Origin of the sequence: Micrococcus lacusdianchii, from assembly GCF_023155805.1 — a bacterium.
Taxonomy (GTDB): domain Bacteria; phylum Actinomycetota; class Actinomycetes; order Actinomycetales; family Micrococcaceae; genus Micrococcus; species Micrococcus lacusdianchii.
The window spans coordinates 1-41,269 of the sequence record NZ_JAKNUW010000018.1 but is presented as its reverse complement, the minus strand read 5'-3'; the positions used below and the strand labels follow the sequence as shown (position 1 = coordinate 41,269).

Sequence of the window (41,269 nt, the reverse complement as noted above, 5' to 3'; positions counted from 1 at the left end):
AGCGGCAGCGATCCAAACGGCCCCGACCGGGCGCACCCCTCTCGGTTCAGACCGCGACACCTACCTGCAGCCAGTCCTGCGTGATCGCGGCAACAAGACCGCCACGGAGCGCTGCATAAACCCCGCCGCCAAGCGAACGAAGCCACAGCCCCGTCGCATCCCGGACGCCCGCCCCAAACGACCGATTTTGTCGCCCTGGACAACAAGCGCCAGCGCTCCCCATGGGCAGGGGCCGACCCTGTGCTCCAACGAGAACAGCGGGCCAGCCTCTGCAGAGGCTGGCCCGCTGTTCAGCGTTGCGTCAGGAAGTGCGCACCGTGATCGGGGTGCCTTCGCTGATGTGCTGCGCGTAGATGCTCAGCTCAGGATCACTGATGGTCCCGCTGATGCGGGACCACCGCGTCCGCAGCACCGGCTTGATCTCTTCCACCGGCGCACCGGCGTACTGCTGGCCCAACTGATCGAGCATCCTCTGGTAGTCCTTGGCCAACGTGGTCATCGTGTCCTGGACGGCTCGCTGCAGCTCGCGCTCCAGATTTCCCGAGATCTTCACCCGGGCGCTCATCGGGACACCTGCTGGGTGATGGTGGTTCCGGGGTGACGTGCGACGGTGGAAGTGGTGACGAAGCGGCCCGTGATGGCCGAACGGCCCACCGAACGGGTCGCTCCGCCGGGTGAGGGGATCGTCTCGGTAGTGGTGGTCCGCGGATTGCGCTTGGCCGTGGAGGTCTTCACGAACCGGCCCGTGCTGGCACTGCGGTGAACGGTCTTGCCCATGGGCTCGACTCCTGTTCTAGGTGTCCCGTTAACCGGGTGTCACCCATCCTGAGCGCGGCGGTGAGGGCGGTAGAGTCCGAAGCCTAGCCGCCAAACTAGACACCGAGCCCTGCGCCCTCCACCCTGGAGGGTCCAGAGCTTTGGTGCTCTAACGGAATTCTATCGTGGAACCCGGACGCATTAAGTGGGAGCTCTCACTGCCGGTCACTGACTCGTGTCAGGACGGCCTGGAATCTGCCGCAGGCCCGAGATTTTGGGGTATCCGGTAGCTCTGTCCACGTCTTTATCCACAAGATCTTGATCGGAGTCATTTCGTCGCGGGCTTTCAGAAGACACTACGCGCCGGCGAGGGATGTGCGGTCGGCTCTATATCCGAATGGCTTCGCGGTGTCTCCTCCAGACTTCAGTGGCGGGAGGCGGGCGCAGTGGGAATGTCCAAGCGGGTATGGGTGAGCCACCACCACGACGTGTTGGCGAGGGTTGTGGCGAGGATCAGGTCTGCCACAAACGACCGATAAAGGCAGTGGCCCATCGCCGTCCTTAGCGGGGGCGCGTCTCTCGGCTGGGGTGGTCGCGGGCGTTTCTGCGTTCAGAGTGTGTCGTGCCCGTCCTCGCTCAGCTCGGCTGCCTTCATCCAGAGCCGATAGCTGCCGTATCCCGCCAGGAGTGCGAGGCCCCAGCCGATGAAGCGTGCGTTCCCGGTGGTCATCTCCATCGGGAACAGAGCATAGCGTCCCCAGAACCAGACGAGCAGCACCATGAGTAGCAGTCCGGCCAGGATGCGAAGGTACGTGGTCCGTCTCATGCGCTGAGCCTACCGGCGCGGGATTCCCGATTATGAGCATGTGCGTCCCGGGAGGCTCGCCGGCTGCGGGTGACGGTCCCGATCACACAGAGGATGAAGCCGAGCAGGAGAAGCCCCCATCCGAGCAGTCCCCGCCATTCCAGACGCGTGAAGTTGAGGATGCTCAACCCGCACAGCTGGATGAGCGCGCCGATGATGCGCAGGCTGGGGTGGGAGGGGGGACGCTGGTCCATGAGCCGAGCGCAGCTTCCCTGCCGACAGGCCACCAGGGGCCCTGCGGGGCACGTCCAGGCAGGTATACCCCTTTACACGCCCCGCCCGCCCACGAGACCATCACGTCAGAGACGGTGTGAATCGCAGCGCTAAATGGCGTGGTTTTTGTAACGCTTTAAGGCCTGCTAATCAGGTGGGTGATCGGATCTGAGCTTTCCGCAGACGACAGGTTCTACGTCCGGCTGACGGCGGGTTTCATAGGCACCCCTGGCGCAACAAACGTTTTGTCGTGAAATCCTAGACCCCGCCCTAGAGGGCCTGTGGTTGAAGAGTCGGTCTTACGATGGACAATGGTCCAAACCAGCGACACCAGTGCGCACTGTTCGTGCTGTGGGCGGCGTCTGCCGTTGAGCAGGTTGCACGCGTTGGCGGATGGCGCGGCTTACGTCTGCCGGCGGTGCGGCTTATGGATTGCGGTCCGTCGTCGCTGAGTGATTCCGTTGAAACGTCTGGTTGTGGATGTGCCGATGATCAAAGGTAGCTACAGATGACTTCGGCATTGCACTGAGCGGGGTCGCCGGCCGCCGCGGTTCCGTGAAGGCCGGCAACGGTTTCTCTGAGCGCGGTGAGTTCGGCGATGTGCCTGTCCAGGTTCGTCAGGTGCTCGGCAAGCTGATCACGCACGTGGCCGCACGGCGCCGTGCCAGCATCCCGGATTTGGAGGATGTCGAGGATTTCGGCCAGAGTGAGGCCGGCAACTTGGCTGCGCCGGATGAATTCAAGCCTGACGATCGTGTCCTCTGGATAGTCGCGGTAGCCGTTGGTGGCTCGGTCGGCCTGCGGCAGGAGCCCTCGCTCCTCGTAAAACCTCAAGGCCTTGGTCGTCACGCCGGAGGCCGCCGCTACTTCACCGATACGCATGCTTCACCTCGTTCTCGAAAGACTCCGTAATCTTCCATTTTGCTGGAAGATCACGAAGGTGATGGGGGTCTTTGTGGTGTGCCAATTCCTTCGTGCTCCCGCCTGTACGTTTCTCGACCCGGTTAGGGGGTGAGGTCGAGTTGTTCGAGGGCGACCTGGTAGGCCTCGTGGTAGGTCGGGAATTGGGCGACCTGGTCCAGGAGCGTGTCGATCGGCAGTTGCGTGCGGATGGCGAGGGAGGCGTGGTGGATCCACTCTCCGGCCATGGGGCCGACGGCCCAGGCTCCGATGAGGATCTTCCGGTCGGCGTCGGCGAGTAGGCCGAGGTGCCCGCGGGGGTCCTGCTCGTAGGTCCAGGGTCGGGCGATGGCGTCGGCGAGGTCCAGTTCCGTGGCGATGGTGCGGATGCCCTGCTTCGTTGCCTGTTCCTGGGTTAGTCCGGCGCCGGCGATTTCGGGGTCGGTGAATACGACACGCGGTATGCCGTCGTAGGTGGCCGGGTGGGGTCGGCCGAGGATGGCGTCGGCGGCGATCCGGCCTTGGTACTTCGCGACGTGGGTGAAAGGCATGATGCCGGTGACGTCGCCGATGGCCCACGTGTTTTCGCCGGCGCGGCAGTGGTCGTCGATCTGGATTTCTCCGTGGTCGCCGAGGGTTACGCCAGCGTGTTCGAAGCCGAGTCCTTCGGTGCGTGGTGTGCGGCCGGTACCGAAGATCACGACGTCTGCTGCCACCTCACCGGCTGGATCGCCGTCGCGTGTCTGAAGCTCGATGATGCTGTCGGCTCCCTCGCGCCGCGCCTGGACGGCGGAGGTGGCCAGCCGGATGTCGATGCCGGCCTCCTGCAGGTACTGGTGGGCAAGTTCCCCCACCCGGGGCCCTTCGCGGTCCAGTAACCTCTCGCCGCAGTGGATCAGGGTGATGGCCACTCCGAAGCGGGCCAGGAACGTCGCGGTTTCCACGCCGACGGCGCTGCCGCCGATGATGACCGCCCGCTCGGGGAGCGTGCTGGTGGTGTAGGTTTCACGGTTCGTCCAGGCCGTGATCTGGTCGATGCCGTCCAACGGTGGGATCACGGCGTCGGAGCCGGTGGCGATAATGATGTGCTCGGCTGTGATCTCGCGGTCTCCAGCCTGGATCCGGCCCGGTCCGGTAATCCGAGCTTCGTCCTTGATCACCACGGCGCCCTCTTTGATGTACCCGTCGACCTGTGCCTGGTCATCGAGGTTCCGGATCATGTAGTCCCGGTACTTTGCAGTGGCAGCCCAGTCCAGTTCGGCGCCGGAGACACCGGCGGCCCGTTGAACTTCCGTGCGCGCTTCCGGCGGCCGCAGGACGGTCTTGGAAGGGATACACGCCCAGTAGGCGCATTCCCCGCCGATTAGTTCCCGCTCGAAGACCACGACGTTCTTCCCGGCTTTCAGAAGCCGGTCGGCCGCGACCTCCCCGCCTGGGCCCAGACCGAGGGCGGCAACATCGAAATGTTCACTCATGAGAATTTCTCCTTCAGATTCAGCGGATCTTTCCCGGCTCTTTCCGGTCCTTCGTCAACATCTCGCACCGGCCCCGGCCCGCCTCCTGCACCGGTACTGAACCCGTGCAAGCCCTCCAGTTGCCAGTGGTGGTCCGGCGGGTAGTGGTGGGTGGTCGGTTGGTTCAGCAGGCGCAGCTTTGGACGCCGTTGCTTACCTGGTCGGTGGCGGGTCCTGGTGTGTGGGTGAGCATCTTCTCAGCCATGGAGGATCCGAGTTCGTAGGCCTCTTTGACAGGCATGATGGTGCCGCCGGGGTGGGTTTCGAGCCAGGGCGCTGCGTCGTCGGGTGAGGCGAAGAAGTGGACCTGGTTGCAGAACGATGAGCGGACGGAGCTGATGTCCTCCGGGTTCACCAGGGACACCACGGCGGTGGCCGGCTCCACGCTGGTGACACCCATCGCTGTGACAGCCACCCGTACCGGGGTGCCTGTGGCCTGATGTGAGGATTCGATACGCGCGGATGCGCCCAGCAGGGTCGGGAAGATCAGGGTGTCCAGCGCGCACCAGGTGTAGAGTTGCTCACCGTTTACCTCGAACCGGTGCTGCGTGGGGCGCTGCGTCAGGCCCTGCCCGATGATCCGCCCGGACCCGTCGTACTCCGTGTCGCCCATCGCCTTGAGGGCAGTGCGGACTTCCTCCCCGGCACGGCCGGTCGCCGCGGCGAGGTCGCTCACGTCGACCGGGTCGCCCAGGGCGAGGAGTTTCAGTAGGGGCATCCACAGCCAGGGCTCCATCCCCGTCTCGTTGGACGCAAGCCGGTCAGTGACCTCGCTGATGTTGTTCATCGCGGTCGTTCCTTTCAAGGCATGGTGTGTCAGTGTTCGGCGATCGGTGGTTCAGGTGTTCAGGCGGCGCAGCAGGAAAGTTTGGAGACATCCGTCTTGAAGGACTGGGCAACGATCTTGATGCCCTCGGCCATGGTCAGGTACGGGCTCCAGAGGTTCGCGACCTGATCGACGGTCATCCCGGCCTGCAGGATGTACACGCCTGTTGCAGCGAGGTCGCCGGCTTCCTTCGCGACGGCGGTGATACCGACGATCCTGCCGGTGTCGGCGTCTGCGACCATCTTGATGAATCCGCGGGTGTCCCGGTTCACCACGGCGCGGGGTATGTATTCCAGCGGTACAACCCGGCATTCGCACCTGATCCCGGCGTCTCTTGCCTGCTTGTCGGTCATGCCGACAACCGCGAGGTTAGGGCTGGTGAACGTGACGCGGGGCAGGTGGCTGTAGTCCACGGCGCGGCCGGCGTCGCTGAAGGCGTTGTCGACCATCAGGGTGCCGTGGGATGCGGCGACGTACACGTATTCGGGGTGCCCGGTCACGTCCCCCGCAGCCCAAACGCGTGGGTTAGAGCTCACCAGGGTGTCCTCGACGACGACTTCCCCCTTGTCCCCGGTCTTCACGCTCACCCCGGCCAGGTTTAGCCCGTCGGTGACCGGGCGCCGACCCGTGGCGATGAGGACCTTGGAGGCCCGGAGGGTTTCGCGCCCGCCGGCGATGTCGGCCTGGGCGGCAATGCCGCCGTCCGTGTCCTGGGTGATGGAGGAGACGGTGGAGCGGCGGATGACCCGGATGCCCTCGTTGGCGAAGACGCTCATCAATGCCCTGGATGCTTCGGGTTCCTCACCCGATGCCAGGCGAGAGCGCACCAGCATGGTGACCTTCGAGCCGAGGCGGGCGAAGAGTTGGGCCTGTTCCAGGGCGACGTACCCGCCGCCGATGACCAGCAAGGACTCGGGTACCTCGTCGAGTTCCATGGCCGTGGTCGATGTCAGGTAATCGACCGTGTCCAGACCATTGATCGGTGCGGCCCACGGGGTGGAGCCGGTCGCGACCAGATAGTGGGCGGCCGTGATCGTCTCCCTGGTCCCGTCCTGCGCGGTGACCTCCAGCGCAGGGTCCGCGGCGGTGCCGGTGAATACAGCATTGCCGTGGCGCAGCTCCCACCCGTAGTCCGCGACGAGGTCCACGTACTTATCGGAGCGCACGTTCTCCACCAAGGCGCGCTTTCCCGCGATGAGTGCTTCCATGTCCACGGGTCCCGCGGTGGCGGTGAGGCCGGGGAACCTGCCGGCGTCCTGGGCGGTGTGGCGTGCCTCGGCTGCGGCGAGCAGAGCCTTGGAGGGGATGCATCCGGTGTTCACGCAGGTCCCGCCCACGGTCCCGCGTTCGATCATGACGACCCGTTTGTCGAGGTTCGTTGCCCTGATCGCGGCAGCGAACGCGCCACCACCGGAACCGATGATCGCCAGATCGAAATGCGGTACTGCCTCGTTCATGCGAATCTCCCTACACTGCCATCGGGCACCGGTTCATTGCGTGACGGCAGAAGCTGATGGCTGGTTTTCCAGTGGTTGATCTTCAGTCTGCACCTTCCCCTACGGGGGAAGGTCAAGGGTTCTCTGAACGGACGACGGGCTGGGGGCCCTCGAGGTGGTCGAGGCCGGTCCAGGCGATGTCTTCAAGCGGCCCGTAGGCGGGCGAGGTCGTTCCGGCGCGGCAGTCGTACTCCCACTCGGCCTCGGTGGGCAATCGGTACCCGTCAGCGCTCGTGTTCCAGGTAACGGAGCGTCCGTCCCCAGCACGCGTGTAGGCCGGCTGCAGCTCTTCGGCATTGGATAGCTCGTTGCAGAGGTTGATGGTCTCGAACCATGTCAGAGGCGTGAGCGGGCGTCCGGTGCTCCGGTCATGGAGGGGGTGCACTGCCATCTCGAAGGGCTCCAGTTCCACATCCCGTGTGGTCCCGCGGCGGGCGTCGCGCAGGGTGATTTTTCCCGAAGACAGGGTGGCCATGGAGGGCTGGTTCATGGTGTCAGCGTCGCACACGGGCTGACTGGAGAACTATGACCCCTAGTCAATCAAGGTTCAAATGTCAATACCTAAGTGACTCATGGTCGCATGAAACATATTTGCGCGTTTGTGAAATCTTCGCTGCATCTCGACAGCTGCGTCCCACGGAGTCATGGATCACGCTTTAAGGTGACAGGGGTCACCTTCGCCGCTACTCTTCACCCAGCCGTCACGGACTCGCACCCGTTCGGCTGTGTCATCCCCATCCTCGCTCTGGAGAACCCCATGACCTTCGCCGACCTCATCGATGCAGCCAACGGCTACATCTGGTCACTCCCGCTCATCTTCCTCTGCCTCCTTGTGGGCGTGTACTTCTCGCTGCGGACTGCGTTCCTGCAGGTGCGGGGCATCCCGGACATGCTGGCCCAGCTCAAGAACGGCGAGAAGTCCCAGGACGGCACGTCCTCGTTCCAGTCGCTCATGATGTCCCTGGCCGGCCGCGTCGGCATGGGCAACATCGGCGGCGTGGCCACGGCCATCGCCTTCGGCGGCCCGGGCGCCGTCTTCTGGATGTGGGCCGTGGCCTTCCTCGGCGCCTCCACGTCCTTCATCGAGTGCACGCTCGGCCAGATCTACAAGGAGAAGGACAAGGACACCGGCGAATACCGCGGCGGCCCGGCCTACTACTTCGAGAAGGCCTACCGCCACACCAAGTTCGGCGGCCTCCTGAAGGTCTACGCGGTGATCTTCGCGATCGTCACCGTCTTCGCCACCAGCTTCTTCCTGCCGGGTGTGCAGGCCAACGGCATGGCCTCTTCCATGGAGGAGGCCTGGGGCCTCCCGACGTGGGGCGTGGCCATCGGCATCGTGATCGTCCTGGCCTTCATCGTGGTCGGCGGCGTCAAGCGCATCGCCACCTTCGCGGTGTTCGTGGTGCCGATCATGGCCGTGCTCTACATCATCCTGGCGCTGATCGTCTTCTTCATCAACTTCGACCAGATCCCCGCCGTCTTCGGCTCGATCTTCTCCTCGGCCTTCGGCATGAACTCGGTGTTCGGCGCCATCCTGGGCCTGGCCGTGCAGTGGGGCGTCAAGCGCGGCGTGTACTCCAACGAGGCGGGCCAGGGCACCGGCCCGCACGCGGCCGCCGCCGCCGAGGTCTCCCACCCGGCCAAGCAGGGCTACGCCCAGGCGTTCGCCGTGTACGTGGACACCCTGTTCGTCTGCACCGCCACCGCGTTCATCGTCCTGTCCACCGGCATGTACCGCGTGTACTCCGGCGGGTCCGCCGACACCCCCATCCTCCAGGATCCGGGCAAGCTGCCGGCCGACTCCAAGGTGGGCCCGGCGTTCGTGCAGAACGGCTTCGACACCGTGTTCACCGGCTTCGGTCCGACCTTCGTGGCCGTGGCGCTGGCGTTCTTCGCCTTCACCACGATCGTGGCCTACTACTACATGGCCGAGGTCAACCTGTCCTACCTCGTCCGCGGCGCGCGCAACCCCCTGGTCCGACGCGTGGCCATCCGGGTCCTGCAGGGCCTGATCCTGGCCTCCGTGGCCTACGGCGCCGTCACCACCACGGGCGCCGCCTGGGGCCTGGGAGACATCGGCGTGGGCTCCATGGCGTGGATGAACATCGTGGGCATCCTCTTCCTGCAGGTCCCCGCGCTCAAGGCGCTCAAGGACTACCACGCGCAGAAGAAGCAGGGCCTGGACCCGCAGTTCGACCCGCGCCCCCTGGGCATCCGCAACGCGGACTTCTGGGAGCTGCGCGCTGACGGGCTCGTCACGCAGGGCATGACCGGCGCCGAGCTGGAGGCCCATGCGACGGTCGCGGGCGCCGGCACGGTCCGCACGGACGTGGACCGGGGCGGCGGCGCGCACCGCGCCTGATCGGAACCGCGCACCGCGCACGACGACGGCGCCCCCACCTCGCCGAGGTGGGGGCGCCGTCGTCGTGGAGCCGCGGGGCGGCGTCAGCCGACCGGCAGCTCCGGGTGGAACCGCTCGGTGACCTTCGGATGGGCCCGGGCGAAGCCCTTGAGCATGTTGGCGCCGAAGGAGGAGAGCATGGGGTTCTCCGGGTCGTCGGAGGCGCCGCGGTCCTCGGCGGCCAGCTCCGCGGGCAGCGCGACCGGCTCGATCACGGCGTCCAGGCGCGGGGAGTGGAAGAACGGCACGGAGTAGCGGTCCACGCCCTCCGGCGGGGACTGCACACGGTGGATGGTGGCCATCAGGTAGCCGTCCGTGGCCACCTCGAGCATCTCGCCGAGGTTCACCACGAGCGCGCCCGGGATGGGCTCCACCGGGAGCCACTCGTCCTGGCCATGGGGGCGCACCTCCAGGCCGCCGACCTCGTCCTGCAGCAGCAGGGTGATGAAGCCGTAGTCCGCGTGCGAGCCCACCCCCTGGGCGCCGGCCTCGGCCACCCCGCCCACGTAGTGCGCGAGCTTGGCCATCCAGGCCCGGTCGCCGTCGAAGGCGTCCGCGAAGTGGTCCTCGGGCAGGCCGATCGCCACGCACAGGGCGCGGAGCAGCTCCTCGCCCACGTGGTCCATGAGCGCGGTCCACGCCATGGCGGCGCGCTCGAGCTCGGGCATGTCCGCGGGCCAGCGGTTGCGGCCCTGCAGGTGCCAGTACTCCTCGCCGGGGCCGATCCGCTCGGTCGACACCGGCGCGCGGTCCGGGGCGAAGTCGATCTGCTCGCGGGAGTCCGGGCGGCCCTGCGTGCGCTCGGCGGCGATCGCCGACCAGCCGCGCCAGTGGGGGGAGTCCTGGTTGTGCAGGGCCAGCTTCTCCTCCGTGGGGCGGGCGAAGAACTCGGCCGTCACGCGGAACAGCTCGTCCACCTGGCCCGGCTGGGCGCCGTAGCCGACGATCTGGAAGAAGCCCACGTGATGGGCGGCATGGCGGAGGCGGTCGAGGAAGGCCGGATCGAACGTGCCGTCCGCACGACGCATGGCGGACACGTCCAACACGGGGACGTCGAGGACGGGGGTGGGGGTGCTCATGCGCCCAGTCCACTCCCAAGCCGCCGTGGCCGCCAGCCACGGAGACGCCGGGTTGAGCCCCGTGACGCCCAGTGACGTGTCAGTTGCGGGCGGCGGCGCCGTCGTGGTCGTCGTGGCCGCCCTCGGAGAGCTCGGAGAGGACCCAGGCCAGCAGTGAGGCGCCCACCTGCTCGTGGACGTCGTCGGCGTCGCCGAAGCCGCGCTCGGCCAGGTCTGCGGCGGTGATCACCGGGTAGGGCCGCTCCGGGACGCCGTCCTCGGGGCGCACGTCCACGTGGGACACCTGGACGCCCTGCTCGTGCAGGGCGTCCGCCATGGCGTAGTCCGTGCGGGAGTCGCCCGCCGTGAACCAGCGGTCCGGGAAGGGGACGCCTGCCTCCGCCATGAGCGCGCGGCACCGCTCGAGGCCGAGGTCCTTGCCGGAGCGGACGTGCTCCACGTCCACGGAGATGACGGTCGGGTCCACGCGGATCCGCCCGTCCTCCCCGCGCTCGGCGAGCATCGCCTCGATCGCTTGCGCGGCGGCGTCGCGCGCCGGCTCGTACTCCTCGCGGTCCGCACCGACCTCCATCTCGAAGGAGACCATGGCGAGCTTCGTGCGGTCCTCCGGCTGCAGGTCCCGGGCGTGATCGTCGTTGGCCTGCACGATCGCCCGCGCCAGATCCGGTTCGATCACCATGTCCTCGTCCCGGCGCAGCCAGTCCGGCACCTGCTCGCGGTCGTCCACGGGCGGGACCTCCCCCGCGGGCACCGCGGAGAACGGGAACCACACGGCGCCCTTCTCGGAGATCCCGTAGAACGGGGTGCCGTCGAGGCCCCCGCGCTCGCGCAGCGGTTCAAGGACGTGGCGCAGCAGAAACTCGACCGAGCGGCCCGTGTTGAAGCCCACGGGGATCCCACGCCGGCCGAGGGCGGCCAGGCGGTCGAGGACCTCGTCGGGGACGCGGCGGGTCTCGGTGGAAGCCAAGGGGCCGTCGACGTCGAGCAGGAGTCCGAGGGGTGCGGGAGTCATGCTCCCAGGGTAAGGGGGCGGGCCGCTACGCTGACCAGCAGACTCGCCGCCCTGCCGCCCGCCCGCTGGGGCGGATCGCCTCGACCCCGTCCGGGAGGACCCATGAGCACCGCCATCGACGTCGGCCCGCAGGGCCCGGCTCCGACCACCCCTCACGCCGAGCCCAGCTCGGGCCGCGGCCTGGCCTCGCGCGGCGGGCAGGTCGCCACCCTGCTGGTCGTCCTGTTCGCGATCGTCACGGCGTTCGTTGGCGCCGGCGTCCTCGGCGGCACCCCCGTCCAGGAGGCGGCGGGCGGCTGGCTGTCCGAGGACGGCACGTGGGTCGCGCCGGCGGCCCCGGCGTTCCGCATCTGGTCCGTGATCTACACGGGTGTGCTGGCGTATGCGGTCTGGCAGTTCCTCCCCTCCGCCCAGTCCCGTCGGCACGACCGCCTGCGCCCGTGGATTCTGGCGTCCCTCCTGCTGAACGCGGCGTGGAACTGGACGGTGCAGCTCGGTGCCCTGGGCGTGAGCGTCCTGGTCATCGTCCTGCTCCTGGCGACCCTCTGCCGGATCCTCGTGCTGCTCGAGACCGGCCGCGCGCGCGGCTGGGCCGAGCGCATCCTCCTGGACGGCGTCCAGGGCCTGCACCTGGGCTGGGTCTCGATCGCCGTCGTGGCCAACGTGGCCGCCTGGCTGGGCTCCCTCGGCTGGTTCGGCGCCCCGCTGCTGCCCACCACGTGGGCGCTGATCATGATCGTGGTGGCCACCGTGATCGCCGCCCTCACCGCCGTGTACGACGGCGGCCGCCTCGCCCCGGCCGCCGCCCTCGCCTGGGGCCTGGTCTGGCTGGGCGTCGGCCGCACCGACGGCACGGGCCTGCAGTCCGGCGGCGTGGCGCTCACCGCGTGGGGCTGCGCCGGCGTCGTGATGCTGTGCTGGCTGGCGGCCCTGCTGCTGTCCCGCCGCTCCGCCACGGGCGAGGCCCGCGACCTCGTGCTGGATGCCCTCGACGGCGGCGACGACCCCGTGGACGGGATCCGCTGACCCGGCGTCACCGGCAGAAAAACCCGAGCGTCGCCTGATTCGGAGCTGAGCGGACTCGGTGCGAGGATGCTCTCCGGGAGGGGGCCCCGCCCTGCGGTGGGGCCCCTTTCGTGTGCCCGTTCCCCGACCCAGGAGTCAGAGTGTCCCTCCGCCCCTCCCTGCGCACCGCTGTCGCCGGTGCGTCCCTGGCCGGTCTCGTCCTGACCGGCTGCACCGCCACCGCCGATCCGGCTCCGACGGAGCCGTCGTCCACCGTCCCGTCCTCCTCGGCGGCGGCCGTGGGTTCCCCTCGGGCCTCGGCCTCTCCCGCAGTGGAGGGCGACCGTGCCACGGTGGACCGCGTGATCGATGGCGACACGGTGGACGTGCGGCTCAGCGGTGACCGCGTTCGTGTACGCCTGCTGAACATCGACACCCCTGAGACCAAGCACCCCAACAAGGGAGTGCAGTGCCTGGGTCCGGAGGCCACTGACCTGCTCGAGTCGCTCCTCGAGCCTGGCGATGAGGTGGTGCTCCAGTACGACGAGGAACGCACCGACCACTACGGCCGGACCCTGGCCGGCGTCTTCGAGGGGGACGAGCTCGTCAACGCGGAGATCGCCCGGGCCGGCCTGGGCGTGCCGGTGGTGTTCGAGCCGAACCGCCGTTTCCTGCCGGAGGTCGAGGCAGCGTGGCGCGAGGCTGAGCGTGCCGGTACGGGGCTGAACCAGGAGGGCCTGGAGTGCAGCCTCCCCGCCATGGCCTCCCCGCAGACCCTCGGTGAGGAGCCGCCCGCGGATCCGACCATGGTGGCGGACATCGCCGATCTCGACGGTGCCCTGTCCGGCACCGCCGCGACTGCTGCAGCCGTGGCGCTGCTGCGGGACGTCGTGGACGTCGCCGCACAGGCCCCCGGGCCCCAGGATCCGCCCCGCAGCGAGCGTGCCGGCGATCCCGACGACGGCCATGCCTGGATGGGGGTGCTCTACCGCGACGAGCTGTCCCGGGCCCAGGAGGTCCTGACCGATTACGCCGGCCTGGATGCCTACCGCACGGCCCTGGCGGCCGAGCAGACCCGCCGGGCGGAGGCGACGGCCGCGCAGCGGGCCCGCGAATCTGCCCAGGCCCGGGCCGAGGCCGAGGCCAGCCGTGCGGCGGCGGAGGCGAAGGAACAGGCCGAGCAGGAGCGCGCGGAGGCGGAGGCCCGTCTCGAACAGGAGCGTGCGGAGGCGGAGGCCCGTCTCGAACAGGAGCGTGCCGACGCCGAGCGGGAGGCCGAGGAGCGCGCCGAGCGCGAGGCGGCCGAGGAACGGGCATCCCGGGAGGCCGCGGAGGAGTCCGAGTCCTCCGAGGACGACGGCGCCTCCTCGGGCCGCACCTCGCAGAAGGCGCCCAACCGGTGCTACGCGCCGGGCGGAGAGACGTTCGTGTACTGCGACGAGCAGGGCTCGTCCTCCTCGGGCGGTGCCGGCGCTGACGCGCAGGAATCCGACGACGACGAGTCCGCCGCCGCCGCCGGCGGTGCAGGCGGACCGGTGTCCGGATCCGGCGGCGTCTGCCCGGACGGCTACCCGATCAAGGGGAACGACAATTCTGGGATCTACCACGCGCCGGGCCAGCGGGACTACGGCAAGACCAATGTCCGCAACTGCTACGCCTCCGAGGCCGCTGCGGTCGCAGACGGCTACCGCAAGGCGAAGCGCTGACTCGGCCCTCCCACACGACGACGCCGGCCCTCCCCGTGCGGGGAAGGCCGGCGTCCTCGTGCGGGTGCAGCGCCGGGCTCAGGCCTTGTCGGCGGCGTGGGCGCCGCCGTCACGTGCATGCCGCGGACGGTTGACGGCGGAGTCGCCCCCACCGTGCGTGGCCCGCAGCTCGTAGCCCTTCTGCTCGAGCTCCTCCTGCTTCTCCGCCTTCTTCACGAGGGCGTCGGCGTCCTTCGGGGGCAGCTTCACGGCCTCCTCGGCGGGCATGCCGGCGATGAGCTGCTTGGCGCGCTCCACCTCCGTGTCCAGCTCGAGGCCCAGCAGCAGGACGATGTTGAAGATCCACAGCGCGAAGAGCAGGGCCATGACGCCGCCGATCGCGCCGTAGGCGGAGTAGCCGGCCAGCTGCGTGAAGTAGAAGTACAGGCCCACCGAGGCCAGCACCATGCCAACCAGCGCGAAGATGTTGCCCGGGCCGAACATCCGGAAGCTGGGCTTCTTCACGTTCGGGGCCATGTAGTAGAGCGTGGCGATCAGGACGAGCACGAGGAGCACCACGACGGGCCACTTCACCCACGCCCAGATGGGCAGGAACGTGTCCGAGAGGAAGTTCACCGCGGAGGTCAGGCCCAGCGGCTGCGCGATCGGGGCGAGCAGGCCGTCGACGAGCGAGCGGTTGAGCGCCAGGGAGATCAGCACCAGCACGATGCCCAGCAGCATCACCACGGTGGTGAGCAGGTTGCTCAGGAGCAGACGGATGAAGCCGCGGCCCTCGGCGAAGTTGTACACCTGGTTCGAGGCCCGGTTGAAGGCCTTCACGTAGGCGGAGGCGGACCACACCGCGGTCAGGATGCCGATCACCAGGGCGATGATGCCGCCCGTGGACTGCTGCATCAGGTTCTCCACCACGCTCTGCACCACCGACTGGTAGTCGGACGGGACCATGGTGGTCAGCTGGGTCACCAGGTCGTCCACCACCGAGCGGTTCGAGGCCAGCACGAGGGTGAGGATGGAGAACACGGCCAGCAGGGACGGCGCCAGCGAGAGCACCATGAAGTAGGTGAGCTTCGCGGCGAGGTCCGTGCCGCCGTCGTTCATGAACTCCTTGAACGCCCGGGTCACGGCGTACTTCCAGCCGGCGCCGTCCAGCTTGATGCCCTTCAGACGCTCGGTGCGCTCCTCCGGATCGATCTTCGCGGCCTCCAGGGTCGCGTCGACGGGATGTGTGGCCACGGGTGTTCCTCTCGGAGACGTCGGGTGGGGATCCCAGCCAGCCTATCCGAGGGCCGGGCTCCGGTCGCAGGGTTCGGCCCCCTCACGACCGGGCCCCTTCCCGCGGCCGCGGTTCAGCACGCGGGGACGTTCACGGCGAGACCGCCGCGCGAGGTCTCCTTGTACTTGGACTTCATGTCCGCCCCGGTGTCGCGCATCGTCCTGATGGCCTGGTCGAGCGTGACGCGGTGGTCGCCGTCGCCCACCAGGGCCAGGCGGGCGGCATTGATGGCCTTCACGGAGGCGATCGCGTTGCGCTCGATGCAGGGGACCTGCACCAGGCCGCCGACGGGGTCGCAGGTCAGGCCGAGGTTGTGCTCGATCCCGATCTCCGCCGCGTTCTCGACCTGCACGGGCGAGCCGCCCAGCACGGCGCACAGGGCGCCGGCCGCCATCGAGCACGCCGAGCCGACCTCGCCCTGGCAGCCGACCTCCGCACCCGAGATGGACGCGTTGCGCTTGTACAGGATGCCGATGGCCGCGGCGGTGAACAGGAAGTCCAGGATCTTCGTGCGGCGCTCCTCGGCCGGGGTGTCCTCGGTGAGCACGAACCGGTCGAAGTAGTGCAGGACCGCGGGGATGATGCCGGCGGCGCCGTTCGTGGGCGCCGTGACGATCCGGCCGAAGGAGGCGTTCTCCTCGTTGACGGCCAGGGCGAACAGGTTCACCCACTCCATGGCCCACATCGGGTCCTTGTCCTGGCCGTCCACGCCCTTCTGCTGCAGCTGCGCGTGCAGCCCGGGGGCGCGGCGCTTGACCTTGAGCCCGCCCGGCAGGATCGGCTCGGTACGGTGCAGGCCGTTGTCCACGCACTGCTGCATGACGTCCCAGATCTCCAGGACCTTCGCCTCGATCTCCGCGAGGTCGCCGCGGGAGGCCTCGTTGGCGCGCATCACGTCCGCGATCGACTTGCCGTGGACCTGGGACTGGGACAGCAGCTCGGCGCCCGTGGAGAAGGGGTGCGGCTCCGGGTCCTCGCCGTGGCGGGTGATGTCCCGGGTCTCGTCCAGCTCCGCGTTCAGCTCCTCGCCGGTGACCACGAATCCGCCGCCCACCGAGTAGTACTCGCGGGTCAGCAGGACCTCGCCGGCGGCGTCGAACGCGGTGAGGCGCATGCCGTTGGGGTGCCCCGGCAGGCTCTTGCGCATGTGCAGGACGAGGTCCTTGGGGCGGTCGAACGGGATCTGGTGACCGCCCGCCAGCGGCAGCGTGCGCTCCTCGACGCAACGGCTCACCTGCGGGGCGGCGGCGTCGGGGTCGATGGTCTCCGGGTCGTGGCCGCACAGGCCGAGGATCACGGCCATGTCCGAGCCGTGGCCGACGCCGGTGGCGGAGAGGGAGCCGAAGAGCTCGCCCTTGACGCGCGCCACGCGGTCCAGGAGGCCCTCCTGCTCGAGCACGAAGGTGAACCGGCGTGCCGCGCGCATGGGCCCCACGGTGTGGGACGAGGACGGGCCGATGCCGATGGAGAACAGGTCCAGGATGCTCAGTGCCACGGGGGGCTCCCTTCTGCGCCCCGGGTGCGGCGCGGTGAGACGGTGCCCGGGCGGCGTGCCAGCCGGGGGTCGGGGCGGATCACGCCCGGGTCCAGCGTAGGGGCCGCGGACGGACGCGGCCAGGAGAGCGCCACGATGGCCGGGGAAGCCCTCTCCGTCCGGCATCGCCCCTGATCAGAGGATGTTGTCCGGCGTCTCGGCCACCCGCGCGTGCGCGCGGAAGGAGCGCACGTCGGCGAGGTACTCGTCCGCGTGGGCGAACTCCTCCCGGCGCCCGTCGGGTGAGCGGTCCGGAACCAGTTGGACCACGGGGATGGGGGTGTCCGCCGCGCCGGCCTCGAGGGCCTCGGCCACGGACCCGAGGTCCCGCAGGGCGCGCAGCTGCGCCCACGTGGGCGTCATGAGGTTGACCTCCCCGGCGCGGAACGCCTCGATCAGCGCCGCGGGCGCGGCCCAGCCGTGCTCCGTCGCCTCCGTGGTCAGCCGGTCCGGCTCCTGGCCCTCGGGCACCGCCACCAGGAAGAACGCCGTGTCGTACCGGCGGGGAACGCCGACCGGCGTGATCCAGCGCTGCCAGGCCCGCAGGCCCGCGGCGTCAGGGACCAGGCCGTGCTCGGCGAGCAGCGTCACGAACTCCTGCTCATGCCGCTCCACCGCCGCCCGCCGCGGCGCCAGCGCGGCGGCCGTCTCCGCGCCGGCGGGGCCCCCGCCCACGGTGCGGGCCAGCAGCACGCCGGTCTCCTCGAAGGTCTCCCGGACGACGGCGGCCAGGAACCGGGCCGCCACCGCCGCCGGCTCGTCCTGGGCCTGGGTCTCCACCGGGCGGTCCGCAAGGCCGAGGCGACGGGCCCACGCGTCCAGGTCCGCCGCACCGGGGGCGGTCGTGACGGCGGGGGCGAGGGCGGCGTCGTCGGCGGGGTCCACCCGCCCGCCGGGGAACGCGGTGGCGTGCGCGCTGAAGGCCATGGTGGCGGCCCGCCGCACGTGGAAGACCTCCAGGCCGGCGTCCCCGTCCCGGAGCAGCAGGAGCGAGGCGGCGGCCAGGGCCGGAGCGGGCGGGGGGGTCTCCAAGGCGCGCATGGTCCCCCAGGCTAGCCCAGGGGGGCCTGTCCGCCGAGGGCGCAGAGCGGGACCACCCCCCGGCATGGGCAGGGGCGTGGCGCGCCGGTAGCCTGGGGAGACCGGCTGTGCCGCACCGCCACCACCCCCGGCCCCGCGGCCGTCGATTCGAGGAGGAGTCGCGCGTGAAGATCGCCGTTCTGGCCAAGCAGGTCCCGGACACGTGGCAGGACCGCACCCTGGACATGGACACCGGCATGGTGGTCCGTGACGGTGCCGCCGAGCCCGTGCCGGACGAGATCAACGAGCGCGTCATGGAGGTCGCCCTGGCCCATCGCGACGCCGGCGGGGACGCCGAGATCGTCGCCGTGACCATGGGGCCGGCGGATGCCACCAAGACGCTGCGCAAGATGCTGGCGATGGGCGCGGACGCCGCGGTGCACGTCACCGACGAGGCCCTGGCATGGTCCGACGCGTGGCAGACGGCCCGCGTGCTGGCGGCGGCGGTGGAGCAGATCGGGGCGGACGTGGTCCTGGCCGGCAACCTCTCGACGGACGGCGGCTCGGGCGTGGTCCCGGCCATGGTGGCCGAGCTCCTGGACCGGCCCATCCTGCCGCACGCCGAGGCGGTCGTCATCACGGCCGAGGAGATCACCGGCACCGTGGTCACCGAGGACGCCCGCTTGGAGGCCGCCGTGTCGGTGCCCGCCGTGGTGGCGCTGACCGAGAAGACGGCCGAGCCGCGGTTCCCGAACTTCAAGAACATCATGGCGGCCAAGAAGAAGCCGCTCGACACCCTCACTCTCGCGGACCTGGGCCTGACCGCCGGCCCGCTCGAGGCGGACCGCCGCTCCGTGATGGTCTCGGCGGCCGCGCGCCCCGAGCGTCAGGCCGGCCCGAAGATCGTCGACGACGGGACGGCCGCCGAGCAGGTCGTCGCCTTCCTCGCCGAGCGCCGCCTCGTCTGATCCCGCTCGACCGACCCCAGGAGGCTTCATGACCGACATCCAGAACACCCCTGTCCTGGTGCTGGCCGAGCTGACCGCGGCCGGCACCCTGCGCACCGCCGTGGCCGACGCCCTCGGCGCGGCCGCCCAGGTGGGCGCGCCGCACGCGGTCCTCGTGACTGGCCCGGACGCCGCCGGCGACGCCGCCCCCAATGCCCTCGTGGCGCGCCTGGGCGAACTGGGCGCCGCCGTCGTGCACACCGCTGCGTCCGAGCACGTGGGCTCCGCGATGGGCTCGGCCGAGGTGGCCGCGCTGGCCGCCGCGATCGAGGCCGTGCTGCCCGAGGCCGTGGTGCTGCCCAACTCTCCGGAGTCCCGCACGATCGCTGGCCGCCTGGCCGTGCGCGCGCACGGCGCCGTCACCGCCGACGCCGTGGCGCTGCGCCGTCAGGACGGCGAGGTCGTGGCCCAGCACTCCGTGTTCGGGGGGGACGTGCTCGCCGAGTCCACCGTGGAGGGCGGGCCGAACATCGTCACCCTGCGGCCCGGTGTCGTCGAGGAGCGGGCGCAGCCCGTGGCCGACCCCGAGGTCCGGCCGCTCCAGGTGGGGGAGCGGGCCGTCACCGCGGGCGCGCAGATCCGCTCCTCCGATCCGGTGGAGGTGTCCTCGGACCGCCCCGCGCTGCGGACCGCCAAGACAGTGGTGGCCGGTGGCCGCGGCGTGGGCTCCAAGGAGGGGTTCACCACGCTCGTGGAGCCCCTCGCCGACGCGCTGGGGGCCGCCGTGGGCGCCTCCCGCGCCGCCGTCGACTCCGGCTTCACGAGCGCCGACCGGCAGGTGGGCCAGACCGGAGTGATCGTGGCGCCGGACCTCTACATCTCCCTCGGCATCTCCGGGGCCATCCAGCACCTGGCCGGCATGAAGACCTCCAAGACCATCGTGGCGATCGACTCCAACGAGGACGCCGAGATCTTCGACCACGCCGACTTCGGCGTGGTGGGGGACGTGTTCGAGATCGTCCCGCAGCTGATCGCCCGGCTCGACGCCCGCCGCGGCTGAGCCGCCTCTCCCGGGAAGGGGACCGCACCGTGCCGCAGCGCATGCAGGGGTACACCGAGTTCCGAGGCACGCCCTGGCCTCCCGCCGGGGCCGCCCCGGCCGAGCCGCCGACGACGACGGCGCCCGCCTCCGAGCCCGTCCCGGCGCCGGAGACCGCCCGCGAGCCGGGCCGCCGCATGGCCGGCTACAGCGCGTTCCGTGGCACGCCGTGGCCGCCACGGACGAGGGCGGCGGTCGGGTCCGCCTCGCCGGACGCCGCCCCGGCAACGGAGGCCGCGCCGGCGTCGGTCGCCGCCCCCGCCGCAGCCCGGGAGCCGGGCCGCCGCATGGCCGGGTACACCGCCTTCCGCGGCACCCCCTGGCCGCCGGCTGAGGCGGCCGCGCCGTCCTCCGCAGCGCCGGCGGTGACCGCTCCCACCGCCCCGGTGGCGGACCCGGCCCCCGCGGCCGCCCCCGCCGAGCCGACCGAACCTGTTCGGACCGAGGCGACCGCCGCCGAGGTTCCGGCCTCCGCCGACGCCCCGGCTTCCGCCCCGGTGGCGTCCGCCTCCGCCGCCCCGGCCGCGGCGACCCGCGAGGCCCCGCCGGCCTCGTCCGTCCCCAGCCCGTCCGCGTCCGCAGGGAAGCCCGCCGGCGAGGCGGAGGGGCCGGCCCCCTCGCTGCGGCGACGCCTCGGCGTGGCGGTGGGCGGCGTCGTCGTTCTGGGCCTGCTGGCCGTGCTCGGCGCGCGCTGGCTGATCACCGTGCCCGCCGTGGCGGAGTTCGTGGCACGGTATCCGGGCGTGCCCGTGCACCCGGAGGCCACGCCCGTGGGCATCCCCGCGTGGCTGGCCTGGCAGCACTTCCTGAACGCGTTCCTGATGGTGCTGATCATCCGCACGGGCCTGCAGGTGCGGCAGGAGACGCGGCCGCCGGCGAACTTCACCCCGAGGAAGCCGGGCCTGTTCGCCCCGCCCGGCAGCACCGGCAAGAAGTTCTCGCTGACCATCTGGATCCACCAGGCCCTGGATGCACTGTGGCTGCTCAACGGGTTCGTGTTCGTGGTCCTGCTGCTCGCCACCGGGCACTGGATGCGGCTGATCCCCACGGATCCGGCCACGCCGATGCACATGGCCTCCACGGCGCTGCAGTACGCCACCCTGGACTGGCCCCCCCACGACGGCTGGGTGCACTACAACGCCCTCCAGATGACGGCCTACGCGGGCGTGGTGTTCGTCCTGGCGCCGTTGGCCGCCCTCACCGGGTTCCGCATGTCCAGCTGGTGGCCCGCCGAGCACGCGGGCCTGAGCCGGGCGTTCCCCATGGAGCTGGCACGCCGCGTGCACTTCCCCGTGATGGTGCTGTTCGTGCTGTTCATCGTGGTGCACGTGGCCCTCACGCTGCTCTCCGGCGTCCTGCACAACCTCAACACGATGTTCCTGGCACGGGACGCGGCGGACGCGTGGGGCCTCGTGGCGTTCCTCGTGGCCTGCGCCGTGACGGCGGCGGCGTGGGTGCTGCTGAAGCCCGCGATCGTCTCCCCGGTGGCCGAGCGGTTCGGGCGCGTCGGGCGGTGACCGCGCCTACGGCGCCGTGCGTCAGCGCTGCGCGGCGCGGAAGCTGACCTGCGCCTGGATGGCGGGCCTGCCCGCGATCGGCACCCCGGTCTCCGGGTCCACGCCCACCAGCTCGACCTCCACGATGCGCAGGCTCCGCCCCGCGTGCCGCACCCGCGTCAGGGCCACCTGCTCGCCGAGACCCGGGCGGGCGAACACCACCTGCACGGCCTGCACGTCGTACTCCTGCCGGTCCGGCAGGGCGGCCTGCGCGGCCAGCACGGCGCGCATGGTCTGGATGCCGCCGTGTGTCATGGCCCCGGGGTTGTCCAGGGCGGGCTCGTGCCGGAACCGCAGGCCCTCGACGGCGTCCTCGGTGACGGCGGGCCGCTCGCCCGGGCGCGGCGCGGGGACGGTCTCCGCGACGACGGCGGTCACCGTGGCCATCGAGTCCTGGTCCGCCTCGGCGATCGGCTGCGCGGCCTGCTCGATGTACGCCTCCCGCCCGGCCGACTGGATGCCGTCCACGGCCTGGAACCAGCCGGTGGCCTCCACGTAGGGCGTGCCGGCGTCGTCCACGAGGAGGCCGCGGGCCGCGCCGCCCAGGGAGTCGTGCATGAGGGGGACACCCAGCATGGCCAGGCGCGGGCGGTCCGTGGGGTCGGCCGGGTCGAAGGCCGGCAGGGTCCGCAGCACGTTGATCTGCAGCTGCGTGGTGACCACCGCGGTCATGGCGTTCTCCGCGGCCCAGTGCAGGGTCACGGCGGTGAGGTTGTCGACGGCCACGCATGCGGCGGCACCGGTGGGGCGGCCGTCCAGGCCGCGGGTCCACGGCCCGATCTCCCAGTCTGCGGGGTGCAGGGCGCCGTCGGTGGTCAGGCGGATCGTCTCCCGGCGGCGCAGGCCGGACAGCTGCTCCGGCCGCCCCAGCGGCAGACGGCGAGGCCCGTTCAGGCGCGGGTCGGTGGCGGGGTCGGGGCGGGTCGCAAGGGTCGTGGTCGGCACCCGCAGAGCCTACCGGGGCCGTGTGTTCTCGAACGTGGAGTCGGGCGTATCGGCGCTTTCGCACGCGGAACAGGGCCTGTTCCGCGTGCGAAAGCGAAGGGGGCGGTCAGCCCAGGGCGAGCTCCCCGTCGGCCGGGGTGTCGAAGTGGGCCTGGACGACGTCGTCGCCCACCTCCTCCACGGTGGCCGGGTCCCACTGCGGGTTCCGGTCCTTGTCCACGAGCTGGGCGCGGATGCCCTCGGCCATGTCATGCCGGCGCACCATGTGGGACGCGATCCGGTATTCCTGGCGCAGCGCGTCCCGCACGTCCCCGTCCTCGATCCCTTCGAGGCGGCGCAGGGCCTCCAGGGTGACCTTCACGGACGTCGGGGACTTCGCCCGGATCGTCTCTACGATCCCGGCCGCGTGCTCGCGCACCTGCCTGTCCTCGTGCTCGGCGGCCACCCGTTCGAGCTCCGCGAGGACCTCCTCCACGGTGTCGTGCGCGTAGGCCGGCTCGAGCCACGCGGCGGCCGTGACCAGCGGGGCCTCGCCCGGCTCCTGCGCGTGCCGGGCCAGCACCGCGTCCACTGCGGTCTCAGCGCTCACCGCGTCGGTCTCGCGCAGCGCAGCGCGCAGATCCGTCACCACGGCGTCCAGGTCCCCGGAGGGGACGAGGGTGTCCGCGAACCCCAGAGCGACGGCGTCCGCGCCGGTGGCGAACTCAGAGGTCAGGCCCAGGTGCCGGCCGAGCCGGTGCGGCGCGCGGGAGAGCAGCCAGGAGCCGCCCACGTCCGGGGTGAAGCCGATGCCGGTCTCCGGCATGCCCAGCTTCGTGCGCTCGGTGACCACACGGTGCGAGCCGTGCGCCGAGACGCCCACGCCGCCGCCGAGCACGAACCCGTCCATGAGCGCCACGTACGGCTTGGGGTACGCCGCGATCGCGTGGTTCATCCGGTACTCGTCGTGGAAGTACCCCATGGCCTCGGAGGCCCGGCCCTGCGTCATCATCCCGTGCAGGGTCTTCACGTCGCCGCCCGCGCACAGGCCGCGCTCGCCGGCCCCCCGCACGACGGCGGCGCGTACCGCGTCGTCGTCGGCCCACGCCTCGAGCTGCTCGCGGATCGCCACCACCATGCCTCGGGAGAGCGCGTTCATGGCCGTCGGGCGGTTCAGGGTGATCAGGCCGACGCCGTCGGCCACCTCCGTCAGGATCTCCGGCTCGGGGGCGGTCTGCTCGGTCATGCGTCCTCCTGGGGTCTCGGGGCGGGCGGCGGGGGTGTGCGGCTCAGCGGTGCGTCCACTCCGGGGAGCGCTTCTCGGCGAAGGCGGCCATGCCCTCGGCCTGGTCAGCCGAGGAGAACAGGCCGTGGAACACGCGGCGCTCGAACACCAGCCCCTGGGTGAGCGGGGTCTCGAAGGCGTTGAGCACGGCCTCCTTGTTCATCATCGCGGCGGGCTTGGAGAACCCGGCGATGGTGGCGGCGACCTCCTCGGCGGTGGACATGGCGTCCTCGTCCGCCACGAGGCGGGAGACGAGGCCCATGCGCTCGGCCTCCTCGGCCTCCACCATGCGGCCGGTGAGCACCATGTCCATGGCCTTGGCCTTGCCGACGGACTTGGTCAGCCGCTGGGAGCCTCCCATGCCGGGCAGCACGCCGAGGGTGATCTCCGGCTGGCCGAACTTCGCGGAGCGGCCCGCCACGAGCACGTCCGCCATCATGGCCAGCTCGCAGCCGCCGCCGAGGGCGTAGCCCTGCACGCACGCCACGATCGGGATGCGCAGGCGGGTCAGGTCCTCCCAGCGGCGGAACCAGTCCGCCGCGTACATCTCAGCCCCGTCCTTGTCCTTCATCTCCTTGATGTCCGCGCCGGCGGCGAAGGCCTTCTCGGAGCCGAGCAGCAGGATCGCGCCCACCTCCGGGTCGGCGTCGAACTCGACGGCGGCGGCCACCACGGCCTCCATGGTGGCGGCGTTCAGCGCGTTGAGCGCCTTCGGCCGGTTCAGCTGGATGCGGCCCACGCGGCCGTCCCGGCTGACGATCACGGGGGACTCGGCGGAGTCCTGGTGGGGTGCGGTCTGCTCGGTCATGGTTCAGGTGTCCTTCCCTGCGGCACGGATGGTCTCGACGATCCCCGAGAAGTCGCGGGAGGCACCCTCGCCCGCCGCATACCGCTCGTAGATCCCCTGGGCGGCGCGGCCCAGGCCTCCCTGGACACCCTGGTCCTCCAGCGCGTGCAGGGCAAGGGTCAGGTCCTTGTGCATGAGCGCGCCGGCGAAGCCCGGGGCGTAGTCCCGGTTGGCGGGGGAGCCGGGGACCGGGCCGGGGACAGGGCAGTTGGTGGTAAGCGCCCAGCACTGGCCGGAGGCCTCGCTCATGACGTCGTACAGCGCCTGGTGGTCGAGGCCGAGGCGCTCGCCGAGCACGAACGCCTCGGCCACGGCGATCTGGCTGATCCCCAGCACCATGTTGTTGCAGATCTTCGCGGCCTGGCCCAGCCCGGGCCCGCCGCAGTGCACGATCCGCCGCCCCATGACCTCCAGCAGCGGCCGGATCTCGGCGAGGACCTCCTCGGACGCGCCGACCATGAACGCCAGGGTGCCGGCCTCGGCGCCCACCTGACCGCCGGAGACCGGGGCGTCGGCGGCGCGCATGCCCGCCGCCTCGGCCGCCTCCGCGGCCTCGCGGGCCTGGGCCACCTCGATCGTGGAGCAGTCCAGGAAGACTGTGCCCGGGCGGGCGGCGGCCAGCAGGCCCGGCGCGCCGCCGTCGCCTCGGTAGACGTCCAGCACGAGGCGGCCGTTCGGGAGCATGGTGAGGACGACGTCGGCCTCGGCCGCCGCCACGGCGGTGTCCGTCACGGTCTCGACGCCGGCGGCGCGGGCGGCCTCGAGGGCCGCGGGGACGAGGTCGAACCCGAGCACCCGGTGGCCGGCGCCCGCGAGGTTGGCGGCCATCGGGCCGCCCATGTGGCCGAGGCCGAGGAACAGGACGGTGGTCATGGTCTCCTCCTGGAGGGTGGGTCGGCGGGTCAGGAGCCGGCGGGCATCACGAAGCTGGCGCCCTCGCGCGCCCCGGAGGGCCAGCGAGTGGTGACGGTCTTGGTCTTCGTGTAGAACTTCAGGCCGTCCGTGCCATGCTGGTTGAGGTCGCCGAAGCCGGACGCCTTCCAGCCGCCGAACGTGTAGTAGGCGATCGGCACGGGGATCGGCACGTTGACGCCGACCATGCCGCACTGCACCCGGGCGGTGAAGTCGCGGGCCGTGTCCCCGTCGCGGGTGAAGATCGCGACGCCGTTGCCGTACTCGTGGTCGTTCGGCAGGGCCAGGGCGGCCTCGTAGTCCTCCGCGCGGACCACACACAGCACGGGGCCGAAGATCTCCTCGCGGTGGATCCGCATGTCCGGGGTGACGCGGTCGAACAGGGTGGCGCCCACGTAGAAGCCGTCCTCGTGCCCGGGCACCTGCACCCCGCGGCCGTCGACCACCAGCTCCGCGCCCTCGTCCACGCCCGCCTGGATGAGGCCCTCGATCCGCTCCTTCGCGTCCTGGGAGACGACGGGACCGAAGTCGGAGGACTCCTCGAGCGAGGGGCCCACGGTGAGGTCGGCCATGCGCTCGCGCAGCAGCGCCACGAGGCGGTCGGCGGTCTCCTCGCCCACGGGCACCGCCACGGAGATGGCCATGCAGCGCTCGCCGGCGGAGCCGAACGCGGCACCGATCAGGGCGTCCGCCGCCATCTCCAGGTCCGCGTCCAGCATGATCACCGCGTGGTTCTTCGCTCCGCCGAAGCACTGGGCGCGGATGCCGCGGCGGGCGGCGTGCTCATAGATGGAGCGGGCGATCGGGGTGGAGCCCACGAAGCCCACGGCCTGCACGCGGGGGTCGTCGATCAGCGCGCTCACGGCGGTCTTGTCCCCGTGGACCACGTTCAGGGTGCCGGGGGGCATGCCCGCCTCGAGGGCGAGCTCGGCCAGGCGCACCGGCACGGAGGGGTCCCGCTCGGAGGGCTTGAGTACGACGGTGTTGCCCGCGGCCAGGGCGATGCCCGCCTTCCACAGCGGGATCATGGCCGGGAAGTTGAACGGGGTGATGCCGGCGACGACGCCGAGCGGCTGGCGCAGGGAGTGCACGTCGATCCCGGTGCCGGCGGAGGTGGTGAACTCGCCCTTGAGCAGGTGCGGGGCGCCCGCGGCGAACTCCACCACCTCGACGCCGCGCTGCACGTCGCCCTTGGCGTCCGGGAACGTCTTGCCGTGCTCCTTCGAGAGCAGGGTGGCGAGCTCGGCCAGGTGTTCGTTGATCAGATCGACCCACGTCAGGAGGATGCGGCCGCGGCGCTGCGCGTTGAGCGCGGACCATTCGCCGAAGGCGCGCTCCGCTGAGTCCACCGCCCGCGTCACCTCCCCGGGAGAGGCCAGGGCCACCCGTGCCTGCACTCGACCCGTGGCCGGCTCGAAGACGTCGGCGGTGCGCGCGCCGTCGCCCGCCGTGCGCTCGCCGTGGATGAAGTGGGGGATGGTCTGCTGGGACATGGCGCCTCCTCGTCGAGCGGGGCGGTCGGAGCCGACCCGGGCCGCAGGCGACCCGGGGATGTGATCTGCGTCTCTGTTCAGTTAACGTAGGCGCACAACATAGGACATGCAACTATCTGCTGCCGGAGGATTCCCGGCGGGGAAGGGGATACCCATGGCACGTCGTGAGTCGATGGACCTGCAGGGGGCCAGTGCCATCGTCACCGGAGGGGCCTCCGGTCTGGGGAACGCCACCGCGCGGCGCCTCGCGGAGGCGGGGGCCGCCGTCGTGGTGGTGGACCTGCCGGACCGCGAGGGGGAGAGCCTGCGGGCCGACGCCGTGGCCGCCCTCGGGGACCGCGCCCGGTTCATCACCGGGGACGTGACCCGGGAGGAGGCCGCCGAGGAGGCGGTGGCGGCCGCGCTCGAGGCCGGTCCGCTGCGCGTGCTCGTCAACTGCGCGGGCGTGGCCACCCCCGGCAAGCTCGTGGGCCGCGAGGGTCCGCTGTCCGCCGAGACCCTGACCCGCGTGCTGGCGATCAACGTGGTCGGCACCGTGTCCTTCATGGCGCATGCCGCCGCCGCCATGAAGGAGCAGGACCTGTGGGGCGAGGACCGTGGCGTGATCATCAACACCGCGTCCGTGGCCGCGTTCGACGGGCAGATCGGCCAGATCGCCTACTCCGCCTCCAAGGGCGGCGTGGTGGCGCTCACCCTGCCGGCCGCCCGCGAGCTCGCGAAGTCCGCGATCCGCGTGGTGACCATCGCGCCCGGGCTCATGGAGACCCCCATGATGGCCGGCTTGCCGGACGCGGCCCGCGAATCGCTGGCCACCAAGACGCCGCACCCGGCGCGCCTGGGCCGTCCGGACGACTACGCGCTGCTCGTGGAGCAGATCGTCGCCAACCCGTACCTCAACGGCGAGGTCATCCGCCTCGACGGCGCCGTGCGCCTCGAGCCGCGCTGACCGGTACGGCAGGACGACGGCTCCGCCCCTCAGGGCGGACCCGTCGTCCTGCGAGGGGACCGGTGCGTCGGACGTTCAGGCCCCGTCGGCCTCGAAGTCGCCGGAGCGGGCCCGGAAGCGGGTGAGGATCTCGTTGAGGCGCTCGACGTCGTCGTCGGTGAAGCCGGTGCGGACGAACACCTCCGCGTTGAGGGCGGCGGTGGCCTCTGTGGCCACGCGCCGACCCTCCGGCGTGAGGGCCAGGACCAGGGCCCGGCGGTCCGTCTCATGCGGCTGGCGCTCCACGAGGCCGGCCGCCTCGAGGCGGTCCACCGCGTTGGTCACGGAGGTGGGGTGCACCTGCAGCAGGGCGCTCGCCTTGGACATCAGCAGGCGCTTCTCCCGGGAGAAGCTCAGGAGCGTGAGCAGCTCGTAGCGGGCGAAGGTCAGGCCGAACGGCTTGAGGACCGCCTGCGTGCGCGCCAGCAGGATCTGCTGGACGCGCATGATCGCGGTGACCGCCGCCATCGGCGCGGCCTCCGCCTCCCAGCCGTGGCGCTCCCAGTGCCCCCGGGCGTCCGCGATGGGGTCCTTGGGCAGGGGCTGACGGGGGCTCATTCCCGCCATCCTACGGGGCGTCACCCCACCGCTTCAGGTCCAGCTCCTCCTCGCGGAACTCCGTGCCGAAGCCCTCGGGTGCCTGGCCGGTCTCCGAGCGGGACTCCTCCGCCCGGCGCAGCTCCACCCGACGGATCTTGCCCGAGATCGTCTTGGGCAGCTCCAGGAACGCGAAGCGGCGGATCCGCTTGTACGGGGGCAGCTGGGGGAGCGGGTGCTCGATGGTGCGCCGGGGTGTGATGTGGGACACTCGGCCATGTACATGGAAGTCCTATAATCGGTAAAGAGACCTTCCCGGCGCGGCGGTCGACGTGCCGCCCGTCCCGCCCCTGCCGAATCCCCGCCCAAGGAGCCGTCGTCATGACCCCCTCGCCGGAGACGTCACTGCCGGACGTGGACCTGTTCGACCTGCGCTCCCTCCTCCGCCCGGAAGAGCAGGTGCGGCTCGCGGAGATCGAGGCGCACCTCGAGGAGCACGTCCGCCCCCACCTGGCCGAGCCATGGAACACGGAGACCCTGCCGATGGAGCTGCTGCCCGGCCTCGCGGACGCGGGGCTCGGCGAGCTCGACTTCCTCGGCGCCTCGCGCCTGTTCCAGAGCCTCGTGCACGTGGCCATCGCCCGGGTGGACCTCTCCCTGTCCGCGCTCGTGGGCATCCACAACGAGCTGAACATCGGGACCATCGAGCGCTTCGGCACGCAGGAGCAGAAGGACCGCTGGGTCCCCGCCCTGCGCCGGTTCGAGGCGCTCGGCGCGTTCTGCCTCACGGAGCCGGACCACGGCTCGGACGTCGCCGGCGGCGTGGAGACCACCGCCACCCCCGACGGCGGTGGCTGGGTCCTCCGCGGCGCCAAGCGCTGGATCGGCGCGGGGACGGTGGCCGCCGTCGCCCTCGTATGGGCACGCGACACCTCCGACGGGGAGGTCAAGTGCTTCCTGGTGCCCACGGACGCGCCGGGCTTCTCCGCCACCAAGATCACGGGCAAGCTCGGCCTGCGGATCATGCAGAACGCGGACCTCGTGTTCGACGACGTCCGCCTGGGCCCCGACGGCCTGCTGCCCGGGGCCGGTTCCTTCGACGCGACGCGTGAGATGCTGCGGGACTCGCGGGCCTGGGTGGGCTGGCAGGGCGTGGGGGTGCAGCAGGGCATCCTGCGCGTGCTGCGGGACTACTCGCTCCGCCGCACCCAGTTCGGCCGGCCCCTGGCGAGGTTCCAGCTGGTGCAGGCGGCGATCGCTTCAGTGGCCGGCAACCTGGCCGCCAGCACCGGCCTGATGATGCAGATCCAGCGGCTGCAGGAGGACGGCACGCTGGAGATGGTCCACGCGGCCGCGGCCAAGGCCACGTCCACGCGTCTGGCGCGGGAGTCCGCCGCCGTCGCGCGAGACGCCATGGGCGGCAACGGCATCCTGGTCGGCCACGAGATGGCGCGCTTCATGGGCGACGTCGAGGCGATCCACACCTACGAGGGCACCTACGGCATCAACGCATTGCTCGTGGGCCGGGCGTTGACGGGGGTCTCGGCGTTCGTCTGAGCCGAGCTGGACCCTTGCTCCCGGGGTGGGACCGGCCATGAATCCGGTTCCGCGAGTGGAAGGATCACCATGGCCGCCCTGCTCGTCAGTAGCTGGAGTACCCGTCCTCGGAGAGGGTGTGCTTCTCATTCCCGGTGATCGCGGGGTTGAAGATGGAGACGAGGTGCATGTCCTCGGTGCCTCCGCGCAGGTCGTGCGGCTCGTGGTTCGGCAACACGTAGATGACGCCCGGCGTGATCTCGTGGACGGTGCCGTCCGGCTCCACCACGGAGCCGTTGCCCGCGATGCAGTAGCAGGCCTCCTGGTGGTTGCGGTACTGCAGCTTGGACGACGTGCCGGCGCGCACGATCGTGTGGGCGACGGCGAAGCCCATCTCGTCCTTCGCGGTGAGGAGGCGTTCGGAGGTGCCTCCGCCCCACTCGACCTTCTCGACGTCGTTCCGGCTGCGGGTGTACATGGCGTTCCTTTCGGCGAGCTCTGCGGGTCGGGCAAAGGGCCGTAGCCCTGGCTCCATCGTAGGGATGCCCGTCTCAGACTGTGAGGGGCAACACGTGAGGGCTCATATGGGATGAAATAGTCCAGATCCACTATGATGTGTAGCACACCTGGCATACGCTTCATCTTGACCCATGCGGCCCGGAGATGGAGGAGACGCGATGGCAACGCAGGCGAGGGATGGCCGGTTCTCCAATGAGGTGTTGCCCCAAGACGAGAGGCCTAGTCGTTTCGGTCCGGGGCTAATCATCGCCGCGTCCTTCATCGGGCCGGGGACCATCACAACCTCCATCGTTACCGGTGCCGAGCAGGGATTCGTCCTGGCCTGGGCTGTCGTCTTCTCAATTTTGGCCACCATCGTCTTGCAGGAGATGTCGGGACGGCTGGGCCTCGCGACCCGCATGAGTCTGGGACACGCTCTGCGCGAGGTGTTCTCCTCGGTGCCGGCACGACTTGTCATGGCGATCCTCGTCGTCGCGGCGATCGGCATCGGAGGGGCGTCCTACGCCGGTGGTGACACAGTCGGCACCGCCCTCGCCTTGACTAGTGTGACCGGACTCAGCCAGCCCGTGGTCGTCATCGGGATCGTCCTCACGATCGGCGTTCTGCTCTGGACAGGCAGCTACAAACTGATCGAGCGGGTGCTGACCGTCATGGTCGGGTTATTGGGGCTGCTGTTCATCGTCACTGCTGTCCTAGTTCAGCCTCCGATCGGCGACCTCTTGATGGGCATGTTCATTCCCCGGCTGCCACCCGGCACGGCGTTACTGGCGGTCGCACTGATCGGGACCACCGTGGTCCCTTACAACCTCTTCCTGCACGCGAGTTTGGTGCAGGAGAAATGGGGGTCGGGTCTGGATTCGCGGGAATCTCTCCGAGCGGCGAGGACGGACACGGCGGTGTCGATCTCCGTCGGAGGTGTAATCACTCTGGCCGTAATGGCGACGGCGTTCGGTGGGATGTACGTCAAGGGCATGCAGGCCGAGACCGGTCGGGACCTCGCGTCCGCCCTGGAACCCCTCCTCGGGGACGCGGCTGGCTGGGTGTTCGCGGCGGGCATGTTCGCGGCCGGGTTCACGTCCGCCGTAGCTGGCCCGCTCGGCGCGGCGTACGCGATTGCCGGCACACTGGGCCAGGACACCGATCTGCGCAGCGTCCCTGCTCGCATCGTGTGGGGCGCAGTCCTTGCGGTCGGTGCCGTTATTGCCCTGACGGGAACGAATCCCACGGAGGTCATCGTCATCGCACAGGCGGCGAACGGGCTTCTCCTGCCCATCGTGGCCGTATTCCTGATGATCGTGATGAACAGTCGTCGGCTGATGGGCTCGCATCGGAACGGCCCACTGGCCAACGCCCTGGGAGGGCTTGTCTGTCTTGTCGTCATCGGGCTCGCGGTTTACCAGCTGGGCGGGCTTGCCGGGCTGTGGGATTGAGGCCCGGCGATGACGCGCGCCGCCGAATGACGTCCCTTACCGACTGTCGTGAGCCGACGGCATGCGACTGAGCTATTCCTCCCGTCACCCGTTTCTTGAACGAAAGCGCTTTGACACGCCGCCGTTTCATCAACGAAAGCCCTCGACACGCGCCGGGCCCGGCCCCTCCCGGCCGTACTGTGACGCGGCCTACACGTGTGGGATACTGGCGGCACGCCGCATGCCCCGCGCGGGAGAGCGTCGGCGCGCGTCCTGCCCCGGCCGGCCGCGTGAGCAGGCCGCCGAAGGAGCAAACCCTCCCCGGGAATCTCTCAGGCATCCGTACCGCGTGGGGTCAGGCGCTCTGGAAAGCGTCTCACTCCGCCGCGCCCGCGTCCGGACCGAGACCACCGACGGTGCAAGCCGCCCGCCCGGGCGTCGGAAACTCTCAGGTCCATGACAGAGCGGGGAGGAGCAGACCCACGCCGTGACCACGGCAGGATCCCCCGGAGGTACCCCGTGACCAGCCCCCAGACCACCGAGAGCACGACCGCGCTGCCCCACGAGCGCGTCGAGCCCAAGGACACCGCCTCGGCCCCCTTCGTGGCCCGCCACATCGGCCCGCGCCCCGCGGACGTCGAGCACATGCTGCAGACCCTGGGCTACGACTCGCTCGAGGCCCTCGTGGACACCGCCGTCCCCGCCGGCATCCGCCAGCCGAAGCCCCTCGATCTGCCGGCCCCGCTCACGGAGGCCGCCGCCCTCGAGCAGCTGCGAGAGATCGCGGACCGCAACGTCGTGAAGACCCAGATGATCGGCCAGGGCTTCTCGGACACTGTGACCCCCGGCGTGATCCTGCGGAAGGTCCTCGAGAACCCCGCCTGGTACACGGCCTACACGCCCTACCAGCCGGAGATCTCCCAGGGCCGTCTCGAGGCCCTCCTGAACTACCAGCAGATGGTCCAGGACCTGACGGCGCTGCCCATCGCCAACGCCTCCCTCCTGGACGAGGCGTCCGCCGCCGCGGAGGCCGTGCTCCTGATGCACCGCGCCAACCGCAAGAAGGCGGACGGCATCACCCTGCTGGATGCGGACCTGTTCCCGCAGACCCGCTCCGTCGCGCTGATGCGCGCCGAGGCCGTGGGCTTGGACGTGCGCGTCGCGGACCTGTCCGCGGGCATCCCCGAGGACGTCCGCGCCGACGTCGAGGCCAAGGGCCTGTGCGGGATCGTCCTGCAGCAGCCGGGCGACTCCGGCCGGATCCGTGACCACGCCGTCGCGATCGCCGCCGCCAAGGAGGCCGGCGCCCTCGTCACGGTCGCGGCGGACATCCTCTCGCTCGCCCTGATCACGCCCCCCGGCGAGCAGGGCGCGGACATCGCGATCGGCTCCTCCCAGCGCTTCGGCGTCCCGCTGTTCTTCGGCGGCCCCCACGCCGCCTTCATGGCGGTCAAGGAGGGCATCCAGCGCCAGCTCCCGGGCCGCCTCGTGGGCGTCTCCCACGACGACGCCGGACGCCCCGCCTACCGCTTGGCCCTGCAGACCCGCGAGCAGCACATCCGCCGCGAGAAGGCCACGTCCAACATCTGCACCGCCCAGGCGCTGCTGGCGATCGTCGCCTCCATGTACGCGGTGTACCACGGCCCCCAGGGCATCGCCGCGATCGCCTGCCACGCCCACACCCAGGCCCACCGCCTGGCGACGGCGCTCGCGGACGGCGGCGTCACCGTGGTGCACGCGGCGTACTTCGACACGCTCACGCTCGAGGTCCCGGGCCGCGCCGAGGAGATCGTGCGCGCCGCCGAGGAGAACGGCGTGAACCTGCGCCTCGTGGATGCGGACACCGTGCGCGTGGCCTGCGACGAGACCACGGTGGACGAGGACCTCACCGCGGTCCTCGCCGCGTTCGGCGTGGACGCGAGCGCGCTGCCCGCCCCCGCCCACGAGGGCGCCGTGGCCACCCCGGCGATCCCCGAGGGCCAGCGCCGCACCTCCGAGTACCTGACCCACCCGGTGTTCAACACCCACCGCTCCGAGACGCAGATGCTGCGCTACGTCACGAAGCTGGCGAACCGCGACCTCGCGCTGGACCGCACCATGATTCCGCTGGGTTCGTGCACCATGAAGCTCAACGCCACCACGGAGATGGAGTCCATCTCGTGGCCGGAGTTCTGCTCCATCCACCCCTTCGCCCCGGACCACCAGACCGAGGGCTGGCGCTTCCTCATCAGGGACCTCGAGGAGCGTCTCGCGGAGATCACCGGCTACGCGGGCGTCTCCGTGGCGCCGAACGCCGGCTCCCAGGGCGAGTTCGCGGGCCTCTGGGCCATCCGTCAGTACCATCTGGCCAACGGCGACGACGCGCGCGACGTCTGCCTGATCCCCGCCTCGGCCCACGGCACCAACGCGGCCTCGGCCGTCCTGGCCGGCCTCAAGGTCGTGGTCGTGGCCACCGCCGAGGACGGCACGATCTCCGCGGAGGACCTCGATGCCAAGATCGCGGCCAACGAGGGCCGGGTCGCGGCGATCATGATCACCTACCCGTCCACGCACGGGGTGTTCGACGCCGACGTGCGCGAGGTGTGCGACAAGGTCCACGCCGCGGGCGGCCAGGTGTACATCGACGGCGCCAACCTGAACGCCCTCGTGGGCCTGGCCCAGCCGGGCCGATTCGGCGGCGACGTGTCCCACCTGAACCTCCACAAGACCTTCTGCATCCCGCACGGCGGCGGCGGCCCCGGCGTCGGCCCGGTGGCGGTGGGCGAGCACCTGGTGCCGTTCCTGCCCTCCCACGAGAACCTCGTCACCGCCGCGCCGCACGGCTCGGCGGGCGTGCTGCCCATCTCCTGGGCGTACATCGCCATGATGGGCGGCGAGGGCCTCCGCGAGGCCACCGCGCAGGCGCTGGTCAGCGCGAACTACATCGCGCGCCGGCTCCGGGACCACTACCCCACGCTGTACTCGGGCAACGACGGCCTCGTGGCGCACGAGTGCATCCTCGACCTGCGCGAGCTGACCGCGAAGCACGGCGTCACCGCCGAGGACGTGTGCAAGCGGCTGATCGACTACGGGTTCCACGCCCCGACCCTGGCGTTCCCGGTGGCCGGCACGCTCATGGTGGAGCCCACCGAGTCCGAGGACCTCGGAGAGATCGAGCGGTTCATCGAGGCCATGATCTCCATCCACGGCGAGATCACCGCCATCACCCCGGAGACCGTGGAGGACTCCGTACTGCGCCGCGCGCCGCACACCCTGGCCTCCGTCGTGACCGGCACGTGGGACCGTGCGTACACGCAGCAGGTGGCGCTGTACCCGATGCCCTCCCTCCTGGAGGACAAGTACCTCCCGCCGGTGGGCCGCATCGACGGCGCGTACGGCGACCGCAACCTGATCTGCTCCTGCCCGCCGCCGGAGGCCTTCGAGCAGGCCGCGGCCGAGGCCCCCGCGGACCCGGAGCCCATCCCGGCGTCCGCGACCGCCTCGACCAGCCACTGAGAGGAACCCGTGATGTCCGATTCCGCACGCAACTCCCCGCTGCACCCCGTCCACGAGGCCGCCGGCGCCACCTTCACCGACTTCGGCGGCTGGAACATGCCCCTGAAGTACGGCTCGGAGCTCGCCGAGCACCGCGCGGTGCGCGAGTCCGCGGGCGTCTTCGATCTCTCCCACATGGGTGAGGTCCGGGTGTCCGGTCCGCAGTCCGGCGCGATGCTGGACCACGCGCTGTCCAGCACCCTGTCCACCCTCCAGCCGGGCCGGGCCAAGTACGCACTCTGCCTGACCGACGCCGGCACCGTCCTGGACGACCTGATCGTCTACCGGATGGACGAGGGCGCCGAGGGCGGGGAGCAGGAGTTCATGGTGGTGCCGAATGCGGGCAACATCGCCGCCGTCGTCACCGCGCTGACGCAGCGCGCCTCCGGCTGGGACGCCGCCGTGGAGGACGAGTCCTCCCGCACGTCCCTCGTGGCCGTGCAGGGCCCCCGCTCCGAGACGGTGCTGGCGCAGCTCATGCCGCAGGCGGCTGTGCAGCTTGCCGAGCTGAAGTACTACGGCCACCTCACGCTGACGGTCCCCACGGACGCCGGCGACGTCACCGCCGTCGTGGCCCGCACGGGCTATACCGGCGAGGACGGCTTCGAGCTGTTCCTGCCGGCCTCCTCAGCCGCGGAGGCGGGGGACCGCGGCTCGGCCGTGTGGACCGCCGTCGTGCGCGCGGCGGAGACTGCCGGGATCGAGCTGACCCTCTGCGGCCTGGCCGCGCGAGACTCGCTCCGCCTCGAGGCAGGCATGCCGCTGTACGGGAACGAGCTGGACACCGCGCACCAGCCGCACGCCTCGGGCGTGAGCTTCGCGGTGCCCGCGTCCAAGGAGGTCGACTTCATCGGCAAGGACGCGCTCGTGGGCAGGGATGACGTGGAGGAGGTCCTCGTGGGCCTGCGGGGGGAGGGCCGCCGCGCGGCCCGGCACGGCTACCCCGTGCTCGACGCCGACGGGAACCCCGTGGGGGAGGTCACCTCGGGCGCGCCGAGCCCGACCCTCGGCCACCCGGTCGCCATGGCGCGCGTGCGCCGGGACGTCGCCGCCGAGGGCACCCTCCTCCAGGTGGACCTGCGCGGCAAGGGCGAGCCGTTCACGGTGGTCGCGCTGCCGTTCTACCGGCGCGAGCGCTGACCTCGCGGCGCCGGAGGGGATCCCCTCCGACGCTGGCGCCGGGCGGCAGGCCCGGAGCCCTTCGCTAGACTCGGGCTCCGGGCCTCGCCGTCCCCCGACGGGCGCCGCCCGCCGCCGTCCCCCGCCGTCCGTCCTGAGGAAGTGCCATGACCCACGTCGCCGCCCAGGCCCGCGTGCCCAAGAAGGCCCTCGTGGCCTTCCTCATCGTGGCGGCGCTCCTGCTGACCCTCGGCGCTCTCACCGTGGTGCGCGGCATGCTCCTGGAGCGCCGCACCGTCCAGGTGGTCACCGTGGTGGACGGGAACACGGTGGTGGTCAACGCGGACGGCCAGGAGCGGACCCTCAGCATGGCGGGCGTGCGCTCGGCCATCCGCAACCCCGAGGGCTACCGGGTGGGCCCGGAGCACTGCATGGGCGAGGAGGCCTACGTGTGGCTGCGGGACCGCCTGCCGCAGGGCGCCACCGTGCGCGTGGTCACGAGCAAGGAGGGCGCCCCCGAGGGCCAGGAGTCGGCCGTCTTCGAGATCGGCGGGGACGATGTCAACGTCGCCATGGCCGAGGAGGGCATGGCGGCCCCCACCGGCCTGGGCGTGGACAGGGACACCGAGGAGGAGATCGCCGAGGCCAACCGGGTGGCGCAGACCGCGGGGAGCGATGACAACGGCGTGGGCCTCTACGACCGGGACACGCAGTGCACCCTCGGCTACCGGCTGTACGAGGCGACCACCGCCCTGGAGCAGACGCCCACCACCCCCCAGGCGGAGACCGTCACCGAGATCGACGCCACCGCCGTGGCGTACGCGGACGCGGTGGACTCCGTGCGCCTCGTGCAGCAGGGCATCCAGGGCCTGGACGCCTCCCGCGGCACGTTCACGGACCTCGCCTACGCCCCCGCCAAGGACAAGCTCCTGGCCGCGGCGAACCCCGTGGTGGAGAGGGGCTTGGGCGTGCTCCAGGACCTCAACGCCCGCCGCAACGCCCTCGCCGCCCGCTGAGGCACCGCGCGGCCCCGCCGCCGCCGGGGTCGTCAGTCCAGGGAGAGCGTCACGAGCCCGAGCTGGGCGGCCCGGATGATCACCTGGACGCGGTCGCGGACCTCGAGCTTGTCCATGATCCGCCCGAGGTTGCCCTTGACCGTGGACTCGGACACGTGCAGCTCCGCGGCGATCTCCGGGTTGGAGCGTCCCCGGGCCAGCAGGGCGAGCACCTCGCGCTCCCGCGGGGTCAGGTCCGAGCCGTCGGGGTCGCCGGGGAGCACCTCGAGGGCGCCGACGGCGGGACGCTCCGTCTCGACGGCGGCGATCAGCTTCTGCGCCACGGCGGGGGAGAGCACGGACTCGCCGCGCCGGACCGCCCGCACCGCCCCGAGCACGGTGGCCGGCTGGGCGTCCTTGAGCAGATAGCCCGCGGCGCCGGCCCGCAGGGCGGGCACCAGGTAGTCCTCCGAGGAGAACGTGGTGATGGCCAGCACCCGCGTCTCCGGGTGGGCCTCGACGATGCGCCGGGTGGCCTCCACGCCGTCCATGCGGGGCATCTGCATGTCCATCAGGACGACGTCGGTGGGCGTCGCGCCACACACCTCGACGGCCTCCACCCCGTCGGCGGCGACGCCCACGCAGGTGAGGCCGGGCGTGGAGTCGATCATGATGCGCAGCGCGCCGCTCATCAGGGGCTGGTCGTCGGCGATGAGGACGCGGATGTCCTCGGTGGCGGCTCCGGGGTGCTCGGACATGACCCAAGGGTAGGCCGATCGCCCCGGCGAGGGGAGGAGACGGAGGTGCCGGCCGTGTCGCACCTCAGGGGGCTCTGTGTGCGGGTCGTGCGGGGGGTTACGCTGTGTCCATGGTCACTCGCAATCGCACCCGCCTCGCCTCCGCCGCCGCCCTCCTCGCCGCCGTCTCCCTCGTCAGCGCCCCCGTCGCCGCCGCCTCCCCCGCTCCGACCGCCGGTCCCGCCCCGGTGACGGCCGAGCGCGCGTCGACCCAGCTCGAGGCCGCGCCGGCGGGCATCGCTGACACCAGCAAGCGCATCTTCTGCGAGCGCTGGGGCCTGTTCTGCGGCTGATCTCCACCCTCCCGCAGGGCCGTCGGTCGACCGGACCGGCGGCCCTCGTCTCGTTGTCGGAGGACGGCGACGCCCCCGTCGGTTTCTGGGACGCGCTCCCGGCCGGCCGCCTCTACCTGGTGCTCGGTTCTGTGCTGGCGGTGGCGTCCACCGCGTCTGATCTGCTGATCGCTCAGCGCGCGGGCGGGCAGAGGTCCGTCTTGGACTCCGCCGCCCTGCTGGTCATGGCGGTGGCGTTCCTGGCCCAGTGGTGGCGCACCACGGCGGCGTTCGCGCTGCTGTTGCCCCAGGTGGTGCTGGTGGTGGCGGGCGCGGACCCGGTCCTCCTGGTCCTCCTGCTGCCTGTGCTCCTCGGGTCCGCGCTCGCCACCGCTCGTTCGGCGGTGTTCGCGTGGGGCGCGCTCGTCTCAGCGTCGGCCTGGACCCTGCTGCTCCCCTGGGCCGCGGGCGAGGAGCTGGAGGTCCTGTGGGTCGCGGTCCCCTTGACCGCCGTCGGGGCGGCCGTGGGGGTCGCCGCCCGCCGCATGCACCACCAGCGTCGGCAGCATCGGCAGCGGCTAGCGGAGGCGGAGCGCCGCGCGCATGAGGCCGCAGAGCGCGAGCGCCGGATCCTGGCGCGCGACCTCCACGACATCGTCGCCCACAACCTCACGATCATCTCCATGCAGACGAGCGCCGCGGCCTATATCGGCACGGCCGAGGCGGCCCAGGACGTGTTGCGTGTGGTCGGCGACTCGGCACGGGAGGCGCTCGTGGACCTGCGGCGGATGCTGTCCGTGCTGCAGCAGGAGGGTGTGATCGAGCCGGTCCCGGCGCCCGGCACCGGGGAGACGGACGAGGCCGCCACGGTCGCGCAGCTGGGCGTCGGCGCGCACCGCATGGCCGAGGAACTGCGGCTCGCGGGGATCGACGCCGAGGCCAGCGTGGACATCGGCAGCCTGGACCTGAACCTGGGCGTCCGCGCCGCGCTGTACCGCGTGATGCAGGAGGCCGTCACCAATGTGGCCAAGCACGCCGGACCCGGTCAGCGGTGCAGCGTGTGCATCGCGGTCGACGGGCCGGACGTGGTGCTCGAGGTGCTCAACTCCGTGCCGGAGGGCGGCCCTCGGGACGCCGGCGGCAACTCCTCTGGGATCGGCCTCACCTCCATGCGCGACCGCATCGAGGCCTTCGGCGGCCGACTCGAGGCCGGTCCCGCCCCGGGTGGCTGGCGGGTCCGCGCGAAGGTCCCCCACCACCGCCCGTCCTGATCGGGGGCCCCAGCTCCGGAGCGCGGGTGGGTCTTGTGTGTCATACATCACAGTGACAACCGGGAGTCTGCACCATCGGCCAGTGTCGCGACGGGAGGGTGCTTCCTAGACTGGGAGACGCCCCATGAGACGGTGCACATGATGAGCCTCACGAGCCGGGATACATGCCTGAGGGGATGCGGGCGCCGGACGTCAGCTCTGAGAGAGGGACGGTGATCCACGGATCATCGTCCCTCTCGTTGTGCGCAGGGGCAGGAGGGGTTCCGATCAGGCGGGGACGTCGTCGTCGTCCCGGAGTTCCAGGCGGACCAGTGGCCGGGCCGCGAGCCGGCCCAGGCCCATGAGCACCGCAGCAGGGAAGCCGATCACGGGGATGAGCATCGGCAGGATGCCCCCGGCGCCCTGGGTGAGCACCACGAGGCCGTACAGCATGCCCACCAGCGCGTACGCGAGCACGTGCACCCACTGGTTGAGCACGTGGCGGAAGGCCCAGTTGACCAGCAGGCACAACGGCAGGCCGATCACCAGTCCGGCCACGCCCACCACCGTCAGCAGCGGCGTCAGCGAGCCCAGCCCCTGGAGGGAGGGCATGAGCGTCAGCCCGAGGACGAGCGCTGCCATGAGCAGGTTCGGCACCAGCCACGCCACGAGGAATCCGTTCAGGCCCATGCGCAGCCGAGGCCGGGGCCCCGCGGCCGCGCGGGCGGCCTTCCGGCGGGCGCGGGCGGTCGAGGTGACCGGGGCGGGTGTGGTCATGGGGGAGGGCTCCGAAGGACGACGGCGGGGGAGGCCCCGCAGGTCCGCGGCGCACGGGCGCACCGCCGACGGGGCGTCCCCAGTGTAGTCAGCGCCCCGGACCCGCGTCCGGCGCGCGCCGGGACGGGGCTCAGACGGAGGGGCGTGCGGCGCCGTCGACGGCGAGGCGGACCTCGGCCGTCGACGGCCAGCGCTCGAGCGTGGCGCGGGCCTCCCAGGACTCGTCGCGCGTCTCGTCCACGGGCTCGAGTGCGAGCGCGCCGAGCTCGCCGTCCAGGACGCGCAACGTCAGCTCGAACTCCGCCCCGCCGTGCTCGAACCGGGCGCGCACGGGCCACGTGAAGTCGTGGGGCACGGCGCGCTCCACGGTGGCGTCGCCGGCGACCACCAGCGGCAGCCAGTCCGTGAAGGTGACGCCCTCGCCCAGGTCGGCGGCTCGGACGTGGGGGAGCTGGGTGCGCAGAGCGTCCCCGCCGGGCAGTGCGGCCCGCCCGGCCGGGGCGGCGTCCAGCATCGTCTCCAGGATCGCGCGGGCGTCGGCGGGGACATCGGTCACGGCCAGCTCCCCGTCCGTGCCCTCGGTGGCCTGCTCCGCCAGAGCCAGGGCCGTCCCGGCCGCCTCACGGTGGGCCGCGCGGTCGGCGGCGTTGCCGGCCAGGACCGCCGCGCAGGTCAGCCCGGCCACGGCCCACCGGGGCCGTGGCACGCCCACGGCCTTCAGACCGCGCACCAGCCAGGCGTCCACGCGGCGGTTCACCGGCGCGGCGGCGAGGGAGATGCCGGCGACCGCCGCCCCGCCGGCCAGCCCGAGGCCGGCGGTGACGAGACGGGCGCGGCCGCGGGTCGGGCGGCGCGCCGCGAGCCGCGCGCAGC

36 protein-coding genes, 2 pseudogenes and 1 riboswitch are annotated in these 41,269 nt (G+C 71.3%); of the genes and pseudogenes, 14 read left to right on the top strand and 24 right to left on the bottom strand.

Annotated features, from left to right (window positions below; translation table 11 throughout):
- Positions 1–301 precede the first annotated feature (301 nt).
- The 8 genes from MA879_RS10340 to MA879_RS10305 form a co-directional block, all read right to left on the bottom strand.
- A complete protein-coding gene (locus MA879_RS10340; RefSeq protein ID WP_036334322.1) occupies positions 302–565 on the bottom strand; it encodes a hypothetical protein in 264 nt (87 codons plus the stop codon).
- A complete protein-coding gene (locus MA879_RS10335) occupies positions 562–777 on the bottom strand; it encodes a hypothetical protein (protein WP_036334324.1) in 216 nt (71 codons plus the stop codon). Before MA879_RS10335 ends, MA879_RS10340 begins: the two co-directional genes overlap by 4 nt.
- Before the next feature lie 589 nt (positions 778–1,366).
- Positions 1,367–1,582: a hypothetical protein gene (locus MA879_RS10330; protein WP_036334147.1), complete on the bottom strand. Its 216-nt coding sequence runs from the start codon at positions 1,580–1,582 to the stop codon at positions 1,367–1,369.
- A gap of 744 nt (positions 1,583–2,326) precedes the next feature.
- Complete coding sequence (locus MA879_RS10325; RefSeq protein WP_036334145.1) at positions 2,327–2,716, bottom strand: heavy metal-responsive transcriptional regulator; 390 nt, start codon at positions 2,714–2,716, stop codon at positions 2,327–2,329.
- 122 nt (positions 2,717–2,838) lie between these two features.
- Positions 2,839–4,209 carry a dihydrolipoyl dehydrogenase family protein gene (locus tag MA879_RS10320; RefSeq protein ID WP_248126027.1) on the bottom strand — a complete coding sequence of 457 codons (1,371 nt, stop codon included), beginning with the start codon at positions 4,207–4,209 and terminating at the stop codon, positions 2,839–2,841.
- Between the two features lie 163 nt (positions 4,210–4,372).
- Complete coding sequence (gene merB / locus MA879_RS10315) at positions 4,373–5,035, bottom strand: organomercurial lyase MerB (protein ID WP_036336638.1); 663 nt, start codon at positions 5,033–5,035, stop codon at positions 4,373–4,375.
- Between the two features lie 59 nt (positions 5,036–5,094).
- Complete coding sequence (merA, locus tag MA879_RS10310) at positions 5,095–6,531, bottom strand: mercury(II) reductase (protein WP_020624860.1); 1,437 nt, start codon at positions 6,529–6,531, stop codon at positions 5,095–5,097.
- A 112-nt stretch (positions 6,532–6,643) separates the two neighbouring features.
- The gene (locus MA879_RS10305) at positions 6,644–7,060 is read right to left on the bottom strand and encodes an SUMF1/EgtB/PvdO family nonheme iron enzyme (RefSeq protein WP_246418723.1); all 417 of its coding nucleotides are present in this window, start codon (positions 7,058–7,060) and stop codon (positions 6,644–6,646) included.
- A gap of 267 nt (positions 7,061–7,327) precedes the next feature.
- Between MA879_RS10305 and MA879_RS10300 the strand changes: the two genes are divergently transcribed.
- Positions 7,328–8,935: an alanine/glycine:cation symporter family protein gene (locus MA879_RS10300; protein WP_248126024.1), complete on the top strand. Its 1,608-nt coding sequence runs from the start codon at positions 7,328–7,330 to the stop codon at positions 8,933–8,935.
- Positions 8,936–9,018: 83 nt separating this feature from the next.
- Here the strand turns inward: MA879_RS10300 and MA879_RS10295 are convergent, their stop codons facing one another.
- Both MA879_RS10295 and MA879_RS10290 read right to left on the bottom strand, forming a co-directional pair.
- The gene (locus tag MA879_RS10295; protein ID WP_248126021.1) at positions 9,019–10,053 is read right to left on the bottom strand and encodes an isopenicillin N synthase family dioxygenase; all 1,035 of its coding nucleotides are present in this window, start codon (positions 10,051–10,053) and stop codon (positions 9,019–9,021) included.
- 79 nt (positions 10,054–10,132) lie between these two features.
- A complete protein-coding gene (locus tag MA879_RS10290; RefSeq protein ID WP_248126018.1) occupies positions 10,133–11,065 on the bottom strand; it encodes a Cof-type HAD-IIB family hydrolase in 933 nt (310 codons plus the stop codon).
- Between the two features lie 102 nt (positions 11,066–11,167).
- Between MA879_RS10290 and MA879_RS10285 the strand changes: the two genes are divergently transcribed.
- Together MA879_RS10285 and MA879_RS10280 are read left to right on the top strand one after the other, a co-directional pair.
- The gene (locus tag MA879_RS10285; protein ID WP_248126015.1) at positions 11,168–12,091 is read left to right on the top strand and encodes a tryptophan-rich sensory protein; all 924 of its coding nucleotides are present in this window, start codon (positions 11,168–11,170) and stop codon (positions 12,089–12,091) included.
- Between the two features lie 140 nt (positions 12,092–12,231).
- The gene (locus tag MA879_RS10280) at positions 12,232–13,776 is read left to right on the top strand and encodes a thermonuclease family protein (protein WP_248126012.1); all 1,545 of its coding nucleotides are present in this window, start codon (positions 12,232–12,234) and stop codon (positions 13,774–13,776) included.
- 78 nt (positions 13,777–13,854) lie between these two features.
- Here MA879_RS10280 and MA879_RS10275 read toward each other — a convergent pair whose 3' ends face one another.
- The 3 genes from MA879_RS10275 to MA879_RS10265 all read right to left on the bottom strand — a co-directional run bounded on the left by MA879_RS10275 (position 13,855) and on the right by MA879_RS10265 (position 17,624).
- Complete coding sequence (locus tag MA879_RS10275; protein ID WP_248126009.1) at positions 13,855–15,009, bottom strand: YihY/virulence factor BrkB family protein; 1,155 nt, start codon at positions 15,007–15,009, stop codon at positions 13,855–13,857.
- Between the two features lie 113 nt (positions 15,010–15,122).
- Positions 15,123–16,544: an L-serine ammonia-lyase gene (locus tag MA879_RS10270; RefSeq protein WP_248126006.1), complete on the bottom strand. Its 1,422-nt coding sequence runs from the start codon at positions 16,542–16,544 to the stop codon at positions 15,123–15,125.
- Between the two features lie 174 nt (positions 16,545–16,718).
- The gene (locus tag MA879_RS10265; protein WP_418001247.1) at positions 16,719–17,624 is read right to left on the bottom strand and encodes an NUDIX hydrolase; all 906 of its coding nucleotides are present in this window, start codon (positions 17,622–17,624) and stop codon (positions 16,719–16,721) included.
- Between the two features lie 164 nt (positions 17,625–17,788).
- On the opposite strand from MA879_RS10265, the gene MA879_RS10260 reads away from it, so the two are divergent.
- Genes MA879_RS10260 through MA879_RS10250 form a run of 3 tightly spaced genes read left to right on the top strand, consistent with a single transcriptional unit; the run spans position 17,789 to position 21,166 of the window.
- Positions 17,789–18,571 (top strand): electron transfer flavoprotein subunit beta/FixA family protein, encoded by a 783-nt coding sequence (locus tag MA879_RS10260; RefSeq protein ID WP_248126000.1) that lies wholly within the window; start codon positions 17,789–17,791, stop codon positions 18,569–18,571.
- A 28-nt stretch (positions 18,572–18,599) separates the two neighbouring features.
- Entirely contained in the window at positions 18,600–19,610 is a 1,011-nt protein-coding gene (locus tag MA879_RS10255) for an electron transfer flavoprotein subunit alpha/FixB family protein (RefSeq protein ID WP_248125997.1), read from the top strand.
- A 29-nt stretch (positions 19,611–19,639) separates the two neighbouring features.
- Positions 19,640–21,166, top strand: coding sequence for a cytochrome b/b6 domain-containing protein (locus MA879_RS10250; RefSeq protein WP_248125994.1), 1,527 nt, complete (start codon positions 19,640–19,642; stop codon positions 21,164–21,166).
- A 21-nt stretch (positions 21,167–21,187) separates the two neighbouring features.
- Here MA879_RS10250 and MA879_RS10245 read toward each other — a convergent pair whose 3' ends face one another.
- The 5 genes from MA879_RS10245 to MA879_RS10225 all read right to left on the bottom strand — a co-directional run bounded on the left by MA879_RS10245 (position 21,188) and on the right by MA879_RS10225 (position 26,666).
- On the bottom strand, positions 21,188–22,150 hold the full coding sequence (locus MA879_RS10245; protein ID WP_248125991.1) for a hypothetical protein: 963 nt from the start codon (positions 22,148–22,150) through the stop codon (positions 21,188–21,190).
- Between the two features lie 106 nt (positions 22,151–22,256).
- A complete protein-coding gene (locus tag MA879_RS10240) occupies positions 22,257–23,375 on the bottom strand; it encodes an enoyl-CoA hydratase/isomerase family protein (protein ID WP_248125988.1) in 1,119 nt (372 codons plus the stop codon).
- Positions 23,376–23,418: 43 nt separating this feature from the next.
- Positions 23,419–24,222, bottom strand: coding sequence for an enoyl-CoA hydratase-related protein (locus tag MA879_RS10235; protein ID WP_248125985.1), 804 nt, complete (start codon positions 24,220–24,222; stop codon positions 23,419–23,421).
- 3 nt (positions 24,223–24,225) lie between these two features.
- On the bottom strand, positions 24,226–25,134 hold the full coding sequence (gene mmsB, locus MA879_RS10230; protein WP_248125982.1) for a 3-hydroxyisobutyrate dehydrogenase: 909 nt from the start codon (positions 25,132–25,134) through the stop codon (positions 24,226–24,228).
- Between the two features lie 29 nt (positions 25,135–25,163).
- Positions 25,164–26,666, bottom strand: coding sequence for a CoA-acylating methylmalonate-semialdehyde dehydrogenase (locus MA879_RS10225; RefSeq protein ID WP_248125979.1), 1,503 nt, complete (start codon positions 26,664–26,666; stop codon positions 25,164–25,166).
- 172 nt (positions 26,667–26,838) lie between these two features.
- Between MA879_RS10225 and MA879_RS10220 the strand changes: the two genes are divergently transcribed.
- Positions 26,839–27,612 (top strand): SDR family NAD(P)-dependent oxidoreductase, encoded by a 774-nt coding sequence (locus MA879_RS10220; protein ID WP_248126030.1) that lies wholly within the window; start codon positions 26,839–26,841, stop codon positions 27,610–27,612.
- A gap of 75 nt (positions 27,613–27,687) precedes the next feature.
- Here MA879_RS10220 and MA879_RS10215 read toward each other — a convergent pair whose 3' ends face one another.
- Positions 27,688–28,209, bottom strand: coding sequence for a MarR family winged helix-turn-helix transcriptional regulator (locus MA879_RS10215; RefSeq protein WP_248125976.1), 522 nt, complete (start codon positions 28,207–28,209; stop codon positions 27,688–27,690).
- Between the two features lie 10 nt (positions 28,210–28,219).
- Positions 28,220–28,414: pseudogene (locus MA879_RS10210) on the bottom strand (AMP-binding protein); the annotation flags it as partial.
- A 155-nt stretch (positions 28,415–28,569) separates the two neighbouring features.
- On the opposite strand from MA879_RS10210, the gene MA879_RS10205 reads away from it, so the two are divergent.
- Complete coding sequence (locus MA879_RS10205; RefSeq protein ID WP_248125973.1) at positions 28,570–29,745, top strand: acyl-CoA dehydrogenase family protein; 1,176 nt, start codon at positions 28,570–28,572, stop codon at positions 29,743–29,745.
- A gap of 85 nt (positions 29,746–29,830) precedes the next feature.
- On the opposite strand, the gene MA879_RS10200 is transcribed toward MA879_RS10205, so the two are convergent.
- Positions 29,831–30,202 carry an ectoine synthase gene (locus MA879_RS10200; protein ID WP_248125970.1) on the bottom strand — a complete coding sequence of 124 codons (372 nt, stop codon included), beginning with the start codon at positions 30,200–30,202 and terminating at the stop codon, positions 29,831–29,833.
- A 199-nt stretch (positions 30,203–30,401) separates the two neighbouring features.
- Here MA879_RS10200 and MA879_RS10195 point away from each other — a divergent pair, with 199 nt between their 5' ends.
- The 4 genes from MA879_RS10195 (at position 30,402) to MA879_RS10180 (ending at position 37,321) form a co-directional block, all read left to right on the top strand.
- Positions 30,402–31,673: an Nramp family divalent metal transporter gene (locus MA879_RS10195; RefSeq protein WP_248125967.1), complete on the top strand. Its 1,272-nt coding sequence runs from the start codon at positions 30,402–30,404 to the stop codon at positions 31,671–31,673.
- 220 nt (positions 31,674–31,893) lie between these two features.
- Positions 31,894–32,010: riboswitch (glycine riboswitch) on the top strand.
- Positions 32,011–32,171: 161 nt separating this feature from the next.
- Entirely contained in the window at positions 32,172–35,147 is a 2,976-nt protein-coding gene (gene gcvP / locus MA879_RS10190; protein WP_248125964.1) for an aminomethyl-transferring glycine dehydrogenase, read from the top strand.
- Between the two features lie 12 nt (positions 35,148–35,159).
- On the top strand, positions 35,160–36,326 hold the full coding sequence (gene gcvT, locus MA879_RS10185; protein WP_248125961.1) for a glycine cleavage system aminomethyltransferase GcvT: 1,167 nt from the start codon (positions 35,160–35,162) through the stop codon (positions 36,324–36,326).
- Between the two features lie 146 nt (positions 36,327–36,472).
- Entirely contained in the window at positions 36,473–37,321 is an 849-nt protein-coding gene (locus MA879_RS10180) for a thermonuclease family protein (protein ID WP_248125958.1), read from the top strand.
- A 32-nt stretch (positions 37,322–37,353) separates the two neighbouring features.
- On the opposite strand, the gene MA879_RS10175 is transcribed toward MA879_RS10180, so the two are convergent.
- Positions 37,354–38,058 carry a response regulator gene (locus MA879_RS10175; protein WP_248125955.1) on the bottom strand — a complete coding sequence of 235 codons (705 nt, stop codon included), beginning with the start codon at positions 38,056–38,058 and terminating at the stop codon, positions 37,354–37,356.
- A gap of 110 nt (positions 38,059–38,168) precedes the next feature.
- Between MA879_RS10175 and MA879_RS10170 the strand changes: the two genes are divergently transcribed.
- Positions 38,169–38,390, top strand: coding sequence for a hypothetical protein (locus tag MA879_RS10170; RefSeq protein WP_248125952.1), 222 nt, complete (start codon positions 38,169–38,171; stop codon positions 38,388–38,390).
- Between the two features lie 53 nt (positions 38,391–38,443).
- Positions 38,444–39,640, top strand: coding sequence for a sensor histidine kinase (locus MA879_RS10165; protein ID WP_248125950.1), 1,197 nt, complete (start codon positions 38,444–38,446; stop codon positions 39,638–39,640).
- 267 nt (positions 39,641–39,907) lie between these two features.
- Here MA879_RS10165 and MA879_RS10160 read toward each other — a convergent pair whose 3' ends face one another.
- Together MA879_RS10160 and MA879_RS10155 are read right to left on the bottom strand one after the other, a co-directional pair.
- Positions 39,908–40,396: a hypothetical protein gene (locus MA879_RS10160; RefSeq protein WP_248125947.1), complete on the bottom strand. Its 489-nt coding sequence runs from the start codon at positions 40,394–40,396 to the stop codon at positions 39,908–39,910.
- 130 nt (positions 40,397–40,526) lie between these two features.
- Positions 40,527–41,269: pseudogene (locus MA879_RS10155) on the bottom strand (hypothetical protein); the annotation flags it as partial.

Coding starts and splice junctions, on each gene's coding strand:
- MA879_RS10340 (WP_036334322.1), bottom strand. CDS start 565: ATGAGCGCCCGGGTGAAGATCTCGGGAAATCTGGAGCGCGAGCTGCAG.
- MA879_RS10335 (WP_036334324.1), bottom strand. CDS start 777: ATGGGCAAGACCGTTCACCGCAGTGCCAGCACGGGCCGGTTCGTGAAG.
- MA879_RS10330 (WP_036334147.1), bottom strand. CDS start 1,582: ATGAGACGGACCACGTACCTTCGCATCCTGGCCGGACTGCTACTCATG.
- MA879_RS10325 (WP_036334145.1), bottom strand. CDS start 2,716: ATGCGTATCGGTGAAGTAGCGGCGGCCTCCGGCGTGACGACCAAGGCC.
- MA879_RS10320 (WP_248126027.1), bottom strand. CDS start 4,209: ATGAGTGAACATTTCGATGTTGCCGCCCTCGGTCTGGGCCCAGGCGGG.
- merB (WP_036336638.1), bottom strand. CDS start 5,035: ATGAACAACATCAGCGAGGTCACTGACCGGCTTGCGTCCAACGAGACG.
- merA (WP_020624860.1), bottom strand. CDS start 6,531: ATGAACGAGGCAGTACCGCATTTCGATCTGGCGATCATCGGTTCCGGT.
- MA879_RS10305 (WP_246418723.1), bottom strand. CDS start 7,060: ATGAACCAGCCCTCCATGGCCACCCTGTCTTCGGGAAAAATCACCCTG.
- MA879_RS10300 (WP_248126024.1), top strand. CDS start 7,328: ATGACCTTCGCCGACCTCATCGATGCAGCCAACGGCTACATCTGGTCA.
- MA879_RS10295 (WP_248126021.1), bottom strand. CDS start 10,053: ATGAGCACCCCCACCCCCGTCCTCGACGTCCCCGTGTTGGACGTGTCC.
- MA879_RS10290 (WP_248126018.1), bottom strand. CDS start 11,065: ATGACTCCCGCACCCCTCGGACTCCTGCTCGACGTCGACGGCCCCTTG.
- MA879_RS10285 (WP_248126015.1), top strand. CDS start 11,168: ATGAGCACCGCCATCGACGTCGGCCCGCAGGGCCCGGCTCCGACCACC.
- MA879_RS10265 (WP_418001247.1), bottom strand. CDS start 17,624: ATGCGCGCCTTGGAGACCCCCCCGCCCGCTCCGGCCCTGGCCGCCGCC.
- MA879_RS10255 (WP_248125997.1), top strand. CDS start 18,600: ATGACCGACATCCAGAACACCCCTGTCCTGGTGCTGGCCGAGCTGACC.
- MA879_RS10240 (WP_248125988.1), bottom strand. CDS start 23,375: ATGACCGAGCAGACCGCCCCCGAGCCGGAGATCCTGACGGAGGTGGCC.
- MA879_RS10235 (WP_248125985.1), bottom strand. CDS start 24,222: ATGACCGAGCAGACCGCACCCCACCAGGACTCCGCCGAGTCCCCCGTG.
- mmsB (WP_248125982.1), bottom strand. CDS start 25,134: ATGACCACCGTCCTGTTCCTCGGCCTCGGCCACATGGGCGGCCCGATG.
- MA879_RS10225 (WP_248125979.1), bottom strand. CDS start 26,666: ATGTCCCAGCAGACCATCCCCCACTTCATCCACGGCGAGCGCACGGCG.
- MA879_RS10220 (WP_248126030.1), top strand. CDS start 26,839: ATGGACCTGCAGGGGGCCAGTGCCATCGTCACCGGAGGGGCCTCCGGT.
- MA879_RS10215 (WP_248125976.1), bottom strand. CDS start 28,209: ATGAGCCCCCGTCAGCCCCTGCCCAAGGACCCCATCGCGGACGCCCGG.
- MA879_RS10205 (WP_248125973.1), top strand. CDS start 28,570: ATGACCCCCTCGCCGGAGACGTCACTGCCGGACGTGGACCTGTTCGAC.
- MA879_RS10200 (WP_248125970.1), bottom strand. CDS start 30,202: ATGTACACCCGCAGCCGGAACGACGTCGAGAAGGTCGAGTGGGGCGGA.
- MA879_RS10195 (WP_248125967.1), top strand. CDS start 30,402: ATGGCAACGCAGGCGAGGGATGGCCGGTTCTCCAATGAGGTGTTGCCC.
- gcvT (WP_248125961.1), top strand. CDS start 35,160: ATGTCCGATTCCGCACGCAACTCCCCGCTGCACCCCGTCCACGAGGCC.
- MA879_RS10180 (WP_248125958.1), top strand. CDS start 36,473: ATGACCCACGTCGCCGCCCAGGCCCGCGTGCCCAAGAAGGCCCTCGTG.
- MA879_RS10175 (WP_248125955.1), bottom strand. CDS start 38,058: ATGTCCGAGCACCCCGGAGCCGCCACCGAGGACATCCGCGTCCTCATC.
- MA879_RS10170 (WP_248125952.1), top strand. CDS start 38,169: ATGGTCACTCGCAATCGCACCCGCCTCGCCTCCGCCGCCGCCCTCCTC.
- MA879_RS10160 (WP_248125947.1), bottom strand. CDS start 40,396: ATGACCACACCCGCCCCGGTCACCTCGACCGCCCGCGCCCGCCGGAAG.